Here is a 57,671-nt window from a genome sequence, read left to right on the forward strand (position 1 = left end):
TACCCTACCTGCTGTGCTTTAAGCACAGCATCCACGCTAGAAACCAGCAAGTTAAATGGATGCTGCGGTCAAAGCCGCAGCAAGTAGACGTTGAGTGAGCGCAGTCACCAGATTATACCCTACCTGCTGTGCTTTAAGCACAGCATCCACGCTAGAAACCAGCAAGTTAAATGGATGCTGCGGTCAAAGCCGCAGCAAGTAGGCGTTGAGTGAGCGCAAGCACCAGCTTGCCCTACCTGCTGTGCTTTAAGCCATAGGTATCTACACAAATGCTTCTCCTATTATTTGGCGAAGCATTTGTTTAAGTTCTCCTGGGTCATATCGTTCTAATAAATCGAGTGCATTAAGAAGAGAACAAAGCCCTGTAAAAAGAGCTGATTTTGTATATTCTACGCCATATTTCATTTGTTTCCCGCTTAATCGCACTAATAGAGTCCGTAGTTCTCCGGCTTCGGGTCCTTTTGCTGCTGCTATTTGCCAGACTAAAATACAAGCCATACAAGCTACTAATAATCGACGAGCAATCGCCTCGCCTGTTTCTTGTTGCCATGATTCTAAATGCATGCCTGCGGATTTAAGGAGCTTAAAAAAAGTCTCAATAGACCAACGCCAATAATACCAAAGCGTAAGCGTAGTACTATCGACCTCTACATTCGATAATAAATACCACCATGCTACTATCTTACCTTCTTTATTTTGAATTTTACTTACAATAAAATGGCACGGTACAGCCTCTCCTTTTATTTGTTTTGGCTTACCTTCTTTTTTTCTTTTCGGTTGTGCCATTCGAGTGACTAATACCTGGGTACTTGCCAAGTATTGTTTTGCTTCTTGTCCTTTATAGTGTATCGTTCGCGCTTGATTGAAGACCAATTGATTCGCCAATTTATCAACTCTTATCGAAACATCTTGATAGGTCACATGGCTATTACTTCGACACCTAATAAGCCATTTCTTCCCCTCAAGGGCTCGCATTAACTCAACGGAATCACCTTCTCTATCAATTATATGAACTAAAGGGGTCTTAAAGGGCTGTTCTTCGATATAATGTATTCGCTTGGCAAGCTCTTCTATATGCGTTGCTGCTCGGTTAGCTTCCTTCGTGTACGTGCTTAATACCCGCTCGGCAGTCACTACATTTAACGCAATAGGCGCTATGGGACTCCCTGTCTCATCATTTAATAACAGACTGGCTTGCAGCTCATATCCATATTCTTCCTCATTATGCACTCCATAACGGTCTTTTTTACTCGTATGTTTTTTATAACTTAAGCCACTCCAATCATGCACCATTAATCCATACTGAGCGCAGTCTTCTGAATGTTTTACTCCATGCGCTACCAGCGGTTTGGCTAACTCCCCAAGCTCACAGCGCTCATTGTTAAAAAAGCGCCATGCAGCTTGCGTTTCATTAAATGACTGTCTGCTTTTTAAACTACTTTTTACCCCGGCACTTAGCATATCACTCGTTATCATATGCGACCTTACTAATTGTTCATAACGCTTTTTATGGCGTAACTCTAAATCCATTTATTATTATCCACTTTTACTAAAATCCCATATTAAATACTAATTATTCTTTTTGTGTAGATATCTATGGCATTAAGGGTGGGAAGCAGGCATTCAGTTGGAGTTATTATCACTCGTTATTTTGTCCTTTGTGTAGAGATTATTTAATGGCATATTTTTTTTACCAAAAGACCTGGTTACCGCGAATTTATCAAAAGCTGATGGACTAAAGTTGCTGCATTTTTCTCAAACTCTTAGTTTGAAACAATGCGAGTAAGCCTAAGGTAATAAACAATACCGTCGTTAAGGTTATCAAAAACCCAACAAAGGGATTCGTTGAAATATACCCCATTACTACAACGCTTAGTGTGGCTGCACTCATGTTGATAAAACTCATCATGGATGAAGCGCTGGCTTTATCCGCAATGGCATTAGAAGCAATATAAGACCCGCCAGCAAATAAATAAGCACTGCAACAATAAAGTAGGCTCGTTGATAAAAAGAACCACACTATGGATTGACTATGGAAATGAAGCATTGTGGTTAAGCTAAACAAAGCGAATAACGCGCCTAGATAGCCTGCTATAATGACTCGGATCACAGACCAGCGCTGCATAAGAACGCGTGCTGAAATACCACCAAACAACATGCCAACAATATTGACCGTATTCCAATATCCATAACCAGATGCCGATAAGTGTAAATACTGATGCGCTATCTGTGGAGCGGCGGCTGAATAACAATATCCTATTGCAGAGCAAGCTCCCCAAATTAATGAAAAAACAAGCAATTTAAACGATCGCAACGCTTGCCCATAATCTAAGAGTAAAGTCTTCATCTGAAGAGGCCTTGGTTGCTCTAATGTTTCGTCAAATACATTTACGCCAACACGCATGATAAGACCTTGAAGAATCAGAAAGATAAAACACCCCTGCCACTGAGCGTATTGGGTGATGATCCCACCAAGTAACACGGCAAAACCAATTCCCAATGCAAATGATAAAATGGAATAAGCCATCGCTGTTTTGCGCTGTTCCTCTGGTAACCACTCATTAATCAACATGAACGTGCAGGTCAATCCTGCAGCCGAACCTAAACCGGTGACGAAACGGCCCAAAATTAAAAGACCAAAATGCTGATAAAACCCAGCAATCAGACAAAGCAACAAGCCTACTAAATTGATATTAAGTCCTAAGTTTAACGCCCGCAGACGGCCATACGCATTGGCTAAGGGCCCATAAGCCAATTGGCCCATGACATAGCCAATCAAGAAAGCGGAAACAATCCACTCCACCAAACCTTCATCAAGAGAAAAAGCTTCTGCAATATTTGGCAAGGCAGGCGTAATGATTGCTGCAGAAACGGATGCAATGGAAATGTAGCTTAAAAGAAAGGCAAGAGTTAAATTCGATCTTTTATTCATAAAATACTCATTCATTACTAAGAGATAGCCCGAACAAGTCGTGCTATGTAGGCCAGATAGTTTTATAACCTGTTCCTGCAAGAAATCTATCTAGAGAAAGTAAAAGAGATGGAAACTTAACCATCAATCGCCCAACTTTGTTGAAGAGATAAAATTCTTCTTGATACCGAAAATTTCGTATTAAAACGTCTTAACCCTTCTTCCCTCATCTTAGGGGCATGATTCAAAAGATAATGTTCCAACGCATTTCTTTCTCTCACATAATACTGCACCGTTAATTTCTGCTGAGGGTCGAGCGCCTCAGATTCTTCTTTTAAAAGATTAGCCTTAACAAAGCCCTTAAATTGCAACATCTCAGCGATATGCTTTTTTAACCAAACACCAAACTCAGCAAAGACATCATCGTCAATAACGAGATTGACTTCATAAATGATCATATTTCCCTACTCAAGAAAGAATTTAGGTTAACAGCCTTTGGTCGCCGCTCTAAGCAGGTCATTGGTTTAAATTTATGCATGCTATAATTAGTTTATCTCTTTCTATCGATAAAAACCCATGACGTTTATACTAAAAAAAACCGATGCCGAAAAGGCAAGACTGCTGTTGCAAGACTGGAATGATCGTTTTTCTAAGAAAAACAAGGGTATTTTACCAGTAATCAAAAATGCTGAATCCATAGCGAAACAGATGATTGAAACACTCAAAAGTGAAAAACATGGTCATATATGGGTTGCAGTTCATGAAGAGAGCAAAGAATCCTGTGGCGTATTAATTGCAGACGATCATAAGGACGGGTTTATTATCCGCTTTTTGATTTCAAATCTTTTAAATAAAGAAGCCAAAGGTTCGGGAAGGTTTCTAGTCGAAGAGCTGATTAAGTTAGCCGATAAAAGAAACTTATCTATTCGAACAACTTCACAAAGCGCTGATAAATTTTGGAAAAAATGTCCTGGATTTCAATTAGATCAATCAAACCCTACGGACTATAGATATCAACCTTCTTCATCCGCTTCACTAAATTTCTTCCAGCCTGAATCACAAAAGGGGAAAAAAAATGGCTCTGGCTCAAGCAGTAAGAATCGTCCCTGAATGAGAGAACTCATCCACATATCCTAGATTTATATATTAAATAACCCATTCATGGAAATAGTCACTGACTGCACAATTTCTTGTTGAGAAAGATGAATAAACGATGTTCCAACCAAGTTACTAGCAGCTATCCGATTGGTAAAAGGACTAATGTATTGAATGGTATTTAGCTGCACCTCCCCATTTCCAATGAGTCTTGGATAAATTGGCCGGAACCCCACTAATATCGGTTGCCTGCTGTCCATCGTAATCAGCAAACCCAACAAATTGACTAATATTATTCTCCATGCCAAATACAGTTGGACCAATACCTAAATAGATTTTACTTTGCTAGAATGAAGTGATTTTTTCATGGAATGCTCTGTAATGAAGGGGAAAACAGTTCAATTTATTTTATTTTTATAATTGATACAAGAGGTTATTTGAGCGGCCAAGAAAATCCGTGCAAAGCTTTAAATAGGTTAACCTAAGATATAACTTCTGACGTGCTGGCTAGATAACTCAAAATAGGCGTAGCCGGATAATTGAACCCCATTGTTTTCCCCGTTTACACTAGCCTCTCCTTGCCAATAAGTTGAGATTAAACTGATGATTTCTTGATTTTCTACACTAGGATGCATGCTTAGCCGATAATTATATTGGGGAATAGTTAATACCCAACTGACTGGATAAGTCATATTTGAGCTTGAACTCTGCCATGACTTAACGGGCGTTAATTGAAAGTCTGCCAGTTTTAATTTAATACGTTGACCATCCGCTCGATTTATGACGCCAAAACTTTCTGGATTAACAAAATTTCCTTGATTTGCAGCAACAATGTAAATAATGATTTCCTCATTATTATCTAATTGGATAATGAACTTATCCCAGGACGAATGGTAGTGTTTAACAGATTGAAACTCATGATCCATAGTCGCTGATGCATTTACTATCTTGTATTCTTTTCCCTCAAAAACAAGAATACCATTCCCTTGTAATCGCGGATAAGAGTAATAGTAAGCGTTATTATCACCATTTGAGCTAATAGGCAATAAACCATCTCGTCCATGCAAGAGAATTGGTTTTATCGGCATTAAATGTAAAGCAAGTCCTGCTTTTTTCGTCTCTGCCATGAGATTAATGGTGCCTGAACTCATTTCAGCTGACCACGCACGATTCCAAACGAATAAATGATTATGGCTAGCCCCTGCGTAATTAAAGCTCGTCCGATTATTTATATTTGCTTTGAAAAACATGTTGTTTCTTGCTGAGGTAATCGTAAAATGAGAAATATAAATGGCTTGGGTTGCCCATGGAGATGGTGTAGGCTCAGCAAATAAACCAAGCCGGAAGAACGTTAATGAAAAGCCGAATGTGTGTTCTTCTGAATCTTCTAGATGACCAAAAAAATTCCACTTTTCAACATTAGCTTCCTGATGCATGCCATGATCAACCGGAAATTCTAACGTTTTGTGATTGAGCGCGTATGGCTTCGTAAAATACAAGAAGAAAATAAAAAAGACCAATATACATTGAGCTAATTTTTTTATTTTGAGCAAGTACTTACTCCATTCTCAAAGCATCGACATGAATCAATTTTTTGACTTTTAATGCCGGTATTATTCCATTTAACAATACAATAAGGCATAACAACATTGTAAATGAAAATAATGACGCGATAGAAAAAGACGCAAAGATATCTGTACCAAAAAGGATGAGATCTAAAAAATTGAACAATAATACAAGAATAAGAACGGTAGGGAAGATAGCGTTCAATACGGCTGCGGAACATATCAAGAACGATTCCCATAAGCACATTTTAATTAAGGTAAAATCAGAAGCGCCAATTGTCCAAAAAATTGTGAAATCTCGCCGACGGCTTAGGATAAGTTGTTCAATAGTGCTGAATAAGGTCAAACTGGTTAGAATCATAATTGCCCATACAAGACCTTTCCCGATTCCTGTTGTGGCCATGAATAGATGATTAGCGGTTTCTTTCATTTTTTGTTGATATAAAATAACGATATTCGGATAGGGAAAAACCTGTTTAATTGCATCAATAACCCTTTTTTCATCATTTGGATAATTAAGCGAGATCATTGCTTGCTCGGCTCTTGATTCATGAAATAACTGTTTAAATATTTTATGATCAATCACCACTATATTTTGAAAAGTAAAATAATTATAAAAAATATTGGCAACTCTTCCTTTAAAAATTCCATTGCTACTTCGAAGCTCAATTACATCCCCTGGTTTTAAATGAAACATCTTAGCAGCGTGCTGAGAGATAAACACATTTGTTGCATCATGATATAGATGTTTTAACTCCTCCTGGCTTAATGAGTTAACGAATTGGATGTTAAAATTTTGTTCTAATGTTTCATAATTAGTGCTCAGTACTCGTAAAGGTTCATGTTGATAAGTAATATCTTTATGACTGAACAGAGTAACTGACTTAACCCCAGGAACTTGTTTAATCTCTTCAATAATTCCTTCAGGAAGGTAATGCCCTATAAATTGGGGCAACACATTATTTTTATCGCTCACGTAAAGATCGGCGCTAAACACCTGATCCACCCAATTTAAGGCCGTATATTGTGTACTATCAATCATGACCGTCGCAGTTAAATATAATGAAATCGCAATACTCATGGCTGCAACAGCCACTACGTGTTTGCGCATTGTTGCTTTTATATGATCGATTGTAATCAATGCTTCAATCCGAAAGTAACTGGCAATACGTCTTATTTGTGATAAAAAAAAGAGCATCGTCGCTGGAAGGAAAAAACAAACACTTATGTTTATCGCTAAAAATGCAATGTATCCGGTCACTGGATTAAATGTGAAGTAGGTGTACATCAACCCTAAAAGAGACAAAATCAAAAAAACCGTACCCACTGCAACTGGAATTTTGAGCTTATATTTAAATGCTTCCTCATAAGTTTGATAAGAAACTGTTTGTCGTGGCGCAATGCGAAATATTTCACGACTAGGTAGCACACTAACTATACCCGTTATTAGAATCATGACCGTAAATACTTCAATAATAACAGTGCGGGGTAAATGGATTTCAGTGACCTGAACTGGAAGAAAGAGTGTTGATATAGTCTGTGTAACAGATTTAATGGTTATCACACTGATGAAATAACCCAAAAGCACCCCAATTGCCGTACAAAGGCAGGCAAGTAAAATACTGGTTAGTAACGTGGAAAAGAAAAGGGTTTCTGCTCTACCGCCAAGCATAAGAATGATACCAAAATCCCTTCGTCTGTCTAAAACATAATAGCTTATTGCATTATAGATAATGATTGCCGTAACTAATAAAGCAAAGCTTGTCAGGTAATTTAAGACAAATCGAAACGCTTTTGTAATATTGTTAGCATAATATAAATTATCATTTCCTTGCTGAATATGCAGTGTCTTGGGGAGGAAGTGTTGAATTTTATCAATGGCCTTCTGAACATCTGTCGTATTAAAAGTTAAGTTAATTTGATCAATGAATGAATAGCTCTGGAATAAATTTTGGTAATTTTTTATATCAATAATGAGTATTTCGTCGCCATAATGGGATGATTTTTGCTGGGTATTATCAAAAACAAAATTAGGGATCACTGGTTTATTTTTACCGTTGATACGCAAGAACAATGGTGCATGGCGACTTTGCTCAGCTAGGTGAGTCGACATAAAGGCAAGGACTGGTTCATTCAGAAAAAAACCAAGATAGGAAGCCAAATCTTTTTCTGGTCTTCGTAGCTTATCAAGATGAATAAAATGTTCGATGGCCAAAATATCAGTACCAACAAGATATATATAACCTACCCTATGATTACCGGCATAGGCTTCGAGGTATCGCGAACTCATTGGAATGACGGAATCAATTTCAGGAACACTTAATAACAATGGAATAATAAACTCTGGAACTTGACCCGTTTCAGAAGTGATTTGCACAGAATCTTTATTACCAACATAACTGGTTGCTGCATCAAATCCACTAAAAATATTCTCAACGGAAATGCGCGTGGTGACAAATAAGCTAACTCCAAGAATAATACTTATCATGGCCACCAATATTCTTGTTTTTTCCTGTTTTATATAAGGAAGTGTGAGCAGTTTAAAGAGTTTCAACAGAACCATTAGAGGATGTGTCCATTTTTAAGTTCTATTGTTTTATTGACCTTTTTAAGCAAGTGTAAATCATGAGTTGCAATAATTGCTGTCAATCTTCGATGCTCTACTAAAGTTTGCATTAGAGAAAAAATGACATGAGCCGTTTCTGTATCGAGATTACCCGTTGGCTCATCAGCCAACAATAATTTAGGTTTATTGATTAACGCGCGACAAATTGCTGTACGCTGAGCTTCGCCTCCTGAAATCTCATGAGGATGGCGATTCAGCAAATGTCTAATTCCCACCAAATCAGCAATAGCCTCCACTTCTTTTTTTAAGTTCTTACGAGACGTGTTGGCAAGATAGCCAGGCACGGCTATGTTTTCAAAAATGGTTAAGGTTGGAAAAAGATAAAAAAATTGAAAAACAATCCCTACATCATGCAGTCGATATTGAGCTAGATCAGTACGATTTAGCCTCAGGATATTCCTAGAGTTTACAATAATCTCCCCTGAATTTGGTTTATCAAGTGCCGCAATCAAATTTAATAGCGTGCTCTTACCAGAACCGCTCGGGCCAATTAAAGCCACCATTTTATCCTCAGGGTCTATACGAAGCGAAACATCCACCAAGGCTTGATTGTTTTTAAACTGCTTGTATTGTTTAAATACATGGCGAAGGATGATGGCCATACACAATAAGATCCTGACTTTTATTTGATATTTGCATAGTTTTGTTTAAAAAACCATGCTTATACAGCAGTTTAGAAAATCTGGGTACAGGGTAAGACTTGGAGGAATAGGATGGTGTTGAGATAATGTACATATCATTATGCATTATAGACACTACATCGAAAAGGTTGCTTATTTTGGCACAACATACTTTTAGAAGTGCTTTTGTGCGCCAAAATAAATAGCATTATAAATAGACCTACCGTATTTATATTTAAATAAAGGAAATGGCCATTTCTTTAATTAAAGACATTGCTAAATAAAGATCTTTGGATCCAATTCGCCAGCAAGGATTAGTAAAAAACCTTTGGATTAAATATAGACTTAATCTATATTGTAGAACTGATATCATCTTTCGGATCTAACTTTTAAGTTGAGTGTACAAAATCAACTGCTAGGGATTTTTATGTCAATCAAGGATAAAACAAAAGGAAAAACAAAAGGCCATATTATTTTAACCTCTCATCCTTCAAGGCATGCCTCTGTGCCTTTGGAAGTGAAGTGGGGGGCATCTGATCCAAAAGAACGCGGGCCTATTATCGCTTCACTCACGAACATTAAAAATCGCAATGCAATAGGTACACACTCTGGCTCATATTCTGTTTATCGTGCTCTTGCTGTAGCTGCCGGTGTTCTTGATCCAGAACACATACCTGATTTAACAAATACTACACCACCCGTGGCTATTGGACCGCACTCTCAGTGGAGCCATTCTGACAAAATTGTCTCGCTTGATCCTTGGGGGCATCGAGTTACCGAGGTTTTTGCTGCGGAAATTGCCAAAGGATTTGATATCAGGCCAACAATTGCTGTAACCAAAGCGCATATCAACATGCCAGAGCTACAAAACGCAATCAAGAAGGGACGTCTTAAACCGGATGGTAAAATATTACATGAATCTGGTGATGTGGTTGTTACAAAAGCAGCCATCGAACCCGTATGGTATTTGCCAGGAATTGCTGAACGCTTCCAAATACCAGAGGCAGAATTACGACGCACTTTGTTTGAGCACACCGGAGGCATGTTTCCGGAGCTAGTCACACGAAGTGATCTTAACGTGTTTTTGCCTCCCATCGGTGGATTAACTGCCTATTTCTTTGGTGATGTTACCACCATTCATGACCCCCATATTGAGTTATCCTGTCGTATCCATGATGAGTGTAATGGTTCAGATGTTTTTGGCTCGGATATTTGCACGTGTCGTCCTTATCTTGTGCATGGTATTGAATTATGTGTTGAATCCGCACAACGAGGCGGAGCAGGTCTTATCGTATATAATCGCAAGGAAGGCAGGGCGTTGGGGGAAGTTACTAAGTTTCTCGTTTATAATGCGCGAAAAAGACAAAAAGGCGGTGACACAGCAGCCAAGTATTTTGAGCGTACAGAATGTGTAGCCGGTGTTCAGGACATGCGTTTTCAGGAATTGATGTCCGATGTTTTGCATTGGCTTGGTATTACGAAAATACAGCGTTTTGTTTCCATGTCTAATATGAAATTTGATGCGCTACAAAAAGCAGGGATCGAAGTGATAGAACGCGTTAAAATTCCGGATGAATTGATTCCAGAAGACGCCAAGGTTGAGATGGATGCAAAGCGAGCAGCGGGTTATTTCTCACCCGATAGTATTCTTGACATTAATGAACTGGCAAAACCTAAAGGACGTGGTCTTGATGAATAAGCATAACGAATCGGGTGCAGAAGTGTTGGAATCCTTGCAAGATTTGCGAACAATTCGCCAGCAATCTCAACGCTTATTTGATTTGGCTCGTCAGAATCAACTAGTACATTTTGGAATGAATACTAATAAAATTACGGAAGCAGCCTCTTTCGTGTTAGATGTTATTTATGATCAATATCCTGATCTTAATATTCCATATCATAGCCGTTGGCGACATTTTGAAGCGGGTGGAATTAATCGAATTAAGACATTGCAAGCTCAGCTGGCGTTCTTTTCGATAGAAGAGCGTGGCAAAATTCTTTATGAACTTGTGATCATCAGTGTCTTGCTTGATGCGGGTGCGGGTAAACATTGGCATTACTTCGAATCAAGTACAGGGCTTGATTTGAATCGCTCGGAAGGGTTGGCCGTTGCGAGCTTGGCGCTTTATCTCGACGGTGCTTTTAGCATCGATCCCAATCAGCCCTTGCGAGTTGATAGCGAGCGCCTGCTTGCCTTTAGTAATACCGATCTAATGAATCGTTTTCAGGTTGATGAGGACAATCCTCTTGAGGGGATTGAAGGGCGTGTGGCGTTACTCAATCGTCTGGGAGTTACGATCAAGAAAGAGCGCCAATATTTTGGCCAAGAGGGCCGATTGGGTGATTTTTATTCATACATTGTTTCCTTGCAATCCGAACAATCCATTGCTGCCCAGCAAATTTTTCAAGCTGTTTTGGCTGGATTTAGCCCCGTTTGGCCAGAGCGATTATGTTTCAACGGGGTTTCTTTGGGTGACGTCTGGAACCATTCATTACTTAAAACGGATCAACCGGGTTCTGAATTAATTCCATTTCACAAATTGTCGCAATGGCTGACTTACTCTTTGATTGAGCCCTTAGAACAAAGCGGAATAAAGGTCACTGATTTGGATGATCTGACGGGTTTGCCAGAGTATCGCAATGGCGGCTTACTAATTGACTTAGACGTTTTGCAATTGAAAAGAATTGATGCGTGCAAAAAACCTCATGAGCCAGGTTCTGAATTCATAGTCGAATGGCGAGGTTTGACCGTAGCTCTACTGGATGAGCTCGCAAAAGTAATACGCCAGCAACTAGATATGACGTCATCTGATTTGCCGCTAGCAAAGATTCTTCAAGGTGGAACTTGGGAAGCTGGTAGACGCATCGCTAAACTAAAGCGACCTGATGGAGCACCTCCTTTACAAATTATCAGTGACGGTACTATTTTTTAAAAAAGGACTGAAAGATGAGCAATCAACAAGTTATTGAAATCACCCATCCATTAATTCAACATAAATTAACAATTATGCGTAAAAAGGATACGAGCACGGTCAAGTTTCGCAACCTTTTGCATGAGATTAGTTTATTGCTGGCTTATGAAATTACGCGTGATCTTCAAATTCAATATGAAGAAATTGAAACACCATTAATGACCATGCAGGCTCCAATTTTGAAAGGAAAAAAACTTGTTTTTGTTTCAGTTTTGCGTGCTGGAAACGGAATTTTAGAAGGCATGTTACAGCTTATCCCTTCGGCTCGTGTTGGCCATATTGGCTTATACCGAGATCCTAAAACCTTAGTGGCTGTTGAGTATTATTTTAAATTACCAGAAGATATTAAAAATCGCGATGTAATTGTTGTTGATCCTATGCTTGCAACGGGAAATAGCGCCATTGCGGCGGTTAATGGAATCAAACAATATGAGCCGAAATCAATAAAGTTTCTTTGTCTCTTAGCTGCTCCTCAAGGTCTTGCTGGATTTCACGAAGTTCATCCGGACGTTCCGGTGTACACGGCTGCAATTGATCAAAAATTAAATGAGCACGGCTATATTCTCCCAGGACTTGGGGATGCGGGCGATCGGATTTATGGAACTAAGTTGCAGAATTAATCCGGAGATCGAAGATTAGGGGGTAAGTCTATTTATTTAGGCGCACAAAAGCGCCTCTAAAAACATCTTGTAGTTATACTCCGAGTTAGAAATATACTTACAGTCTGCTACTCTATTCATTACATGATAATAGACATCTAAGTAAACCCTGTTACGTATAATTTGGCCAATTAGGCCAAGATTCCAATACATCTTTTAAAACAAGCGCGTGAGTATGGTTTTTGCCTTTTGCTGCGTAGAGTAAAACAACGTTTGCATCATCACATTTTTCAAAAATGTTCTTTAAGTACGCCACGCTTTTCTTTTAATTCTTCAAGATATCTCCGTTTAAATTCATCCCATTTTTCCGGATCATGATCGAACCATTTCCGTAAAGACGTACTTGGTGCTAACTGCTTAGGCCAATGATCATAAGGAAGCGCTATTAATAGGAGTTAATTCGAGAAAGGATTAGGGGTCACAGCTAGCGGTCACCCATTCCTATTCTCTCTATTAATTTCTTTGAATCGGTTAGGAAATGTGGTTACGTTTTCAAAATTAAGACATTACCGACTTTGAGGAGATTAATTAACTTGTAAATCAATAAGCGAACATTATGGATAAAATATTTAAGGAAGATCCTGACTTTTATTTGATATTTGCATAGTTTTGTTTAAAAACCATGCTTATACAGCAGTTCAGAATATCTGCGTTCAGCCCCCCTATTCGGATTATCGTCCCAGTCACGCTTCATTTTTTCATCAATATGCCAGAAAATTAACAAAATAACCAACTAATTGTCTAAAATTATATCTAAGAGCCTTTATCAAAATTGGTAGGTTATGACTAAAATTAACGTTAAAGCGATGTGCACTTTCTACTCTAGGAAACCAGAAGACAGTGAGTTTAGTTACGAGTGCATGATAGCTGAATATGAGCGGCCTGTAGGGTATAAAAGAAATCTGTTGATAAGCCTCATCAATTTCCACAAACATTTACTTATGAGAATGTTTTTGAGATTGATATATATCCCTATTCTGAATCAGAGTATCTTGACGAGTTATCGAGATATTTAAATGAACATTACGCTACATCTTTTCCTGATTGGGATGATATCGATAATTTAGATTTAGACGTCAGAAGGGGCATGTCTCCTAGTCCAAATCGCTAAATTAACAAAAACTTTCACAGTGAGAAGTGATTTCAAAGGCAGGGTAAGTAATTATTTTACTTTTAGTGCAAAGCCCACTGATTATAACTATTGACTATAATAAAATAACAATGAATTCAATAAAATCACGATATGAACTCTATCTATGTCATTGAAACCATGAATAAAAAAGAAGTTCAAGTCGCTGTTGACTGGGCCCGCAATGAGGGATGGAATCCTGGTCTTCATGATGCGGATTGCTTTTTCCAAACAGATTGTCATGGTTTTTTTGCCGGCAAACTTGATGGTCAAATTATCGCGGTAGGATCAGCTGTTTTATATGATGACCAATATGCCTTTTGTGGGTTTTATATTGTGGATAAATCCTACCGTGGAAAAGGGTACGGATTAGAATTAACAAAGCACCGACTAGCTTATGTAGGCAACCGAAATGCAGGCATTGATGGCGTAATGAATATGCTTGATAAATATGCTCGGCTTGGCTACAAACTAGCTCACAATAATGCACGTTATCAAGGTAGTTTAAATAGCGCGGTTTCTTCAATTCCTGTAAATTTAGTTTCTATCGACAAGATCCCTTTCGATGAGTTACTCGCATACGATCGCCGCCACTTTCCTGCTTTTAGACCTTCGTTCTTGAAATGCTGGCTGCATCAAGAGGGAGGAAAAGGCCTCGCATGGCTTAATCATCAAACCATAGCTGGCTATGGATTTATTAGGCCTTGTCAAAAAGGATTTAAAATTGGTCCGTTATTTGCCGATACCCCGAGCATTGCTGAAGAATTATTTATCCATTTAGCAGCACACGCCAAAAGGAAACCTTTTTATTTAGATATCCCTGAAAATAACCCAGAAGCAAAAGCGCTAGTCAGTCGCCATCATTTAGAAAAAGTCTTTGAAACCGCACGAATGTATTTAAAAGGTGAACCAAACATTGAACATAATCATGTGTATGGTATCACCTCTTTTGAACTAGGATAATCAATGCGTGATATGGTGGGCTATGGAAACATGGTGCCTGAGATTAAATGGCCTAATAAAGCCCATCTCGCACTCAATTTTGTCGTAAATTATGAAGAAGGCGCTGAGCTAACCCCTTTAAATGGCGATCGTTTTTCTGAGACGTATGGCGTTGAATTTTCATTAAGCAAACAACCTAAGGGGGCTCGTCATTTGAGCATGGAGTCTTTATTTGAATATGGAAGCCGCAGCGGCATTTGGCGTTTGTTACATTTATTTGATCAAGAATTAATCCCACTTACTTTTTTTGTAACGGGCTTCGCGTTAACGTTAAATCCCGCGTTCAGTAATTATTTGCGTGAAAGCGAGCATGAAGTTGCAGGTCACGGGTGGCGTTGGATTGATTACAGTGGCGTTTCTAAAAAAGAAGAAAAACACCACATCCATCTGTGTCTATCCACTTTAAGCCAATTGACCCAGAAAGATATATTGGGTTGGTATACAGGGAGGCGAAGTGCACATACATTAGATCTGTTAAAAGAATTGGGAGGTTTAATGTATCACTCCGACAGTTATGCCGACGATTTACCGTATTTTGATGACCATCAGCTGATTATACCGTACACACTTGATTGCAATGATTTTCGCTATTGCACATCACCAGGATTTAGTCATGCAGATGAATTTTTTCTACATTTAAAAAACACCTTTGATTATTTATATCACGAAAAAAAGCTTGCACTCATGACCATTGGACTTCACCCTAGAATCAGTGGAAGACCAGGTCGAACCATTGCTATACAAAAATTTATTAACTACGTTAAAGCGTTTCAAAATGTGTGGATAGCGCGTCGAATCGATATAGCACGCTATTGGTTAAACACTAGAATTCCATAGTGGACGATAAAGCTGCCGCATGGTATCAATTTGTTTTGGTGATATATTAGTGTATTCAACAACTTACGATGCTGGCTCAAGGAATGAATTATCTATATAAATATCAAAACCGGATTGCTCATGGCATCCAATGACCGGTTCATTGCCAGCAATCAGCGCTGGATTTTCTCTGGTTTTGCTGAACGTGATTTGCGTATGATGAAATGTAGGCAAAAAATATCCGGGGGAGTTACAATAAATATTTTTTGGCTACCATTTTTTTTTAATTTAAAAGCGTCAATGCTATAGAAATTAAAATAATAACAATTACAACTGCGAGTTTATGGGTTAACGGATAGGATTGCTTTTTCTTGTTTTTATGCTTCACAAAAATTTATCTCTAAATTGAAGTTAATTCATTATATCTAAAAAAATGGAGCAGCGCATCGGTCAAGTTACGGACAATCTTTTCATTTATTATTTTAAATGGGTTGAAAATTGTCGTAACTCCATAAATCTGTCACATCGCTAACTCCATGAAAATGTCACATTTGTTTACCTTATAAGTTCCGTATGAGCTTAAAAGGAGATTGGTTGTATGGGAGTACTGATCATGAGTGAGTGTGAAAGGCAGAGAAAAGCAGTCTGTGAGATGGTAAATCAACAAAGAATTACGTTAGTACAAGCGGCTGAGCAGCGTGGCTTAAGTTACCGGCAAATTTTAAGGATTTATGAACGGTATAAAGAGAAAGGTGATGCAGGCCTAATCCACGGTAACCGTGGTCGAGTCTCAAGTCGAAAGAACACGCATCAAGAAACGATTATAAACCGATATATAGAGAGATATGAAGGCTTTGGTCCAACCTTAGCATCGGAGTATTTAGAAAGAGATGGCTTTCTTGTAGATCATGATACGTTAAGAAAATGGTGGTTTCGAAAGAGGTCTAATAACGAAAGATCAATGTTTCGCTATAATAAAGTGGCGCGGACATACAATCGCCCACGCCGATTGTGGCTTATCGGCTGGCATTACGCCAGCCAGTGTTCTAAAATCTAATAAGTCGCTACGCGACTTCAAACAAGGGCAAAGGGATTAAGCGTTAAAAAGCCCGGACACACCTAACCCGAAGATTGGCGATCTTACTGTCGAAGAGTTGATTGCCAGAGCCGAAGTTCTGTACCCACGCGTTGGCAGCACCGGTCTCTGTAGAACTCCAGTAGTCGACATTGGCAAAACCGCCAACCGTCCCTGCTACTTTCTGTAGATACAATTGATTCAGCTCAAACTTTGACGGCAAATACCAGTCAGCGTAGCAAGTAGCGCCTGCTGCACCGGGGGCAGCACAAGGTGTCACACCATCGGCCTGGATAGCATAATTGGCACAAATAAGTAAAGCATCATTAGCAACATCAGCCTCTGAGGCCTGCTTAGCAATCGCCAAAGACGTGTTCATACTGCCTGCACCAATACCGTCACCCGTGGCAAGTGTTTGCTGTCCAATACCCCACCGTATGGCAAGAACGCCATTATTATCTGCATTTGCTGCAATTAATCCGTGCTGACCGGTAGCATCCACGTAAAATACAACCCCACCCATGGCTTGCTGACCTATAGTATAGGTAGCAGGGCCATCAACCCATTCGGTGTCATAATCAGTATCCGTGGCTTTTGCAAGAATTTGCCCAGTCGTACCTCCGGCAGCAACCCCAGGACCTGGGTCGCCCTCAGGGCCTTGAGGCCCTGCAGGCCCTTGATTCCCAGAGGGAATCGCGGCAATCTGCGACTGCAGTATCGTGACTTGCGCATCCACGTACTCTTTCGTGGCCGGATTGGCGGTATGGCCCGTGGTAGAGAGTATGGCAGCCAAACCTAAAGCGATAATGTGTTGTTTCTTAGTCATAGGAATTCCTTATCCAAGGTTATACAGAAACCGTTAAACCAAGCAGCACACCATGTTGCACGGGGATATTAGATACCCGACCGGTGGCATTAGCCGCATTGAGGCGAAAATCAGGATTGCTGCCAAAAATACCCTGGTAAGACAAACTCAAGCTTGTCCGCTCACTGATAAAGCCACCTAGCCCCGCCTGCACTTCACCGGCAATTCGTGATTTATCGTTAATGCTGTCTCGGTCATTAAACTGCCAGCGGCGATAGGCAATCCCGCCTTTGAGTTGAGCAAATACGGGTATTGTGCCGAAAGAAGCGGTTTTCAAAGTCACTAGCGCATCAAGCATCGGCTTCACCGTCGTTTGAATCGGAAGACCGCCAAGCGCATCAATGGCGGCTTGTGATGGGAAATAACGCATGGTGTTGCCGCTTTGCACGCCAACTTCAAGACCCCAGGTCAGAGAATTACCAGTGTATACATCGCGGCCAATGGCAAAGCGACCCACAGCCGTTTGACCATCATCTCGGAACATATCCTCATACACGGTGTAGCCAAGACTGCCAGTCACCGACCAGGGATGAGAAACAGGAACATCCACTGCACCCATGCTGCCAGCCACTGCAGGCAGCGTCATGCACGCCAGCGACAAACCAAGAAAACCAAAACCTGCTCTCTTTAAAAAGCCAGCGCTGCTTCGATGATCTGTTGTGGTTTGATGACGGAAAACAGGAGTTTTAAAAGGCTTACTATGCAGAAAATTAATTAATGAAGAAAATAAACCAGAATTGATTGATTGATTGACAGTATCAGTGCTACCCCTTAGCCTCTCGATACCCCTTCTTCCACACTCTATTCCTGGATAACTCATTACGCCTCCTTCGTCAAAACCAATATCCCGACTCATCCAAAATAAATGGGCCGGCACCCATACTCAAATACACTACTCCAATCCATCCAGAAATTACAATCATAGCTTTGCTGATTGCTGATTGCTGATTGCTGATTGCTGATTGCTGATAAGACTATTGACTAGTCATGTTAATATACTCTTGCTGTATTGTGTAGGGGGAAATAAACATTACGCTTCTGTAGCACATGAATTGTCCGGTTTTATGATATCCCTTGGGTGACGGGGTTTACCTCTGCATCCAGAAGAGGATTTCCACGAGCGTCGGTCTTAATGTGGGATTCATCACAATTATGAGCTCGTCCAATGTAGGCAAGTTCACTGATGAAATGTTGCAATCGAGTTTCTAGACTATACCCATCGAGTGTAAATTTATATGATTCAAAATCTGGGTATATTTACATAAACGAGCCAAAAACAAATTGTTTTATAACAAGCTATATGTTTTTTTACATAATACAGCGTCGTAGCTTATGGGTGGGTACTTTTTATTGCACCCAGTAATATATTGATATACTGATCAGCAAAATGACTTGCCCATTCTGATTGAATTAATGGCGACGCGTAAGTAAAACAGCAAAAAGTTTGATGAAGCATTGAAGTGACCGATAAATTAATCACCAGATCTCCCGCTTGTCGCGAAGAAGAAGTGAAATAAGAAATTAATTCTAGTGGACCATAATGTTTGGGAAAGGGAAGATAACCTTTATTGGTAACGCAAAATCCCGAAGTGAATTGAAGTCGCATTCGTGCCGACTCAATATCTAATAAAGTAGATAATTGACTTGCATTGGCTGAGTCAAACTCTAGTGGAAGCGAAGCCAATTTAGGGATTTCTGCATTTAGTTGTTGTTCATATTGTTGTGCTAGTTTCCAAAAAGAATCATCTGAAATAAGTGCAAATGGTGTGCTCACACAAGAGATATAACAACCAAAGTGCACAAGGCCAATTGGTGGGTTGCAATAAAGTCTTAAATTGACTGGTGTAACTAATTCCGTATGCAATGGCGGTTCAAGCATGATTTGGGCTGCTAAGAGCATGGCTGCGTTAAAGGCGGAATTGACTTTGATATTGCGTTGACGACAGCACATTGTTAATTGCCTACAATCTGTTTGCCGTATAATACGATAAATCTGTTTGGTCACACGCTGTCCTAAAGGTTTATAATTTTGATAAAACACTGGCGTATGTGAGATAGGTTTTGGCGTAGGGTCTTTTTTAGGTTTAGCCATGTTTACCAATATTGGTCGTGAAAGAAGTTTCTCTACCGGGTTCAGCAATGGCAGTGGTTTAATTGTTATGTTTTTTTTGCTGTTAATTTGCTTATAATAAGTTAGTAATTCATTCATCAAATACACACATGACAAACCATCAGCAATCGCATGGTGTACGCAAAAAATGATGTGATATTCATTGGTTGGCAGCGAGTTCGTGTGTAATAAAATAACTTGCCATAAATACTGATTTGTAGGAAATAACTCACTTAACTGTTGTTCTACGACCGTTTCCCAATGGCTTGGATCAGGATGGGATATGGATCGAATCGGAATATTATCAAACCTAGCATTTTCTTTAAAATAATAACCATCAGAGCATTGCTCAATTGTGGCACGTAATAAAGGATGACGCTGAAACAGCAAGTACCACGCCTTTTTAAAATGCGCAAAGTCGATTTGACCACGGATATGCGTAGCGCTAAATATGGTGCCAGTTCCTGCTAACTGATCGTGCAATAAACACAGTGCGGTTTCCCAGTAACCCAATTTGCGCATTTGCCTCAGTGCTCCTCAAGAAGATACAAGCTATATACATAGCATATAGTATAAATATACTGACTAAATAATACTAAAATCAAAAGTCTCTGAGCCAATTGGAGCGGTGCTTGAATCGATGAAGTCTGTGCCAGAAGACAGCGGTACACTGGTTATATCAGAGTTTGTTTCTATGGATTTTTGGACTCGTACGAGAATGAGTATGTAATTAGGAGTCAAGTCTATTTACAATGCTATTTATTTTAGTCCATTAGCCAGCTCATTAGACAGACACCTCTTTTTTCAACTGGACATATCTTTAGCTGCAACTGACTCAAACTCGACTTTCTTCATAAAAGGTGATAAGAAACCACACAAGCATAATAGCGTTAAAAATAGACTTTATCCCTAAATTAATTTTTTAAACCGTTAGATAGGAAAGATTGACTATGCCAAGTCAAGAGAAAGAAAAAGCAAACAAAGATGCCGGTGGAGAATCATTATCTTTATTGGAGCAATTACCTACTGAACTTCATCACAAGGTTTTAGCGCAATACCCAGAAAAGGACTGGTATAACCTTTCTCAAGTATCAAGCACAATGTTTTTTGCTTGTCAGTATCCTTTAGAAAGAAAAGCAGCTCAAACGCTTTTATCTCATGTCATTAGAGGTGAGGAAGCGGAGGCGCTTAAAATGATTGTTGCCAATCCTCGTTTATTGCTTATTCCTTCTCAAGCCACCGACTACTCTGGTCATTCCTATATTGGTATTACACCCTTTCAGGCCGCTTTGATTTGGCACGACGTTATGTTATGGAAAAAGATAGAACCTTATTTTGATGAACTGCCAAATGGACAGGCAGAAAAGGTTAGTCAGTTTAAAGCACTATTTCCAGAAGGCTTACCTAAACAAGAACCCTATGATTTTAGAAGCCTCATCCAAGTCATTTCTAGGAGTTCAAATGCTGATATTATGGCGGCTCTTCAAAAGAAGAATAACAACACACCGATTTGCCAGGCTTTAAAGAATTTTAGAACAAACTTTACAGATTTGACATTGAAAGAGCAGTTTTTTAATCCATTACACTTAATTGAGGCGCTTAATGTCTACAATACGCAATTTGATCATTGGTCGTGGCACCAACGTGATTTATTCTGGCGCCAGGCTATCGGTTATATTCAGCGTTTTACGCCGGCGAGCTATGCACAGGCCTTCTGTCAGGGCCTTTATTATATAATCGAAGAAAAAAATCCGCGGCGGCGGTCATTAACGTTCCAAGATGATGACGCTACTTACTTTACGCCCGGTGATTCGGTTGGTCTTGGTTTTGATTTTGCCGCGTCATGGCTATGGGGGAATGTGCGCTCAGGTGGCCCTGGTTTTCTACGTGAAGCCTTGGCTGGTGCCTTGCTAAACTACGTTGAGCAAATACAGCAGAGCTATTTGGACTTGAGCACCACATGCGAGGAAATGGACAACCCATCACGGACTGCGACGATCTGACCTCGCAGTCATGATGTAAACTCGACTTTCTTCATAAAAGGCAATAAGAGACACGGAATAATAATGTTATAAATAGCCTTGACCCCGTCCTTCCAACAAGTAGCTATAAGTGCTTGAGTCACGTATGAAAAAATCAATAATATTATCTAAGCTTATAATTCTTAAATTCAATCAGATAGCTTCCCGCATTACGCGCTTAGCACGCAAATACGTGCTATTATTTTACGCTGAAAATTAAGGATGAAAAATGATAAAAATATTAATTTGTTTAGGTCTTATTTTAAGCAGCAATTTACTCATCGCAAATACGGTGTCGCAATATAATACTAGCTTAACCCCATGTTTTAAAATGAATGAAGTAGAACAGATTACAAAACAAATGGATGAAATCTTACAGCAGGAATTTTGTGAAGACAAAGTTGATCCCAAAAAATTTGACTCTATTTCTCAAGCTATTCTGCCAAAAATCATGACTGAATCCTTCCTGGGTGTGGTCCCTCCAGTAAATTGGCAACTAATAACGGATGAGATTATAAAAAACTGTATGAAAAACAAGGATTTGTGCAAAAAGCAAGCCCAGAAAGAATTTGCAGAATGTCTCAAACCAAGAATTCCTTTAATTCTGGTGCAATTTGCTCCTTGGATAGCTGAAAATTGTCCAGAATTGAATAAAAATTTAATTAAACAATGGCCAAATAAAAAAGCATTCCTCAAAAAAACAATTAACGAAACGAAAGCACAAGAATAATATACTTTACCAGTTTCAAAAATTAATGGTAAAAATCGCTATCATGCTAAATTGAATTCCCATTAGGATTTTTTAATTTAAAAAGGTAAGCATCAAATGTCAGATAAACTCCGAGTCAGGGTGGTTTAACGCGGTGACCTCGCAGTAATGTAATATTATGAGCTCCCTTTATGATCAATTTAAAATCACTTGGCCCTTTATATTATTCAATTGACTCAAGTATAATTTTTTCTTAAATTATCCTAAGTGAATAGAAGTAAGGCGAAAGTATGCCATCCAAATTCGAGAAGTTTAATAAATTACCATCAGAACTTAAAATTAAAACCGCTCAAAATTTATCAAGTCGTGAGTTAGTTAACCTTTCTATGACATCAAAATATCATTTGGCTTTATTTAAACCTATGATTGATGTTTCCAAATTATTGCATCATGTAACACGCGGGGAACATGATGCGATTAAAGCGATGTTAAAGAAGGACATCCGTTTAATTTTTAAGAGGGGCGTTGTTACGGATTGTTCTGGGCGAGAATTTGCGAACATCAGTCCTTTTGAATATACCTTATGGGCCCTGGATAAACACATGTGGGCAGCAATGATTGAGTGCATCCCAAGTAATGAAGAAGGTAGAAAGGTATTTGCACAATTGATTGCTCAATACAACAGAGTGCACACAGACGGAGTCACTTATAAGCTTAATGGAAAAACAATCACTGAACAGCACTTTGATTTTGCAAATACCATTATTAAAGAGCTGCAAACGCAAGTGGACTTGATAATTGCGCCAGGAGCTAAGAATTGGGTTGCTATTAATAAGCAGTGGCGAGAAGGTGTTGGTGGAGCACAAAAGCTGTTACCGATGCATGTTGTTGATGAGTACTGCTCTAATAAACCATTTTCCCCTGTGCCTGATTTTACCTCGCAGCCGAAAACATCAAAACAATTCTATAATTGGACTACTGACAAGTATGAAAATTGGTTTAGTGTTGACTCAAAGTTGTCGGTTGATTTTGCATTGTATAAGGCGGGCGTCGCCGTTGGTGCGCGCGGCGTGGCGACTCTGGGCGTTGGCGCGTTAGAAGATTTGGATGCCTTGACGGCATTATGTAAAGTAAGGACAAACGATTTTATCGATCTCAAATCGCAACTTGAAGACCAGATGACGCCAGATAATCATCACCAAGTATCTCAGATTTAAACAAATTGACATCATGTCGATGAAGGAGCTCGGTGGCGTAGATATTCAAATAGGGGCAAGGCTATTTAATGCCATTTATTGGATAAAAAAAACCGGCTCATGAGATATCTTTTTTTCAAGTGGGCATATCTCTAGCCGTAGCTGACTCAAGCCCCACCTTTTTCCAACAGTAAAAGAAAGTAGAATAATTAAAGTCAGCCAGATTGAAAAAATCATACTGATCTGCTTTGGTTATATCGAAAATTTTTTCCATCATACTAGCTTCCTGATATATCGATTCGTTAAGCTGCATTTTCTACATCAACGATCAAGCCCAGTTTATCTCTGTCTAATATGTCCTGAAGACAAAGTTGTACAAATTGTCTTCTGGAATATCCCAGCAAATCGGCATATTCAGCCGCTTTTTTAGGGCTTATAGGCTTGCGGCCATGCTCAATATCACACAGGGCTTGCTTTGAGATTCCTAACATTTTTGCAAAATCAACCTGGGTTAATTCTTCACCTTGTCTTATAGAGCGCATAAACAATCCAAGAGTCAACTTTTCACCCATTAACTCTTCAAGGTATTGCATCGTTTTGCTTGTTTCTTTAGTAATCATGCTTATTAACCTCCACTATCTCTACGATTTGAGTCTTCCCAGAGCTATCTATTATATAAATCGCTCGATATGCCTTGGATAATCTAATAGAGCGCTGCCCTTTTCTATCACCTTTTAAGGGTTCATCATGGTACCCTGGTGTTTTTTTAACTTCACTAAGCCCGTAATGTCCAACCGCGTTAATCCAAGCGGTCAATTTAACCAGAACATGTTTAGGAATTCGCCTCAAATCTTTCTTTAGCTTTTCTGGCAAAACAACAGTGTAAATATCCACAATGTACTCTTATTATTGTTATATAAAAATAATAGTACACAATATTTATGTACTAGTCAAACTAGACAACAAACGAGGGTTTTCTTTACTCCTCTGCTCTCCATGTTAGTGCAACGCTTAAGCAAAACAGAATCAGTTAAGAAATATGTTTAAGATATCTAAGTAAAAATTACACCAGTATTATTAAGTTAGTTCACTCTCACTGTTTTAACGATAATCATCACGCTTTTTTATTCTATAATATTAATGGGAGGGCCAAACTCCCTAGCGTCATTGTTTGGTCGATGGCGAAGGTAAGCAGACCTTGCAGCTTTAGTGATCTGAGATCAGGGCTGTATAGTACAAGGCGCTTATCGAACTCAGGCTTAGTGCGCATAAATACCTGAGCGACGTAATTAAACGCGTCGTTAAATAAGGACAGGTTTGAACAACCTGCCGGCAGGTTTGTTTTGGATTTGTTAAAATGAAAGAACAAATTTGTATAATTAATATTTCAATTTCTATTAATGTGAAAATTTACCAAATTGGTCTATTGATATCGTTAATGTTTTTGGGATTTTAATGTTTAAGCTGGCAAGAGCTTCGATCTTGCCCACTTCGGGGTTTTAATTAAAACAAAATAACTTTCCAGAAAATCATATAAATCTGTCTTTTAACTTATAAATTGATGGATACATCAAATAAAAATTGATTTAGCGTCTCTGAAATCGTTTTTCGTGATTTAGTTGGCGCAGGTGTCTATTATCGATTTAATGCACATGAATCATGGGGTTTTGGGACTTAAATTCTCGTCTATCAATCTAACTGTCAGATAATAGCTCCAAACTCTTTAAGAGCATGGATTTTTTGTTGCAGCTTTTCTACATCTTCGATCATACCTTTTAAATCATAATCTTTACCGCTTACCGCATATTTCATATCATCGTATATAATTTCACGTAAATATTGTTCTTTGCTTATTGAATTTGCTCTTTGCACACGTTCTGATGAATGGCAAAAGCGTAGATTAGAGATATCTGATTGGCATGCCGAATTAATTAAACATTCATCAAAGTGCTCTACATAGTCTCTAATTGTGCGATCATTATTCACAAAAGAGTTTAAACTTTTCCGAAGTTCGCTTAAATGCTTTTTAATTTTATCTTTTTCATCATCAGAGCCAGGGAATTTATTTTTCCCCCGAAAGCCCTTACCTTTCCAATGAAGTAATTTGGATATATTCGCGTGACAAACAATTAAAGAATGAATATTTCTAAAAAACTTGTATTGCCCCTCAGATGCTTTTTGACAAAATTGTTTCATTTGGTTGAAGTCAGAAAGATCAGTTGACCGATTCAGACATGTTTCTTTGTATTCCTTTAAATTAATCCTCGATGCCTTAAAAGCTTCAAGCGCCATAATGCACTGCATTTCTAATTCACAATTTATAGCTGTAATAAGATTAGAAAAATTATAGGCCGTCATAAGCCGCTCCTTGTACTTATATAAGGCTGTCTTCCTACTCCCACCATTTTGCAAATTGATTGAATTGAATGCTTTTTATTTGCATAAAGGGTTTTAACCAGTTCCTTTTGCTCATCACTAAGTTTTTCGGGTCTACCACCTTGCCGCCCTCGTGCACGGGCTGCTTCAAGCCCTGCTCGTGTCCTTTCCTTAATTAAATTTCTTTCAAATTCAGATAACGCACCAAAAACATGAAACATAAATTTTCCTGAAGATGTTTCGGTATTAATAGATTTTGTGATGCTATGAAAACCTACCCCCTTTTCTTCTAACATAGCAACATATGAGATAAGGTGCTTAAGAGAGCGCCCTAGCCTAGCCAATCTCCAAACTACCAAGGTATCGCCCTTTCGAAGATAGTTTTCAATTTTTTCAAGTCCTGGCCTTTCTGAAACTGAGCCACTAATTTTGTCGGTGAAAATTTCTTCGCACCCTACCCTTTTTAATTCATCCAATTGCAAATCTAAATTTTGTTCGTGTGTGGAAACTCTGGCATACCCTACTCTCATCATTCATTCCTTTTGTTCATAAAGTCAAAGGACACAGATGAAAGCGAACTTTGATAAATGTACAGGGTTTTAGAACTTATTTAAGGGGTAAAATAAAGAGATTTTGATTTCTTGAAGACAAGTTCACAAACCCATCGTTTTCCGTACTTAAAGTGTAGAAGTCGGGCCCTGACCCGACATTTTTTGCATTTGTCCATTAATTTTTGATAAAATTAACGACTGAGAGAGTTTTTTTCACTTACATATTTCTGCAAGCTGTGGCGCATTCTCTACAGGCCTTGGCACAATCTTTGCATAATTCTTCATCATATTTGTCACATTCAGTAGCACAAGCATCGCAAAGTTTCGCACAAAGCTCGCAGATTTCTTTTGTAAATTGCAAGTCTTCACGCATGCAAATTCTGGCACATAAGTTACAAATATCAGCACAGGTGGTACACAATTTAAAGCATTCAATACGTGCACTTTCACCGAGGCAACATTGATATGCACAAGCTTCACATGTTTCCAAACAGTTCAAACAAGCCTCAATACATTCCTTGTAGTTCATTTTTTCTTCCTTTTTTGATATTTAAATTATAAGCATTTAATGAATACTCATTTGTATATAATTTGCCTTTTTAAAGTAGTTAAATATCAGCAGTTAATCAAATATTCTGTTTGTCGCACTGCCTTTTGAAAAAAGGCCTGCTAATATTGCTTATTATAAGCAAGTGATGCAGTTCCACTAAACAGAGAGTTGACATATTCATACTCTACTGATTAGGAACACCGAATGGATTTAAACCAACCATTTTATTAAAAGAATTAGACGTTGCTTATACTTAGCAGAAAAACATCAAAAATTTTTAGCAACAGATTTAAAAGGAAACTACACAACCCTGGAATGGTGAAATTTTCAAGTGAGTCATGTTAGCTCTATGTTTAGTCAATATGGTCATTATTATAAATATGCCAAGATAGACATCCCTTATGATAAAGAAAAATACGACAATGAATGTCATCGCTTGATTGCAGTGATTGACAGACAATTAATGAACTATACTTACATCAGGTGGCGATGACTACACAATAACTGATATAGCCATTTTGATCATGGGTGCCGTGTTATTTTTATGGTTCCATCATAGAGCAATCCCAGTACCACTATCTGATAAATTGGTATAAAAGTAAACATCGAAAAGCGAAAGGCAGTGCAAGTCGCCATCCATGCTTATTCTTGAAAAATTGAAAGGGAATTGAATTATGGATAAACCAAAACTTATTGGAATTAATCACGTTGCTCTTGAAGTTGGTGATATTGAAGAAGCATTATCTTTTTATAGCAAAATATTTAGCTTTCAATTACGGGGTAAGGATGATTCTCATGCGTTTATCGACATGGGAGATCAATTTCTAGCGCTGATGAAAAAAGAAAAAAATAATCCTGATCAACTCAGACATTTTGGGCTGGTAGTAAATAATAAGGAAGAAGTAATAGCATTGGCCGAACAAGCTGGTGCCACGGTATTGGAAGGCAAATTCCTAGATTTTCTAGATCCTTGGGGCAATCGAATTCAAGTAGTAGAATATAATAATATCCAGTTTACTAAAACACCCGAAGTACTTAAAAAAATGGGATTAGATGCTAAACACCTGAAAAAATCATTTGATAATAATTAATTAACATTTGTCGGTGTGAGAGCATGCTGGATTTTCTGTGCTACTAAAATGTTCGCTTTATAAACGCTTCCCTTGCAAAAATCTTTGAAAATCTAGTCCAGCTCTAGTCTTCTAGGTTCTGTGACTTGACCACAGAATCTATAAGTACTGCGCTAAAACACTGGGCCACCCGAACAAGCCGTGTGGCGTAGGCCGAGATGTAATCAAGAGACAGGTAAATGGGAAAGACCCCATTTTCTTTGGCTGAAAATGATAAGGTAAACAATTATGTTTGAGATTATTCCAAATTGGCATCCGGTATTTGTGCACTTTACTGTAGCATTGGTTTCAGTTTCGGCAATCAGTTATTTGCTAGGTCATGTTCTAAAAGATTATCCCCTAGGACAGGAATTGCTTACGGTAGGCCGTTGGTGTTTATGGTTTGGATTATTAGCCTCTATTGCTACGGTTAGTGCAGGTTTCATCGCCTATTATTCTGTGGCACACGATGCACAATCTCATGAAGCAATGACCATTCATCGAAATTGGGCGCTTCTAACCTTCAGCGGCATTTTTATTGTTACCCTATGGTCTTTTTGGCGATATTTTCGTCATACACATAGCTCAATCTCTTTTATCGTATGCATGTTGATCCTCTTTGTATTGATAACGATTACCGCTTGGCATGGCGCCGAGCTGGTTTATCGCTATGGAATTGGTGTAATGTCTTTACCCTCCAGTACAGAATCTGGGCATCATACTCAAGCTGAAAGCTCTGAGCATACACATAATCACTAATCAGCCTTTTATATATAACCAAATCTACAAAAGTGCTAAAAAACGGCCACCTGGTCAAGCCGTGTGGCGTATGCAGAGATGTGATCAAGAGACAGGCAAATGGGAAAGACCCCAAGTTATATGGTGAAGGCGGCGGGAATTGAACCGCGACAATTTATCGTAACTTATTGATTTATATAGCCATAATTTTCGACTTGCCAATTTTTGGGCGTAAATGGGGCATTTTTGATGCTTTTTTTCTAACCCCTAAAATCACAACCCATGAGCTCACATTTAAGCCTATTAACTTTAAACAGTTTCTCGATTTATGAAATTTACTCTCTGAACTTAACAAAAAGTGTTAAGTTCATAAAGTGAATTGCATTTAGATCATTATAAACGCAACCAATATATTCGAATCAGTTGACCACCAGAAGCAACACCATTTTATGCAAAGAACCTTTAATGAACGACTTAATATATCTTATTATTTACGTTAAATCATTTAATGATAAGTATAATATACATTAAGCCACCAGTAACTTGATAATTGCATTAATGTATCCTATTATATACATAATAAGACATAAGGTATAATATAGAATACATTAAGAGTTGAAATATGAGTAAAAAAATACATTCCCCCATTCCAGTGCAGAACGCTTTAAGAAGGTTGGGTAAGAACATTAGTGATGCGCGTCGCCGCCGTCGTATACCAATGGATCTTATGTCAGAACGTTCTGGGTTTTCTCGCATCACTTTATCTAAGATTGAAAAAGGCGATCCAAGCGTATCCATGGGTGCGTATGCATCTGCTCTATTTGTTTTAGGGATGTCTGAGCAACTAACATCCCTTGCTCATGTCTCTAACGATATTGTCGGGCGTGAACTTGAAGAAGAAAGCCTTCCTAAAAGAATCCGATCGCCACAAGCTAATAAAGGGGATGCAAATGAGTAGCCAAGAAATTTATGTTTCGATTGATCTTGGCGAAAATACGCACAAGGTTGGCAAGCTATGGTTTCATCAGCGTGGAGCAAGGCAAAGTGCGTCCTTTGAATATGATCCTCAATGGCTGAAACATCCGGAAAAGTTTGCTCTTGATCCTGCGCTTCAATTAACCTCTGGCGCATTCCATACCACACCAGACCAGATATTATTCGGTGCTATTGGTGATTCGGCGCCTGATCGCTGGGGTCGTGTTCTGATGCGCCGAGCAGAAAGTTTGCGCGCTAAATCAATGGCAGAGACAGCAAGAACATTGTCAGAAGTCGATTATCTGTTAGGCGTTAATGATGAAGCTCGACAGGGCGCACTACGTTTCTCACTACAAGATGGCGAGCCATACTTAACCCCAAAAGATAAAGAAAGCATACCACCTTTAATTGATCTACCTAGATTACTTTCTGCAACGGAACATTATCTTAATGACGAAGAAACAGCTGAAGATTTGAAAATATTATTGGCACCTGGTTCATCTCTTGGTGGCGCGCGGCCAAAAGCATCGGTAAGAGATAAAGACGGTCATCTTGTAATCGCTAAATTTCCAAAAAAAGATGATGAATTTAACGTGGTTGTCTGGGAAGCCGTTGCGCTGACACTTGCAGAAAAAGCGGGTATTAAAACAACCGATTGGCGTCTGGAAACAATCATGGAAAAACCAGTGCTGATTCTGCGCCGTTTTGATCGTCACGAAGGTCAGCGTGTTCCATTCTTATCTGCAATGAGTATGTTAGGTGCAAAGGATAATGACCCCCACAGCTATCTTGAAATCGCTTACGCCATTACTCAACACGGTGCAAGTCCAAACAGTGATTTAGAAGAACTGTGGAGGCGTATCATCTTTACCGTAATGATTTCAAACACAGATGATCATTTAAGAAATCATGGTTTTTTATATGAACGTCATAAAGGTTGGAGGTTGTCACCTGCCTATGATGTCAACCCAACCCCCCTTGAAATGAAAGCACGTATGTTATCAACGTCGATAGATTATGATGATCCAACGGCTTCTATTGATTTGGCGCTTTCCGTCATTGATGAGTTTCGGATAAAGAAAGCAAGAGCACTTGAAATTATAAAAGAGGTTGCGTTAGCGGCAAGTAAATGGCGTTCGGTTGCTAGCCAATTTGGTTTGACAAAAAGGGAGATTGACCGCATGGCTTCTGCTTTTGAGCATGAAGATTTGAAGATAACAAAACGTTAACAATCCTGGGCCATCACTCCAAACACAAGGCTAAGTTACAAGGGTAGAGCATAAATGGTGTTAATCAAACACAACTTCTTTGGGATCGAAAGCATCAGGATCAAATTCATCATGGACCCACTCTAGCATTTCTTCATGTGCTTCATGCGCTGGATCTTTTATGCCTTCTAAAAATTGCTCGTAGCCCCAGATGCCACCTATGTCTTCTGGCGGGCAGGCACGCTTTCCTGCGATGCAGACGGGGTAGAGCTGATTGAGTTTTGGATCAATTATTTTTTCAAAAAGAATTTCATGCTCCCAGTTATCACCAAAATCATAGTATTTGTTGATAAAACGTCTCTCTTTCAGGGGACTTTAAAAAATTAAGATGAGGGTCGGTTAACCAGGCGATTTTAGTATTCACTTATAAATCCAAATCTATGATTGCATTGATGCGTTCTTTAACAATTTTTTCCCTAACAAATATCTCATTCGAGTAATTTAAATGGCCAGGTAATGCTTGTAAGAAATTTTCATTATTCATGAGTTGTGCAAATTCCTGTGAAAGATATTGTCTAACTGATTGTGACGCCTGGGATACATCCTCAACAATCTCTGACCGACCATCAACCAGTGAAATAATATCCTCCAAATCATGACTCAATAAAAAATCCACACTTTCATCAACTGGCATTACATCAACTAAAATACCATCACAATCCCAGCGGCATATTGGATGGTTACCGAACATCAATTCTTTAAAACCTTTCTGGCATAACTTCTCAGCTAATGCATAATAACCCGTTCTTGTTATGACATTAATGATGCAATCAACATCAACTGTAAAACGTACATCAGGTGCCGCTTTATCGGTTATCAAAAGACCCGTGACGCAACCGCCAACAAACGTCACTTCATCACACAGATTTCCAAGGCGATGAGCAATGATCGTTAATGATTCAATATTTTTCTGAGCAGAACTTTTATTCACAAGTTTCCTGTCATTTTACTTTTAGTTGCCTTGGATTTTAATAGTTCCGAAAGCTGTTGCATAGCAAGATGTTTTTCTCTGGCGCGCCCTGAACGAATCGCATCAATCAAGGTTAATAAATCATAAAATAATGGATCAGGATGTTTTGTAATCGACTCTGGGACAGAAGAGTATAATGGTTTGAGCGCGACTCCTCGTTCCTCTCCTGCCCCATAAGGCCAAACAGGGACTGGATCATTTCCCCTTATAATCTGCTCATTTAAGCTAGGGGCCGCATAGCTTGTAGGGATACCCCGAACGATTTCCCCTAATTTTGCAGGAAAAATATACTTAAGGCCGTGAAGAAAAAACTCTTCACAAGCTTGAAGAATCGGCTTAGGTCTTTCCGTTGATTGATATGGTGTCAGAAAACCTGCATCGACGAGCCTCTTAAAAGCGCTATTTATCTGTGATGGACTAAGACACAACTCATAAGCAAGACTGTTTTGCGACCAATCATCATTCGGCTTCTTGGCTAATAGTTTTGCCAAAACAACGATATCTTGAGGCTTAATTGACATTGCTTATTCTCTTTTATTCTATATTCTAGAATTTAGAATACAGAATAGATAAAGTCAAGAAAACAAAACCAGCAACTCTTCACGACCTGATTTTCATCAATTATTATGCGTACATTTTAATCAGACAAAAAACATCATGACAAAATTACCCGAAACCGGCTTTTTAAGAGCACACCAAATCCTCGGCGATAAAACTGCAAATCCACCGATTCCTCCGTTAATTCCAGTTGGAAAATCCACATGGTGGGCAGGTGTGAAATCTGGTCGATTCCCTCAACCAATAAAACTTGGCCCTAGAACAACTGTGTGGCGAGTTGAAGACATTAGAGAATTTATCGAAAAAGCTTCGACAAACAGTTAATAAAGAATAGTGGCTCTTACATCAGCTTTAGTTTCAACCTCTTATAAACTGCAAAGACTATACTGAAGATATGGATAATTTATTGCGCCGCTAGGAATATGGCTTCTGACAAAAAACTTACTAAGTCCAAGTTCAGACTTGCATTGGAATGCCCCACAAAACTCTTTTACATGGATAGGCCTCAGTATGCCAATCAAACAAAAGATGATGCCTTTCTCAAAGCCTTGGCTGAGGGTGGCTATCAGGTGGAAGCATTGGCGCGCTGTTATTTTCCAGAAGGTGTGTTTGTTGAAGCCAATCATTCAGAATCCGTTCTTGATGCAACAAAACGACTTTTAGAAGATGAATCGATTACATTGTTTGAGGCTGAAATTTCACATCAAAGGTATTTGATTCGTACAGACATTCTAATCAAGCATCAAAACCACTTGAAGTTAATTGAAATTAAAGCTAAATCGATTGACTCCCTCACTTTGATTGAATGACAGTTAACATCTTCATTCTGGCTCAAATAGAAGCCTTACAATAGGTGGTGGGGTCCATACTATTACGTCATAGATGATAGACGGTTATCACGTGACATTCATTATTAATGCATTATGATTACCTGAATAGCTCTTAAAATCTGGAGTCTCTTTCAGTAATGGAAAAGGTATTCATTCTTGTAGTCGAAGATAATAAAAAACTGGCGAGTTATCTTAAAGACTGCCTTGAGGAGGAGGGCTACCGAGTGGCCATTGAGAGCCGAGGAGATAAAGCGGCTTTTCGTATTCTTCGGGAGCAGCCTGATTTGGTCGTATTAGATATAATGCTGCCAGGGATGGACGGCACACAAATCTGCCATACAGTTCGTCATGATTATACTGGTAAAATTCTCATGTTGACTGCGATTAATGACTTACAAAGCGAGGTTGACCTCTTAAATTTAGGTGCTGATGACTATTTAAGTAAACCTATTTCAGAAGATCGATTGAGCGCGAGAATTAAGGCATTGCTTAGGCGTCCTAATTTAGTACATGAAGAAAAAGTACTTTCATTTGGTCCCTTAGAAATTAACATCAATGACCAAAGTGTTACGTTTTCAAAACAAAAAGTGTCAATTTCTCCTACTGAATTTGCGTTGCTCGCCCTATTAGCTAAAAATCAAGGTAAGGTTCTAAGCAGAGATAATATTTGCTTTACCTTATATGGAAGAGAGTACGATGGCGTGGACAGAGGAATTGATTTAAAGATTTCTCGCTTGCGTAAAGCACTGAGTGATGAAAAGGGGGAAAAAATAAAAACCTTACATGGTAAGGGCTATATATTCATTACAAAGGCTTGGTGATGAAATTCAGCATATTCACAAAAATATTAATGGCCTTTTTAATAATTTCAGTGGTTTTCATTGTTTTATTTTTCAAATATATGAAGTCTGTTGAGCTAGATATTGTTGTTAACTCGGAAAAGGTAATTGCAGAAGGGTTTTTATCAGATTTAGAAAAAGAAATATCCAGTACCTCTCCGTCACAGTGGGGTTCTATCTTAAGCAAAATTAAGGACAAGGGTGTTGAAATTTTGCCCATTGATAAAATAAACCTAACTCAAACGCAAAAAGCAAATCTTAATAGTGGCAAAGTAGTAGTTTTAACAGAGAAAGATTACCAGTTTCTGAATTTGGTTATTGCGAGTAAAACAGCTTATAAAAAAATAGGAAATACTAAATTTCTGTTAGCATACTATTACTCAAAAATAGAGAAGATAATTACACAATACATGGCGCCAGCTTTGAATCAGATAGCAAAGGATTTTCTATCCAAGCCGCGGAGTTCATGGAGTGAAGAATCAAAACGTCTTGAAAAAATTTATGGTTTTCCTATACATGTTTATCCAACTACTAATCAAGAACTACCAATTAATGTCGTTCAATCATTATCAAAAAATAATGTTGCATTTGAAACCAATGAAAACACATCTCAAATAGGGATTATTTATCATGCTTTTGCTGGTGGGGTGCTTAAGATTGGACCGATAAATTACCTATCTATTACCGCAAGAATAAGTGATGTCATAGGGTATTTTGTAATGGCCTTTTTTGTATTTTGTTCCCTTCTTATTACCTTTTTATCACTGCTTTTTATAAGAAATATGAAGAAAATTTATCAAATCACAGAAAACTTCAGCCATGGTCGCTTTGATTTTCATCAAAAAATTAGTACTACCTCCGTTTTATTTGGAGTTTATGCAAACATCGTCCGTATGGGGCAGCAAATAAAAGATATGATCGAATCTCATAAACAAATGTACCGGTTTGTCGCGCATGAAACTAGAACACCTTTGTCCACTATTAATTTAGCCGCAGATAGTATTCAAAGGAAAAACCCGGAAGATGAATTTATCAAAAAACAGCTTGATAGCATAAGAAAAGATGTAAAAGACGTGAATCAAATTGTTAGCACTTATTTGATTTATTCAAAGATGCACTCCGCGAATTTCATATTAAAAAGGATCGATACCGATATTATTTCTTGGTTAAGAAAGTTAATAGAGCCTTATAAGGCGTCTAATCTTGAAATGGATTTTCAAAGCAATAAGTTGTCTTCTTTAAATGCTTATATAGATAAAGGCGTTTTCAAACATGCCATAACCAATCTAATCACCAATGCTTTGAAGTTTGCTGAGCATCATGTTTCTTTATCTGTTGAACAAAATAAGAGTCAAATTTTAATTCATGTAGATGATGATGGTTCAGGATTACCTAGTGATACTCAGGATGATATTTTTTCTGAATATACAACAGCTGAAGATAGGAATGCAGGTAATAAGCATATTGGTTTAGGACTAGCAATTGTCAAAAAAGTGGTAGCGCTTCATGGTGGCAAGGTGTCTGCAACTCAATCACCGATACTTAAAGGCGCTAGATTTACCATATCACTTCTCCGTTCCTACCTTGATTAAATACTCTTGGAAAAATCAAATATCTAATTCATTAAAGAATATTTAGCGAATGTCCAATGCCGTGTGTTCGTACATAATTTATACATGTGCTTCATTTAAATTCACTATAATAAATCATAGTTATGGTTCAAACCTGGTTGTAGGCTCTATTTCTTAGCCTTTTAGTTAGCCAGTGAAATAGGAGGAAATAATATGAGTACCGAACTAAGCAACTTAAATGATACAGGAAAACAATCATCCTGCGGAATATGTAGAGCAATGGGGTTGCCTATTTGCAAAGGCCATGCTGGAGGCGGTTCTGGATCTGACTCTGAAAATAAAGCTGAAAAGCAGGAAAGCTCTAAACCTGAAAATCAACCAAATATCGTGCAATTAAATGCTTTATCATCAAGTTTAGAAAAAAATGCCGATTGGCAATCAAATGATGATTTTAAATTTTCGTTTAATGGGTTTAACCAAAATGCCTCATTGGCCTCAATCGAGCTTGATCTGGCTAAATGTATTCTTAAGTTAGAGCCCAAAAAGAATTTAGACTCGGAGCAGAAAAAAGACTTACAAGTACTGTTTGATAATATAAAAGTAGAAGTTAATCAAAGGGATGGTGCTGTCGCTAGGGTTTCAAATGAGGTATTAGTGGTTAATCACTCAGATCCGAAGCAATTTGATGCTTTGATTTCTAACTTGATGAGTAAAAATTTAATGCCAACAGATAAAACTGTTATGCAAGTGAATTTAGAAACTCAATCGATTGCGAAAGAAAGTTCAAAAGAAGAAGTAGATAATAACTGGGCTCCCAATCCTTTTGATGTGTCTAAAGGGCCGACTCCATCCGATAAATAATTATAGTATAGATTGAAAATGGTGAATATATGGTTGGTTTGAATTCTAACAACACATTACAAGCTATTTGTGACGAGGTGCATATTCCGGCTGTGAGCTATGGATATGTAGTACCCCAAAAGGAGTGTGAAGATTTTGAAAGCACATCCCAATCTGTTGGCAAGAAAACCGCTAAATCTTCTAATGAGCCTGATGTAAATAGTGATACCAGATTTCCAGCATCCTCCCTCAGCAAAATTGTATTTACTTATTTGGTGTTGCAACTTGTAAAGGAAAAACAACTTGATTTGGATGAGCCATTACATAAAATCCTGCAATATGAAAGATTCAAGATGGATAATGAATATCCAGACAAGGCTAAAAATTTAACGGCTAGACACGTATTGTCACATACAACCGGATTGCCCAATTTAGGGGAAGATATATCTTCTTCATTATCATTTAATCCAAATTCAAAACTGGGTGAAACATATTCATTGAAAAAAAAATGGAAAAAAATTTGGAGGATTTGGCTCAAGAGTATGTGTTTGGTCCTTTAAAAATGAACAGAACTACATTTTCCTCACAACTAGAAAAAGACAACAATACTGTAGATGTTCATACTGAATTAGGAAAACCAACATCAATTTATATAGGCGATCCCCCCATTAATGCCGCTGGTTCACTACTCACAACCGCTGATGATTTTTCCTAGTTTATGGCTGCTTGGTTAGAGAATATGGATGATCCTCTTTTTGAACAAGCATTTGGTCTAGGTTATGAACTTTCTTTGATGTCAATTGATTCATTCGATAAATTGAGTCTTAACACACTAGACAATAAACCTTATCTTTTAAAAAATGAGGAAGGCAAATACCAAGTTTGGGGATTTAAAGAAAATAAATGGCAACTTACAGATATCGGCAATCTGGAAATTGACTTTGTATGGAAACAGGATCAAAAGGTATTCATCTCTCCTAAAGACAATATATTTAATACGTTAATGAACAAAGTCATTTTCATGATATTCTTCGATTACGTGCCGATCCTGAAGTTCAGCGATATACTACTCAGAAACAACAGAGTAGAAAGGTTTATGGAAATGATTCTGCCCTATCAAGATAAGCATGGCCATGGCATGGCTTCTGTTTTCTTAAGCGATAGCGGGGAATTTATTGGCCAAGCTGGCATATTCCACATTGGACATTATGACTTACAACCAGAAATAGGTTATCGATTTTATAAAAAATACTGGAGTAAAGATTATGCAACAGAAGTTGTAAATGCACTGGTTAAATGGGGATTTCAACATCTCGATATTGACACAATTGTCTCCTTTGTTGAGCCTGAAAATATTGCTTCCAAAAGAGTTCTAGAAAAATGTAATTTCAAATTCATAGGTATTGAGGAATGTTATTATGGCCTCTTTGAAGGTATGAGAGACAAAGATAAATAAGTAATGAGTCCTCTTTTGAGAGGCGTTGATTTCATTAAAGATGAGAATTTTTATACGATTAAAAAATGGTCGATTATTTTATGCTTAATAACAATGTTGTGAATCAGCAACTGAGTGCGTGCCTAGAAATATTAACAAATGTCTTAGGAGCTGATTTACTGGGTGTTTACCTTTATGGTTCTTATCTTGTTGGCGGTTTACAAAAATATAGTGATATTGACTTATTTGTTATAACAAACCGATCCACCACAACAGAAGAAAAAATAGAGCTAACTAACCACCTTCTTCAAATATCTGGTATTTACATGAAAAGCACCAAGCCACCCATTGAAATGACGTTTGTAGAAAAAGCAGCAGTAAACCCTTGGCATTATCCTCCTCTTTTTGATTTCCAATATGGTGAGTGGCTGCGCGAATCTTTCGAAATGGGAAATTTCGAACCATGGCAGAGTCGAGAAATGCCAGACCTCGCTTTGATTATCACTCAAATCTTATTGAAGAGTCATACATTATGGGGAGAAGAACCTGAACAATTGTTAGTACCTGTCCCATACCAAGACTTTATAAAAGCTATGCTCAACGATGTGGATAGACTGGCAGCTGATCTTGAAGAGGATACTCGAAATGTATTGCTAACCATCGCACGAATTTGGAGCACCATAGAAACTAATATGATTAGATCCAAGCCAGATGCAGCTGACTGGGTGATTGAACGCTTACCTTCGAAATACCGACCTGTGATGAAAAGAGCCAAATCAATATGTACAGGTAATGAAGAAGAGCATTGGGATGATCTCGATGGATTTGTAAAAACATGTGCAGATTTTATGTTAAGTAGAATAAATGAACGAAAATTATCAATAAATGTGAAAGCTCCCTCCAATCAAATAAAACTGGCTTAGTGTCTATGTACCATCTCTGAGTCTCTTTGCATCAATAAACAACTGGTTACACTCATCTACCATCACCCCACCAAGTAAATGACAGCTATAAAAATCTGGTGTTTTGGATAAAACTTCCTCAGCTCCAACCTGAATCTGTCGACCAAATAACTCATGCAAAAATGCAATGGAGGTACCATAAATCACTTTAGGAATCATCGCCCAATAGATTGCCGCAGCACACATCGGGCATGGTTCCGCTGTAGTATAAAGACTTAATTTACTGCGGTCACCATCAAACCCGTTATTATATAAGTCATGAATAACAGCTAGTTCCCCATGCATTAATGGGTGGTTATGTGCGCTATTAACCGATTTTACAAGGATGTCTTTATCATCATAGACAATAATCGCGCCATAAGGCGCTGCCGGGTTTTCTGCTGCAACTTCAATGGTTGCAGACATGAAATCATAAATGTGGCGTTCCATCATTTTTTCGCTTTGGTTGAACATAGTTTTCCGCAAATTTGTTTGCACTGTTGTTATAACTGGTATTGATCCTAAACGGGTTTAAATTAGATAGCTCATCATAAATATCCACTTTTTCTTTAACTTTAAGTAAGTAAATTAAAAGGATAGATACGGGGGCTAACACAATTTCGTAGGATATTTTATAGGCATCTTCAAAGATAATCACGCTTGCCAGTTTTTCGCTAGGCACGATGCCATAAAATGCCACAAGGGAAAACAAGCTCACATCGATTATAATTCCAAAGGCCGATGAGGTAGCGATCCTTGTCCAGACGGTGGTAATAAATTCCTTTTTTAACGATATCCCGCGTTTTCTTTGCCGCGCTTTGATAATGGAAATAACCGTTGAATTAATGGTCATCCCTAGGAAAAAGCTGTGGCAGACGCTATAAACATCCGTGCCTGATTATGGAGAATGGATTTAAACGGATCATTTTCCCCTATCGCCAGCAGGTTTGTTATCCATACATCACCTACCAGTAACAAATTACAAAAAATGGTAAATAGCACCATTTGCTTGGTGCGCTCAATTCCATAAACATCAGTCATCATATCCGCTGTCAGGTAAGCCAGTGAAAAGACAATTCCGCCAACATTAATGGTAAGAAAACCAATGGATATAAATTTTGCCGCCATAGTTTTGGAGGCAATAAAGAAAACAATGCTTGAGCAAAAAAGGATATGGTGGTACTTAAATTTTTGGTCAATGGCATTAGTGATGTCAGGTATCTGAAACTTAAATAAATCAAGCGCTAAATCCTTTTGCCGGGTAATGCCTTCAACTCTTGAAATAAACTGGAACAATGCGCCGGAAAAAATATTAAGAAAATAATAAATTAATATCGGTATGATAAATTGTGCCTCCCTGCTTGAACTATGCGGGTTTAATAGGGCACGGTCCAATAGTGAAAAGAGCATTAAGCCTGCAAAAAATAGTAACCTTCTCTGATTTTCTTTTGTGTCATTAATAAATTTTAATGGCAGCAATATGCATGCCCATAAGCACAAAGAACTCAAGGAAATATATAAGAAATCCCTGCCTAAAACTTGAGTGTATGTTTCCTGCATTTGCCAAAATGAAGAAGCAGGTAGCCAGATCGCAAATTTTAAAAATAAAATGTAGATGGCGTGGAATAAAATCACCAAATATAGAGCATGGCGCAAATAAGAAAAACCATAGATGCTGTGAATTAATTGAAAAGAGAAAAATACAATCGGCCACCAGAGCAATTCAGAAGATAGTGGTATTCCAAAAAAGGTGATTACCTGAGCTTCGGCAGGAACGGTAATCAAGGAGAAAAAGACCGCAAATCCCAATAAAGTATGAAAAACTTTAAATTGTAGTGGAGTTTTTGACTTGGCTTTGAATTGGTTATTCATCAATAAACACCCGTTTTAAGCCAGCGATGCATTTGGTTTTTAAATCAGGCTGTTTTTTATCTAAAATAGTGAGCTTTTCAGAATGGGCACCAAACTGTTGGCCAATGTCGAAAACAATGCGTGGATCAATTAGATAAATCATGTCTGACTTTACAAAATCAGCTACAGACTGCACCTGATTAACGCGTTTATTGGCTATATGGAAAGCTACTGATAACTCATTGGTGTCTGGGTGGGTAAAAATTCTATCAATGCGGACAAGGTATGGTTCCTTGACTTGCCCGATAAACCTTAATACTATTTGCTGGTAAACAAAACGGAGAAACCTGCCTGTAAATTTTTTTTCTTCCATGAGAACTTCCCTACAACTTATTTTTTCGAGCGCAACCTCTGGTGTACTTCCAAAATTACACCTGCAATAGTGTATAAATGATCGTCAAAAATTTCTACTGGCAATTTGGGGTTAATTGGGTATAAATAGATTTGATTTCCTTCAAGAACATATTTTTTTATCGAGCAATAAGAAGGATCATTTTTTTTCTTAATAAGAATATATGAGCGGTCTTCCGGTTCAATATCTGTATTAATAATTAATATTGAATTTTTGGGGAAAGTTGGCTCATATAGATCGGTATCTATCGCAAGAGCGTAATATTCTCCATCAATCTCATTTTCAACCCAGCGATACCATTCTTTGGCTGCATTAGACTGGTTTACCTTGCTGAATTCAAAAATAGGCAATTGCCTTGTGGCTTGCTGTTGCTCTATTTTTTCCTGCCGAGCAATAGGCTCTAATCCCAGTAATTGTTCTATGGTGATATCAAAATAATTGGCTATTTGCAGTAATGTGCTAGCTTTCGGATCAGTCACATCACCATTTAAGATTCGAGTGATCTTATTGGTTGGTATCCCAAGTTTTCGTGCAAGCGCGGCGGGTGATAGTTTTTCATCACGCCCAATCAATTCATTCAATGTTTGTGCCAATAGCAATTGGCTTGACTCATTCAAAATAGTGGTAGACATGCCTTGACTTCGTTACATTTATGTAATAATTTACATCTATGTAACTAATTACACTGATGTAAAAGTAAATATTAACATAACTTACAAAAATATCAGTAGGTTATTTGTAGTTTGATGGGAGTTAAGGAATGCGAGCCATGGAACATGATTCAAAGCTGATCATTTATAAAGGAATGATCCAGTATATCTTAGATTCAACCCACTATACCCTAAAACACATTGCACAGTTATCGAATGCATCTGTTGATAATATCCGTGCAATCCATTGAGTAGAATTTTTCATAAAAAAAAGAAGGATGTTTTGATTATGAAATGGGTAAAGCTCAAAAAATATTGTCAAGAAAGCGGTGATACCACCCATGCCGTGCATGGTAAACGTAAGCGTGGTATGTGGCTGGATGGGCTACACTGCAAAGTAGGTCCAGACGGAAATTTATGGATTAATTTTGGCTTTAACCCCTTGATATACAAGGGTTTGTGATGGTCTTTGGTGGTCAGGAATGGTTTTGTTAATTGGTGGAGGCGGCGGGAATCGAACCCGCGACAAGTTTTTGTAATCTATTGATATTGCTGCATTTTATTTTTAGCCCAATTTTTTTGGGCAGATATTGGGTAGTTTTTTTGTTAACAATTGCGTTTTTGTTCAGTTCGATTCCGCATATGGGAATCGAACTTAGTGTTTTACAATTATACTCATTTTGATCAATCTTTAACGTTTTTGCTCAAATCTGTTTGCCTGGCATACTGATGTTCAAATAATATCGGGTTGATTTGCGTTCACCTGTTTTTCTGAGCAAGTTTTTCTCAACTAAGTCTCGTAAGTCCCTTGTCGTGGTGGCAATCGTAGTACCTGTAATACTCATATAATTTTTTGCACTCAAACCACCAATAAATCCATCTGGGCCTGCTCGAAATAAACGAAGCACTACCTTTTCTTGGCGTTCATTGATTTGACCTTGAGCCTTGCGCATAAATCTGGCCTTCTCAATGATCCAATGAACCCATGAGTTAGTATTTTGTTGTGCTTCGAGCACGATTTCAGCAAACCACAATAACCAATCGTTTATGTCCAGTGTGATACTTGCCTTCCCTAACTGGTCATAATATTCTTTTCTCTTTTGTAATAAGGTCTTAGCCAAAACAGTCATCATTATATTCGGATAACCCTGAGACAAAATTTTCTCTGCAATGCCTCGACCAATACGACCATTTCCATCTTCAAATGGATGAATACTTTCAAACCATAAATGAGCAATACCCGCTCTTGTGAGTGAAGGTAATGGATTATTTCCATTGGGCGATGTATCTTCAAACCACTTTATCAACCGACTCATTTCATCTGGAACAGTTTTTGATGGTGGTGCTACAAAATGGACTTTCTTTGCATAATCAGGGCCAGATACAATTTCCATTGGCTCCTCATGCGTTCGATATGCCCCAACTACCTCTATACGATGATCATGCTTCATTAACAACCTGTGCCAATGACATAATTTTTCATGCGTCAATGGCTCATCAATTGTGCGGTATAAATCAACCATCATCATCGCAATACTTCTCTCAGCAGGGGTCGATTTTTTACCATCTACCGACAACCCCAGCTCTTTTTTAATAGATGACTGAACACTATCTCGATTTAAATGCTCGCCCTCTATTAAAGAAGTATCCACTGCCTCAGAAGATAACAATTGTACAAATAATTCCTGTTTATCTTCATTTGAAATGTGCTCAGATGAACCAATAATAACACCGGCACTTAAAATAAATTCGTGCTCATATTTTTCTAAACTGTCTTTATCCCACGTAAAATTCGGCCAATTTTTTAATTGCCAGTTCCAAGCCATGATTAATAACCTTATCTTTTATTAATCATTATAGAGCTTAAAAATGATTAATAAATAGGTATTTTATTAATCATCACGTTATGGGTTAATTTTAAATGGCCTTATAATCCTTTTTGTCCTTGCTTAATTGCCCAATTGATCCCTGGGTGGTTAATGATCTTTTGAACCATGTTCTGGTCATTTGTAATTAGTTCAGGTGAAATTAAACCTTCATTTCTAATTTTCTGAATAAACAATTGCTCATGTTCTTCAAGGGGCAAAATATTGGATAATTGTTCTCTGAGCTCATTGATTCTAGCAGTCGCCCATTCTTTTAGTTCACGAGTGTTTCTTGAAACAGACATTTGGTGCATAACAGGAACAAGTCGATTGCGCAAATCCGTTAAGTCAAAATCTATCTTTTCAGGCACCATATGAGATAAATCGATTTTGGTCATGGCTAAGTAAGTCACAAAGGCCAGTTTTAATTTAGGCTTGTCTAGCGGCATTTGCGTCAATAAATAATGTGCATCAAACCAATCACGACTCGCACTACGATCAAATAGCGCAGATAATTTTCCAGCAGCCAGTTCATGAATATCCAGCACAGGGCCTTGTAAATGCTTGTATTCTTGAATATTGGGTGACTTTAATAGAACAGGAAATAATGGTTGTCGATACATAAAATTGATATCAATTTCAAGAGAACCACGCTGCCCTAACAGGCTGGGATAAAACCACACCATCTTACCGCCAGCATGCATCATCGGTGCACGATGCCGTTCAAACTGGTTTTGTAACATAATTTGCTGAATTGCATCCATGATCATTGGCTTTTCTTCAAGCATCTTTTCTCGGGAAAGTGCGCCAATGTAATTGAGGTCAATATCAACAGAAAGTCTTGGTAGACGTTCAAAACAAAAAAGATTAAGTGCGGTACCTCCTTTTAAAACCAAGCGTTCTTTAAGATATGGAAGCGATATGATTTGCTGAAATACATCAAGCAGTCGATATACTTTTTCTAAAATTTCTGGCTTATAGCCGTCAGACCGCGCCTGACTCATGAGTTGCTCTTTAGAATTCAGCATCAGGTTCTTCCCATGATTGATTGATTACAGATAAGGGCAAATAGATATTCCAAGGTTTAACCAGTTGAAATTGCTCTGTGGCTGCCCCCGGGATATATTGAGCAACTTTGGGTTTTCCCTCAAGCAAAGGGGATAGCTGCTGTTCTGTAACAGCAAAAGCATCTTGGCGTTGACTTAAAAAATATCCCACTTTTGCATTTAATCGAGAATTATTAAGCATTAAGCAGTAATCAATGACCTGATCAATATTCAATACAGCAAGACTACTTATGGAGCGATAGACTTCTTCCCAGCCACCACAAAGCTCAACCCGATCAAGGACATCAACAAAGGTTCGAGCAGGATTGGTTACCCGAATATCCACACCTTGCCTGTTTATAGTGTCAACACAAATATCAGTTGCTTGCTTCTGTTGCAACGCTTTTGGCACTGCGACAGACTGATACCAATGACCAACAAACTCAAAAGGCTTGCTTTTCTGTTCTGTGACATATGTTAACTGGCCAAAGCTAGAATAGGCCACACCTAATAATTCCAAAGCAGAATGGTAACCGATAACAGCATCTTGTGTCGCTTTGCCTGCCACAAGGTAAGGATCAACCGATACACTATCTACCGATTGATTTGGTGGTACAACCGCATATAACTTGCGGCGAATAGGCTTAATACGGCCAGATTTGGCATAATATGTTAAGGCCGTATTCACCGAAGTAGACTTAATTGCTCCGTGTTCTGACTTGAATAGAGCAAATTCCTCATATCGAAATACCGGATGGTCATAAAAAAACTGCTCTACTGTCATTTGTTTTAATCTCCAATAATATATATATATTAGTAGTTATCGGAGATAAAAACAAATATTAGGTGTTGCTATTCACTATTAACGTTTTTGACCAATCGGTGACTGGCTGATACCCTGCCACAGTTGATTTATCTGGAATCCAACGCCCATAATGTTTGATGATCATTTCTGTATCTCGATGACCCATCTGGGTTGCAACCCACAAAGGGTTTTCCCCCGCTGAAAGCATCATCGAGGCATAAGTATGTCGAGTTTGATATGGGTTACGATAACGAACCCCTGCTTTTTTTAGTATATGCGCCCAACATGTTTTGCGAATCTGACCATCGGTTTCCCATGGAGTATTGGTACGGGGATTATAGAATACCCGTTTGCCTTCAAGATAGGTAAATGTCTTTTGATTTTTCAAAGCTTCTAATGCCGGTGGAAGCAACAAAACATCACGTACACCAGATTTTGTCTTGGTTCCCTTCTCTTGTTTTAAGACTACTGCACGAGAAACACGTACTAACCCTTTTAACCAATCGATATCATCCCATTCCAGCGCGATTAGTTCTGACGTGCGAAGTCCAGCAAAAAAGGCAAATTGAAATAAATTTCTTGCTTGTCCTGTGGCTGTATTCAATATGGCTTTAATTTCGTCTTGATCAAATGGATCAACTTCCCAATTGCTTTGGCTGGTCTTTTTATTAATCAGTTTTGAAAGAACCAGTCTATCCAGAGGGTTTCGTTCAATGATGCCATCATTCAAAGTCTGATCCAGCATATTTCGCAGAGGCGTTATAATATTACGTATCGTTTTGACGGTCAGGTTCAATCCAGTTACCCAGTTACGGATAATGACTGGGGATAGATCGCGGATCGGTATTTTTCCAAAGGTAGGATATAAATGTGCCTCACAAACCTTCCTATACCCATTATAGGTACTTGCTTCCAAGGTTTTTTCGGCGATATCCATATAGTCTTTCAACAGCTCGCCGGTTGTTGCTTTGATGATTACATGGCCGAAAAGTCGGGCGCGTTTAGAATCTGGAAAATAATCGGCATAATTAAAAGTACCCAAAGCGATGGCATTAATGATTTCGCCCCGCAGCCGCTCAGCATATTTTAAATTAGCTTTCGTGGGTTCAAGCTTTAATGTTTCCCGACATTGAACTCCACGATAACTGAATATAATCCGAATGGCCTGTCCTGTTCCCCACTCACGAATGCTTACCCCGCGCACAGGCTGCAATTCGTTGCCTTGCTTCCGTTTTCCACCCATTTCTCAACCTCAACTAAATTGATCCATATGTTACCATCCGGTCCTATTTTACATTGTACACCATCAAGCCACATGCCGCGTTTGCGCTTTGCGTGCACCGCATTGGACGTGTCACCAGATATCTGACTAAAATAAATACAATGGTAAATACAGGAAAGTTATACGAGCAAAAATGTTTAATACCTTGGACTCAAGCCCGCAAGAATGCTTGGAATTTAAGCCACACTATTACCACACAATGTGTGTTTGTTCATTTCGTAATCGTGAGCATGCATTGTATTGGATTAAGAAATTAGTGCCTCAAAATACAAATAAAGGATTTCATAAATGGTCATCTAAAGCCAGAGGTCAAAGAAAAGTTGAGATAAGAAAACAATTTGTAAAGAGCGTCCTAGCTAATCTTAATGAGATAGATTTTAAAGTGTACTGTATTTCTTCAACTGAAAGTGATATATCACATATTGCACAATATTTCTTTTCTCAAAATTTAAGCAACGTTACTCAAGAGGTACAGGAGAATGGAAAGAATTATTTATTATTCAAAATAACAAAAAATAAAACCATAAAAATGCCTGCATTGAGAGCAGCCAGGTTGATATGGACTATCGAATGCTGTCGAATGCTGAAATCACTATTTAACTTGAATGGAGAAATACTTTCTGACTGGTTTGCTTTTGACTCATATGATACGGCAGATCCGGCAGAAGGAGTATCGTTAGTAAATTTTTTGTTAAAAGCAACTGGAGTAAACTTGCAGATATCGATTCCCCAAAAAGCATCCAATGACGTTTTTGAGCTAATGAGTGATTGGTTTTCTGGGTGGTGTAGGAGCGGTCTAGAAAAAACAAACCACTTATTTAAAGAGTATAAATATCTCAATGATGTAGCACCTGAAAAATTTGAAAATCTAATGCTTGGCCCTCCCTATAATCCAATCCTCTATGGACAGCATTGTTCTCATATGGAATTTAATACGACGACCAATACTTTAAGAATAATATTTTAGGCTTCAAATTGGCTAAATTTTTTGGGCAGATATTGGGTACTTTTTCAGAAATTTTGGGCATTTTTTGGGTGATTTTTGAGCCAACAGGAAACTACGAAAGACAACGTTAATAACGAAGATTTTGGCTTTAACCCCATGATATACAAGGGTTTATGATGGTCTTTGGTGGTCGGGAATGGTTTGTTAAATTGGTGGAGGCGGCGGGAATTGAACCCGCGTCCGCAAATCCTCTGCCTTCAGGTCTACATGCTTAGTCAGGTCTATTAAGTTAACCGGGTAGCCTCCGACCGACAGGATTCTACACGGCGATTCCCTAAATTTCACAATTTGAAACGGGAAGGCTCAAATTGCTAGCTTATCTTCTATGACCGTTGAGTCGATACCGATAAGCAAGCTCGGTCAACGGGGCGCTGGTTTTTGGCAGCGCACGGTGGGACTACACTATCAAAGCTTACGCAGCGATAGCTTCATCTCCAAAGTATGCATCGTTAGCATTTATATTTAATTGAGTCTTATTTACGAGAGATCTCATTCTCGGCATGCACATCAGGTTTCGCAACCCACGTCGAAGCCAGGTCGCCCCCATGTTTGTACACCTTAAGTATACTACATAAAGCCTTATTTTGCGAAAAATTTTGAGGCGAATCGGGGTAAATCGCGTATAAAATCAAATAAAATCAAAATGTCTACGTTCGGGCTTTATGGGCGTAATCTGGCTCCGAACTTCATTCAAGATTGACTGGATGCGTTGCATAAAGAAGGGCAAGCAGGCAAAAAAAGCGTGTCATGCACAAAAATGAGATGCTCCTGCTTTTGGGGCTAATTTTGAGTGCTACCTCGTTTGGAGTAATTGCTCAATTTCACGGCGAATTTTCGCTAAGGCCGTAGTGGGTGGAAACCGTTTTAATATGCGCCCTTGTTGATCAACCAGTATTTTAGTGAAATTCCAAGGAATAAATGGCCACCGCTTCTTTTCAATGTGTTTTGAGAGATAAGCATATAAAGCCGATTGTTGTGGGCCTCTTACCTGGATTTTCGCGAACAAAGGAAACGTTACGCGAAAACATTGTTCAGCAAAGTGCTTAATCTCGGCTTCACTCCCTGGCTCTTGGTATAAAAATTGATTGCTAGGAAATCCTAAAACGGTGAAGCCTTGGTCTTTGTAATCTTGGTAAAGTTGCTCTAATTCAGCATATTGCTTAGTAAACCCGCAGCGACTAGCAACATTTACAATTAATAAGATTTGTCCTTTATAAGGTGCTAACGTGGTCGATTCGCCATTAATCGTAGTTAATGGAATGTTATAGAGTGCATCAGACATGGTATCACATTTAAAATTAGGCTTATTTGATCCTATAATGAAATTAAATCAAACTAATTTCTAGAGTCTTTTATGAAATACATTGAATTACCAAGTGGCGTAAATTCGCTTAAGACCGATGAACGAGGTTATCCTTATTTTGAATACCTGGATAAACCGTTTTATTTACATGAGATTGCCGCAGCAAGCTCTAAGGGGAAATTCGTTGATGAAAAACATAATTTTTCTTTAACTGTCACAGAGTCCTGCCCCATCAAAGACCAATTATTTGTTGAATACATGCCAGCACAAAATAAACCCTCTGAATGGGTTGAAGTAGTTAATGGCCTTCAAAAAGAGGAAGAAAATAAAAAATTGCGCGGTTCCCACCGCTCCTGGGTGGAAACCGATGCGTTTCGTTTTTTATCTAATGGGAGTAAAAAACGAGTTGAAGATGCTCGTAAAGAGCAAAAAGAAGACCGCTATCAAAAAGGTCCAAAGAGTGTTTGACCTCAGCTGGTTTATTTAATGCCATTATGTCTCAGTAAGGCATCAACCCGAGCCTCGCGTCCGCGGAAGGCTTCGAAAGCTTGCTCTGCCTTTTGTGCGCCCCCGGCTTCTAAAATGCAATGAAGAAAGTCTCGCCCTGTTTCTGAATTAAAAATTCCTTCTTCTTCAAAACGTGAAAAGGCATCACTGGATAACACTTCGGCCCATTTGTAACTATAGTAGCCTGCGGCATAGCCTCCACCAAAAATATGACTAAAGCTATGTTGAAACCGGTTATACGGCACAATGGGTACGACCGCTGTTTCTTTCCTGACTTGTGCCAATATCGCAGGAATAAATCCCTGTTTTTGTGGCTCGTATTCAAGATGGATTCTAAAATCAAATAAAGAAAATTCAAGCTGCCTCACCATGGCCATGGCCGATTGGAAATTTTTAGCAGCCAGCAGTTTCTGGAAAAGCGCTTTGGGCAAGGGCTCCTCGGTGTCGATGTGCGATGTTAAAGGGAGTAAGCTTTCTTCTTCCCAGCACCAATTTTCAAAAAACTGACTCGGCAATTCAACCGCATCCCACTCAACCCCATTAATGCCCGATGCACTGACGTAATCGACCTGAGTTAAGACATGATGCAAGCAATGTCCCATTTCGTGAAATAACGTCAACACTTCATCATGAGATAAAGCGGCTGGTTTACCAGCCATAGCTTTTGCAAAATTGCAGGTGAGTGTGGCAATGGGGCGCTGAATAGAACCATCTGTTCGCTTTCTACGACTTTGCATGGAATCCATCCAAGCACCACCGCGTTTATTAGGTCGAGCAAATAAGTCACAGTAGAGATATCCTCGCACTTCATCGTTTCTATCCACGACTTGATAACAAGTCACATCCCGATGCCAAGTATCGACATCACTTAGCTCTACTACACGCATGCCATAGAGTTTATCGATAATGGAAAATAAACCTTCCATGACCTTAGGTAAGGGAAAATAAGGTCTTAAAGTCTCTTGTGAAATGGCATGTTCGGCATGTTGTTTTTTCTCGGATGCATAGGCTATATCCCAGGGATTTAGTTCATCCAGTTGGAGGTTTTTTTGAGCAAAATCGTTTAAATCCTCAAACTCATGTTGCGCTTGTGCGTGCGCACGTTGATTTAAATCATGCAAAAAATCCGTGACTTGTTTGGGAGATTCAGCCATTTTGGTGGCAAGCGATAATTCTGCAAAATCATTAAATCCTAATAATTGAGCTTTCTGATGTCTTAAGGAAAGGATTTCTTCCATAACAGGCGTGTTATCGAATTGACCGCTATTGGGCCCCGCATCAGATGCTCTAGTTATGAATGCCGTATATAATTCTTTCCGTAATTGGCGATCGTCGGCATAAGTTGCCACGGCAAGATAGCAAGGTATTTCAAGATTAAATACCCAACCTTTAAGCCCTTTTTCTTCAGCTAGGACTTTAGCGGCATGCAAGGCATGCTCAGGAAGGCCTGAAACGCGTGACTCCTCTTCAATATGAAGTTCATACGCTTGAGTTGCATCTAAAACATTATTTTCAAATTGATTGGATAGTTCAGAAAGCCGAGCCTGAATCTTCTCAAATTCGGCTTTTTTCTCATCGACTAAGGCAACGCCAGAAAGCTCAAAATCTCGCACAGTATCGCTGATGATTTTAGCTTGAATTTTATTCAAGGATTTTTGCGGGATGGATTTAATTGCTTCGTATAACGCTTTATTGTGGCCGATAGCTGACTCGTAGGCAGATAATTTTGGCAAACAGGCTTGATAGCAAGCACGCAATTCTTTCGAGTTTACCACAGCATGAAGATGAGCCAATGGAGACCAAAACCGCTCGAGCTTATCATCCATCTCTTCCAAAGGCTCCATCAAGTTGTCCCAGGTATAAGAGACTTTCTGTTCCAGCAATGCATTAATTTCTTTTAAATTATGTTGCAATAAACGTTCAAGTGCTTCGTTAAACTGGTCAATATCGACTTGATTAAATTGTGGCAATGAATCTTTGGACATAAAAACCTCAGGATTGGATAGTAAAAAACGCATTTTTATTGGTCATAGGTATAGAATATCACGATTTAAGTTTAGCGCCTTAGAAGAGTGGATTAAAGCGTGTGATCAGATGGTGTAGGGTTGGCAATTCTTGGGGATGGTTCAGAAGTTAAAATACACATTGGCTCTTTTGGGGACGAGGAAAAAAAACCATGCTGAGTGAGTAAGGATAGATTGCGCATTAAAGGATTAGTATCCATGTGAGGTTTGTTATTTTCTAGGGCTTTCGTTGCTATATAACAAGCAATCGTCATGGAAACGGCTATTGCTGCGCCCAAAATAGGGATAATTGGATTAAATGCGAAAGCGGGTATCGCAAAGGTAATTGCTAACAACAAAACACTCGTGTTGATCACACCTAGCCATAGTCTTTTTTGCTCGTTAGATATTTTTTGCTGTAACTGATTTAGATAAGCCTTTATTTCTTTCTGCTCATCGTCGGATATGCCGTCGGCTTTAAGGAGCAATTCATATTGATTGTAAAGTTTTTTTAGGCGTGATGATTCATCCACCATCCGAAGACTAGCCATAACCACATCATATGCTTGCAGTGCGACTGACACATAAATAGCAAAAGGTGCTAAAACACCCGTTAATATAAAACAATTAATCAAACCAGAAACTAACCAAGCTATATCATTTGCAAATTCAAACCAGCGCTTATGCCATTGTGCTGAAAGCCTTACTTGCCAACCTAAGGTTTTTTCCTTTTCACTCATCCAAAAACCAGGAATAACGTGTTTCAATGTCATCGTTAAATTGACCAGTAGTCTTGGAGTAAAAAAAATCCAGGCCAAATGCAGCAAAAAAGGATTAAAATAACGATCAATTTGGGCTATCCATGCGCGATACGAGGATAACTCGCCAGTTAATGGGGCCAGCGAAACCAGCAATCGACGGGAACGTATCGTCATTAAACGCAGCCAATTTAACTCAACCGTGGTATCGTGCGCTCGACGGTCAATACCCCAATCTGGCGTTTTGCTAGGCGTTAGAGAAAGAGCTTTAAATTGATAGCCATATTGCTTAAGAAACGCTTGATACAAAGCCTGCTCTTGTTGCAATCGTAAGATTTCACGTGGAACATCCAAATAATCACGATTTAAAATGAGCAGAAGTTCTGCTAAAGCTAGAGCCGTCTCGACTTGTCGGCAGCGGATTATTGGATCATGCTGATGGACAAGATCATGGGCCAGCTGCGTACAGAAGAGATTATATTCCAAATTTAAAACAGCATAATTTCTAACAGCTATTTTAAAAAATTCAATTTTTTTCTCAGCAAGATTCTCGGAGAATACCCAGACATTCGAACCCCTACTTACTCGCTCAGGGAGCATTAGTTCAGGTTGATTAATGCGCTCGAAAATCAGGGCCATAGCAATGATGGTTCGGATAAAAATATTGACATTATGCACTAATTAGAACAATGAGTGAAATTTTTTTGCTAAACATGCGTTGTTCTTATCTAACTTGCCGAACGCATGCTTCTGAGCGACAATAGTTCCCCCTATGGTTATTCCGGTCACCAGCATGAGTACGTTGAAAGAATTATCACTTGCCATACGATTTTTAAGCATCGATGCCGTGGAAAGAGCACAGTCTGGACATCCCGGTATGCCACTTGGCATGGCTGACATAGCAACCGTTTTATGGAAAAAATTCTTATCCTACAATCCCAAGAATCCTCATTGGTTTAATCGTGATCGATTTGTTTTATCCAATGGTCATGGCTCCATGCTTCAATATGCATTATTACACCTAACTGGCTACAATCTAAGCATTGATGAGCTTAAACACTTCCGTCAATTACATTCCAAAACACCGGGGCATCCAGAAAGTACTGAAACACCAGGCGTTGAAACCACGACAGGCCCCCTTGGACAAGGGCTGGCGAATGCAGTGGGCATGGCAATTGCTGAGAAAATATTAGCAGCTGAATTTAATCGGGAAGAAATAGCATTGGTAGACCATTTTACCTACGCATTCGCCGGAGATGGCTGCATGATGGAAGGAATTTCCCATGAAGTTTGTTCATTAGCCGGAAAGCTTGGGTTAGGAAAATTAATTGTATTTTATGATGATAACGGAATTTCAATCGATGGTGAGGTGGATGCTTGGTTTGCTGATGACACCGCCGCTCGTTTTCGAGCCTATCATTGGCATGTGATTGAAGCGGTAGATGGACATGATTATGAGGCGATTGAGAAAGCCATTGTTGCTGCACGTCATGAGCAAACGAAGCCAACTCTTATTATCTGCAAAACCATAATAGGACTGGGATCTGAAATGGCTGGCAGTGAGAAAGTTCATGGCGCGCCTTTGGGTGAGAAAGACATCGCTCAAATTCGTGAAAAATATAACTGGAACTACCCTCCTTTTGAAATCCCAGACCATTTATATGCCCAATGGAATCACGTCGAAGAAGGCAAGCAACTGGAACAAGACTGGTTAAATCGTTGCGAAGCCTATAAAAAACAAGATCCCAATACCTATTATGAGTTTTTACGTCGTATTAATGGCGATTTACCCGATGCTTGGCCTCAGCAATCTAGTGCATTCATTCATGAATGTTTAAGTCATGAAAAACCCATTGCAACTCGCAAAGCCTCTCAGCTTTGTTTAGAGCACTTTGCTCCCCTTTTACCCGAATTATTTGGCGGATCAGCAGATTTAACGGGCTCGAACAATACGAACTGGTCAGGTTCAAAAGCCATTAATCAGGGAGATTTCTCTGGAAATTATCTTTATTATGGCGTTCGAGAGTTTGGTATGGCGGCTATCATGAATGGTATAGCCGTTCATGGTGGGTTTATCCCATATGGCGGTACTTTTTTAGTTTTTTCAGATTATGCTCGTAACGCAATCCGACTAAGCGCATTAATGAGACAACGTGTCATTTATGTGCTGACGCACGACTCCATTGGTTTGGGTGAAGATGGGCCTACCCATCAGCCCATTGAACATGCAGCGATGTTACGTATGACACCTGATCTCGAAGTCTGGCGTCCGGCTGACTTAACTGAAACGGCCGTTGCTTGGCAGCAATCGATTGAGCATCATAACGGCCCCTCATGTCTTTTGCTTTCAAGACAAAACTTACCCGTCTCCCCCATAAAGGACTCCCAGATCGAGAAGATAAAACAAGGTGGCTACATTCTTCGTGATAGCGAAGGATGTCCTGAAATCATTTTAATAGCAACAGGCTCCGAAATAGAACTTGCTTTAAAAGCAGCCAGTGAGGTTATGAAAGCAGGTGTTCAAGTGAGGGTGGTTTCTATGCCTTGTGTTGAACGGTTTTTAAAATCAGATAAGCACTATCAAGAGCAAGTCCTACCTTCCTCTGTTCGCAAACGCATTGCTATTGAAGCAGCCGCTTCTCAGTTTTGGTATCAGTTTACGGGACTTGATGGCGAAATCATTGGGCTACAACAGTTCGGCCGCTCAGCCCCTGCCAGTGATGTGTTTCAAGATATGGGAATCACAGTAGACGCTATCGTGACGGCGATTCATCGACTTCTTAATTGAGTCAGGGCAAAATGGCACTTTTGGCTCATCAACAAAAGGCCATGAATTATAAAAATCCGCTTTAAACCTTTAAAGCATCGATATTCGGAGAATAGACAATGACAATTCGTGTAGCAATTAATGGTTATGGACGCATCGGTCGCTGCGTTTTAAGGGCTATTTTTGAGTATAACCGTCTCAATGATTTTAATGTGGTTGCGATTAATGATCTTTCTGGGATTGAAACCACGGCCCATTTGACACGTTACGACTCCACTCACGGGCGTTTTCAAAGTACCGTGGCTGTAGAAGGAGATAAAATGGTGGTTGATGGGCATCCCATTTTAATTACGAATGAGCGCAATCCTGAAAATCTACCTTGGGCTGAGTTAGAGGTTGATCTCGTTATGGAATGCACAGGCTTATTCACAAAACATGAAGCTGCGATGAAACACATCCAGGCCGGAGCAAAAAAAGTATTGATTTCTGCTCCTGGCAAAGAAGCGGAAGCCACGATTGTATATGGAGTCAACCATCACACGATTCGTGCTTCCGACTTAGTTGTTTCAAATGCCTCCTGCACCACCAACTGTTTAGCACCCGTAGTAAAACCACTTCATGAAGCCTTGGAAATCGAATACGGCTTATTAAACACCGTGCATGCCTATACAAAAGATCAAATGCTTTTGGATGGCAGCCATTCTGATTTACACCGTGCTCGCGCAGCAGCACATTCAATTATTCCGACCAAAACAGGAGCTGCCGCAGCCGTTGGGCTGGTATTGCCGGAGCTTTCTGGAAAGCTGGATGGATTTGCCATGCGCGTTCCAACCATGAATGTTTCGGTGATTGATTTTACCTTTACAGCCAAAAAGTCTGCCACCAAAGAAGAAGTCAATGAAATTATGCGCGCCGCTAAGAGTGACATTTTACTCATTAATGAAGAACCTTTAGTCTCTTGTGATTTCAATCATGTTCCCGCTTCCGCCATTTTTGACACCACACAAACCAAAGTTTTGGGTAATTTGATAAAAGTGGTTGCCTGGTATGATAACGAATGGGGCTTTTCGAACCGAATGCTTGATACCGGTCGTTACATGATGAATCTTTAAGGAATACCCATGAATCTTATCAAAATGAGTGATCTTGACCTCAAAAATAAGCGGGTCTTGATACGAGAAGATTTAAATGTCCCTATCAAAGAGGGATTAATTACAAGCGAGCAGCGCTTACAAGCTGCTCTTCCAACCCTAAAATCGGCATTGGCCGAAGGGGCAGCGGTGATAGTATTATCTCATCTTGGTCGCCCAGAAGAAGGAACCGAGGACGCACGCTATACGTTAAAACCCGTTGCAGACTATCTTTCCTCTCATCTTGATTATCCAGTTCATTTTGTAACGGATTACTTAAATGGCGTGGATGCGAAACCTGGTGAACTTATCTTGTGCGAAAACGTTCGCTTTAACGAAGGTGAGAAAGAAAATAACCGACACTTAGCTAAAAAACTTGCGGGGCTTTGCGATATTTTTGTAATGGATGCATTTGGAACGGCGCATCGCGCTCAAGCATCCACAGTTGGTGTTGCAGAATATGCACCTGTTGCGGCGGCAGGGCCTTTGCTGGTCCGTGAACTTGAAGCATTACAACATGTTTTGGAAGCGCCTGAGCGCCCCATTGCGGCCATTGTGGGCGGAGCTAAAGTATCTTCGAAATTAACACTTTTAAATCAATTGGTTAATATGGTCGACGTGTTGATACCAGGAGGCGGTATTGCCAATACGTTTCTAAAAGCGGAAGGCTATGAGATTGGGAATTCCCTTTATGAGCCTGAGCTTGTTGATGAAGCTAAAAAAATCCTAATTCGAGCAAAAGAAAAAGGCTGTAAAATTCCTTTGCCAACTCATGTGGTAGTAGGCAAATCATTCAGTGAAACATGTCCTGCATTTAACAAATCTTTAAGCAGTATAGCCAGCGATGACATGATCATGGATATCGGGCCGGATACCGTTGCTAAGTATATTGAAATCCTTGATGAAGCGAAAACCATTCTCTGGAATGGCCCAGTTGGTGTGTTTGAATTACCCCAATTTGCTTATGGCACAAGAGCAATAGCCATTGCTATTGCCAACAGTGATGCCTTTTCAATTGCAGGTGGCGGTGAAACATTAGCTGCTATCGATCAATATAACTTAACCTCGCAAATCTCCTACATCTCCACCGGAGGTGGAGCTTTTCTTGAATATTTGGAAGGAAGAAAATTACCAGCTGTTACGATTTTAGAAGAGCGAGCAAAATGAGACGTACCAAAATAGTTGCAACCGTAGGACCTGCCAGCAACAATGAAAAAACATTACGTGCCATGCTTGAAGCAGGTGTGAATGTGATTCGAATCAATTTTTCCCATGCCGGCAGTACGTTTAAAGAGACCATCGAACTAGCGAGGAAAATTGCTGCAGAATTAAATCATCCTCTGGCTATCATGGCCGATCTCCAA

General features: G+C 39.0%; 60 protein-coding genes, 1 other RNA gene and 2 pseudogenes (1 of these 63 running past the window's edge). 31 read left to right on the forward strand and 32 right to left on the reverse strand.

Annotated features, from left to right (window positions below; translation table 11 throughout):
* Positions 1–261: 261 nt before the first annotated feature.
* From E1O41_RS08150 to E1O41_RS08160, 3 genes are all read right to left on the reverse strand, one after another.
* Positions 262–1,530, reverse strand: coding sequence for a transposase (locus tag E1O41_RS08150; RefSeq protein WP_131776831.1), 1,269 nt, complete (start codon positions 1,528–1,530; stop codon positions 262–264).
* A 205-nt stretch (positions 1,531–1,735) separates the two neighbouring features.
* A complete protein-coding gene (locus E1O41_RS08155; RefSeq protein WP_131776832.1) occupies positions 1,736–2,932 on the reverse strand; it encodes an MFS transporter in 1,197 nt (398 codons plus the stop codon).
* Between the two features lie 116 nt (positions 2,933–3,048).
* Positions 3,049–3,369, reverse strand: a complete 321-nt coding sequence (locus E1O41_RS08160; RefSeq protein ID WP_131776833.1) for a DUF4286 family protein — start codon at positions 3,367–3,369, stop codon at positions 3,049–3,051.
* A 118-nt stretch (positions 3,370–3,487) separates the two neighbouring features.
* On the opposite strand from E1O41_RS08160, the gene E1O41_RS08165 reads away from it, so the two are divergent.
* The gene (locus tag E1O41_RS08165) at positions 3,488–4,021 is read left to right on the forward strand and encodes a GNAT family N-acetyltransferase (protein ID WP_131776834.1); all 534 of its coding nucleotides are present in this window, start codon (positions 3,488–3,490) and stop codon (positions 4,019–4,021) included.
* A 147-nt stretch (positions 4,022–4,168) separates the two neighbouring features.
* Here E1O41_RS08165 and E1O41_RS11760 read toward each other — a convergent pair whose 3' ends face one another.
* From E1O41_RS11760 to E1O41_RS08180, 4 genes are all read right to left on the reverse strand, one after another.
* A complete protein-coding gene (locus E1O41_RS11760; RefSeq protein ID WP_165481151.1) occupies positions 4,169–4,309 on the reverse strand; it encodes a hypothetical protein in 141 nt (46 codons plus the stop codon).
* A gap of 173 nt (positions 4,310–4,482) precedes the next feature.
* Positions 4,483–5,559 (reverse strand): lipocalin-like domain-containing protein, encoded by a 1,077-nt coding sequence (locus tag E1O41_RS08170; RefSeq protein WP_131776835.1) that lies wholly within the window; start codon positions 5,557–5,559, stop codon positions 4,483–4,485.
* A 4-nt stretch (positions 5,560–5,563) separates the two neighbouring features.
* Positions 5,564–8,134, reverse strand: coding sequence for an ABC transporter permease (locus tag E1O41_RS08175; protein ID WP_131776836.1), 2,571 nt, complete (start codon positions 8,132–8,134; stop codon positions 5,564–5,566).
* Complete coding sequence (locus E1O41_RS08180; protein ID WP_131776837.1) at positions 8,134–8,799, reverse strand: ABC transporter ATP-binding protein; 666 nt, start codon at positions 8,797–8,799, stop codon at positions 8,134–8,136. The genes E1O41_RS08175 and E1O41_RS08180 overlap by 1 nt, the downstream gene beginning before the upstream one ends.
* Before the next feature lie 445 nt (positions 8,800–9,244).
* Between E1O41_RS08180 and E1O41_RS08185 the strand changes: the two genes are divergently transcribed.
* Genes E1O41_RS08185 through upp form a run of 3 tightly spaced genes read left to right on the forward strand, consistent with a single transcriptional unit; the run spans position 9,245 to position 12,409 of the window.
* Complete coding sequence (locus E1O41_RS08185) at positions 9,245–10,516, forward strand: GTP cyclohydrolase II (RefSeq protein WP_131776838.1); 1,272 nt, start codon at positions 9,245–9,247, stop codon at positions 10,514–10,516.
* Positions 10,509–11,750, forward strand: coding sequence for a URC4/urg3 family protein (locus tag E1O41_RS08190; protein ID WP_188668225.1), 1,242 nt, complete (start codon positions 10,509–10,511; stop codon positions 11,748–11,750). The genes E1O41_RS08185 and E1O41_RS08190 overlap by 8 nt, the downstream gene beginning before the upstream one ends.
* Before the next feature lie 14 nt (positions 11,751–11,764).
* Positions 11,765–12,409 carry a uracil phosphoribosyltransferase gene (upp, locus tag E1O41_RS08195; RefSeq protein WP_131776839.1) on the forward strand — a complete coding sequence of 215 codons (645 nt, stop codon included), beginning with the start codon at positions 11,765–11,767 and terminating at the stop codon, positions 12,407–12,409.
* A gap of 269 nt (positions 12,410–12,678) precedes the next feature.
* On the opposite strand, the gene E1O41_RS12010 is transcribed toward upp, so the two are convergent.
* Positions 12,679–12,834: a DUF488 domain-containing protein gene (locus E1O41_RS12010; protein WP_131777008.1), complete on the reverse strand. Its 156-nt coding sequence runs from the start codon at positions 12,832–12,834 to the stop codon at positions 12,679–12,681.
* 857 nt (positions 12,835–13,691) lie between these two features.
* On the opposite strand from E1O41_RS12010, the gene E1O41_RS08205 reads away from it, so the two are divergent.
* Together E1O41_RS08205 and E1O41_RS08210 are read left to right on the forward strand one after the other, a co-directional pair.
* A complete protein-coding gene (locus E1O41_RS08205) occupies positions 13,692–14,540 on the forward strand; it encodes a GNAT family N-acetyltransferase (protein WP_131776840.1) in 849 nt (282 codons plus the stop codon).
* Positions 14,541–14,543: 3 nt separating this feature from the next.
* Positions 14,544–15,416: a polysaccharide deacetylase family protein gene (locus E1O41_RS08210; protein ID WP_131776841.1), complete on the forward strand. Its 873-nt coding sequence runs from the start codon at positions 14,544–14,546 to the stop codon at positions 15,414–15,416.
* 63 nt (positions 15,417–15,479) lie between these two features.
* Here the strand turns inward: E1O41_RS08210 and E1O41_RS11765 are convergent, their stop codons facing one another.
* Complete coding sequence (locus E1O41_RS11765) at positions 15,480–15,629, reverse strand: hypothetical protein (protein ID WP_165481152.1); 150 nt, start codon at positions 15,627–15,629, stop codon at positions 15,480–15,482.
* A gap of 364 nt (positions 15,630–15,993) precedes the next feature.
* Between E1O41_RS11765 and E1O41_RS08215 the strand changes: the two genes are divergently transcribed.
* Positions 15,994–16,452, forward strand: coding sequence for a helix-turn-helix domain-containing protein (locus tag E1O41_RS08215; protein ID WP_131776842.1), 459 nt, complete (start codon positions 15,994–15,996; stop codon positions 16,450–16,452).
* 43 nt (positions 16,453–16,495) lie between these two features.
* Here E1O41_RS08215 and E1O41_RS08220 read toward each other — a convergent pair whose 3' ends face one another.
* The 3 genes from E1O41_RS08220 to E1O41_RS08230 all read right to left on the reverse strand — a co-directional run bounded on the left by E1O41_RS08220 (position 16,496) and on the right by E1O41_RS08230 (position 19,967).
* Positions 16,496–17,263, reverse strand: coding sequence for an Lcl C-terminal domain-containing protein (locus tag E1O41_RS08220; RefSeq protein WP_165481153.1), 768 nt, complete (start codon positions 17,261–17,263; stop codon positions 16,496–16,498).
* A 52-nt stretch (positions 17,264–17,315) separates the two neighbouring features.
* Positions 17,316–17,921 (reverse strand): hypothetical protein, encoded by a 606-nt coding sequence (locus E1O41_RS08225; protein ID WP_131776844.1) that lies wholly within the window; start codon positions 17,919–17,921, stop codon positions 17,316–17,318.
* A gap of 744 nt (positions 17,922–18,665) precedes the next feature.
* Positions 18,666–19,967 carry a condensation domain-containing protein gene (locus E1O41_RS08230; RefSeq protein WP_131776845.1) on the reverse strand — a complete coding sequence of 434 codons (1,302 nt, stop codon included), beginning with the start codon at positions 19,965–19,967 and terminating at the stop codon, positions 18,666–18,668.
* A 428-nt stretch (positions 19,968–20,395) separates the two neighbouring features.
* Between E1O41_RS08230 and E1O41_RS08235 the strand changes: the two genes are divergently transcribed.
* The 3 genes from E1O41_RS08235 to E1O41_RS08245 all read left to right on the forward strand — a co-directional run bounded on the left by E1O41_RS08235 (position 20,396) and on the right by E1O41_RS08245 (position 23,392).
* Complete coding sequence (locus E1O41_RS08235; protein ID WP_131776846.1) at positions 20,396–21,448, forward strand: hypothetical protein; 1,053 nt, start codon at positions 20,396–20,398, stop codon at positions 21,446–21,448.
* A 247-nt stretch (positions 21,449–21,695) separates the two neighbouring features.
* The gene (locus tag E1O41_RS08240) at positions 21,696–22,196 is read left to right on the forward strand and encodes a hypothetical protein (RefSeq protein ID WP_131776847.1); all 501 of its coding nucleotides are present in this window, start codon (positions 21,696–21,698) and stop codon (positions 22,194–22,196) included.
* Between the two features lie 269 nt (positions 22,197–22,465).
* Positions 22,466–23,392, forward strand: coding sequence for an F-box protein (locus tag E1O41_RS08245; RefSeq protein ID WP_131776848.1), 927 nt, complete (start codon positions 22,466–22,468; stop codon positions 23,390–23,392).
* Positions 23,393–23,673: 281 nt separating this feature from the next.
* On the opposite strand, the gene E1O41_RS08250 is transcribed toward E1O41_RS08245, so the two are convergent.
* The 5 genes and pseudogenes from E1O41_RS08250 to E1O41_RS11990 form a co-directional block, all read right to left on the reverse strand.
* Entirely contained in the window at positions 23,674–23,991 is a 318-nt protein-coding gene (locus E1O41_RS08250) for a helix-turn-helix domain-containing protein (protein ID WP_131776849.1), read from the reverse strand.
* Complete coding sequence (locus tag E1O41_RS08255; RefSeq protein ID WP_131776850.1) at positions 23,981–24,265, reverse strand: hypothetical protein; 285 nt, start codon at positions 24,263–24,265, stop codon at positions 23,981–23,983. The genes E1O41_RS08250 and E1O41_RS08255 overlap by 11 nt, the downstream gene beginning before the upstream one ends.
* 807 nt (positions 24,266–25,072) lie before the next feature.
* Positions 25,073–25,729, reverse strand: coding sequence for a hypothetical protein (locus tag E1O41_RS08260; protein ID WP_131776851.1), 657 nt, complete (start codon positions 25,727–25,729; stop codon positions 25,073–25,075).
* Between the two features lie 12 nt (positions 25,730–25,741).
* Positions 25,742–26,277: pseudogene (locus E1O41_RS08265) on the reverse strand (recombinase family protein); the annotation flags it as partial.
* Positions 26,278–26,515: 238 nt separating this feature from the next.
* On the reverse strand, positions 26,516–26,827 hold the full coding sequence (locus E1O41_RS11990) for a four-helix bundle copper-binding protein (protein WP_131776853.1): 312 nt from the start codon (positions 26,825–26,827) through the stop codon (positions 26,516–26,518).
* Positions 26,828–27,522: 695 nt separating this feature from the next.
* Here E1O41_RS11990 and E1O41_RS08275 point away from each other — a divergent pair.
* The 4 genes from E1O41_RS08275 to E1O41_RS08290 all read left to right on the forward strand — a co-directional run bounded on the left by E1O41_RS08275 (position 27,523) and on the right by E1O41_RS08290 (position 30,899).
* Positions 27,523–27,939, forward strand: a complete 417-nt coding sequence (locus tag E1O41_RS08275; protein WP_131776854.1) for a VOC family protein — start codon at positions 27,523–27,525, stop codon at positions 27,937–27,939.
* A 267-nt stretch (positions 27,940–28,206) separates the two neighbouring features.
* A complete protein-coding gene (locus E1O41_RS08280) occupies positions 28,207–28,716 on the forward strand; it encodes a DUF2231 domain-containing protein (RefSeq protein WP_131776855.1) in 510 nt (169 codons plus the stop codon).
* A 601-nt stretch (positions 28,717–29,317) separates the two neighbouring features.
* Positions 29,318–29,653, forward strand: a complete 336-nt coding sequence (locus E1O41_RS08285) for a helix-turn-helix domain-containing protein (protein WP_131776856.1) — start codon at positions 29,318–29,320, stop codon at positions 29,651–29,653.
* Complete coding sequence (locus tag E1O41_RS08290; RefSeq protein ID WP_131776857.1) at positions 29,646–30,899, forward strand: type II toxin-antitoxin system HipA family toxin; 1,254 nt, start codon at positions 29,646–29,648, stop codon at positions 30,897–30,899. Before E1O41_RS08285 ends, E1O41_RS08290 begins: the two co-directional genes overlap by 8 nt.
* Before the next feature lie 60 nt (positions 30,900–30,959).
* Here the strand turns inward: E1O41_RS08290 and E1O41_RS12015 are convergent, their stop codons facing one another.
* The 3 genes from E1O41_RS12015 to E1O41_RS08305 are packed head-to-tail and all read right to left on the reverse strand — an operon-like array spanning position 30,960 to position 32,429.
* Entirely contained in the window at positions 30,960–31,247 is a 288-nt protein-coding gene (locus tag E1O41_RS12015; RefSeq protein WP_131777009.1) for a plasmid pRiA4b ORF-3 family protein, read from the reverse strand.
* Positions 31,248–31,302: 55 nt separating this feature from the next.
* Positions 31,303–31,869: a hypothetical protein gene (locus E1O41_RS08300; RefSeq protein WP_131776858.1), complete on the reverse strand. Its 567-nt coding sequence runs from the start codon at positions 31,867–31,869 to the stop codon at positions 31,303–31,305.
* On the reverse strand, positions 31,866–32,429 hold the full coding sequence (locus E1O41_RS08305) for a helix-turn-helix domain-containing protein (RefSeq protein WP_131776859.1): 564 nt from the start codon (positions 32,427–32,429) through the stop codon (positions 31,866–31,868). The genes E1O41_RS08300 and E1O41_RS08305 overlap by 4 nt, the downstream gene beginning before the upstream one ends.
* Positions 32,430–32,565: 136 nt before the next feature.
* Here E1O41_RS08305 and E1O41_RS08310 point away from each other — a divergent pair, with 136 nt between their 5' ends.
* The 9 genes from E1O41_RS08310 to E1O41_RS08345 all read left to right on the forward strand — a co-directional run bounded on the left by E1O41_RS08310 (position 32,566) and on the right by E1O41_RS08345 (position 38,904).
* Complete coding sequence (locus tag E1O41_RS08310) at positions 32,566–32,790, forward strand: helix-turn-helix transcriptional regulator (RefSeq protein ID WP_131776860.1); 225 nt, start codon at positions 32,566–32,568, stop codon at positions 32,788–32,790.
* A 98-nt stretch (positions 32,791–32,888) separates the two neighbouring features.
* Entirely contained in the window at positions 32,889–33,275 is a 387-nt protein-coding gene (locus tag E1O41_RS08315; protein WP_207384516.1) for a hypothetical protein, read from the forward strand.
* 158 nt (positions 33,276–33,433) lie between these two features.
* The gene (locus E1O41_RS08320; protein WP_131776861.1) at positions 33,434–34,117 is read left to right on the forward strand and encodes a response regulator transcription factor; all 684 of its coding nucleotides are present in this window, start codon (positions 33,434–33,436) and stop codon (positions 34,115–34,117) included.
* Complete coding sequence (locus E1O41_RS08325; protein WP_131776862.1) at positions 34,117–35,727, forward strand: sensor histidine kinase; 1,611 nt, start codon at positions 34,117–34,119, stop codon at positions 35,725–35,727. The genes E1O41_RS08320 and E1O41_RS08325 overlap by 1 nt, the downstream gene beginning before the upstream one ends.
* Before the next feature lie 192 nt (positions 35,728–35,919).
* Positions 35,920–36,567 (forward strand): hypothetical protein, encoded by a 648-nt coding sequence (locus tag E1O41_RS08330; protein ID WP_131776863.1) that lies wholly within the window; start codon positions 35,920–35,922, stop codon positions 36,565–36,567.
* 29 nt (positions 36,568–36,596) lie between these two features.
* A complete protein-coding gene (locus E1O41_RS08335) occupies positions 36,597–37,106 on the forward strand; it encodes a serine hydrolase (RefSeq protein WP_268237667.1) in 510 nt (169 codons plus the stop codon).
* Positions 37,107–37,108: 2 nt separating this feature from the next.
* Positions 37,109–37,261: a hypothetical protein gene (locus E1O41_RS11960; protein WP_308423382.1), complete on the forward strand. Its 153-nt coding sequence runs from the start codon at positions 37,109–37,111 to the stop codon at positions 37,259–37,261.
* 3 nt (positions 37,262–37,264) lie between these two features.
* A complete protein-coding gene (locus tag E1O41_RS08340; RefSeq protein ID WP_131776864.1) occupies positions 37,265–38,002 on the forward strand; it encodes a GNAT family N-acetyltransferase in 738 nt (245 codons plus the stop codon).
* Positions 38,003–38,067: 65 nt separating this feature from the next.
* A complete protein-coding gene (locus E1O41_RS08345) occupies positions 38,068–38,904 on the forward strand; it encodes an aminoglycoside adenylyltransferase family protein (protein ID WP_229669360.1) in 837 nt (278 codons plus the stop codon).
* A gap of 3 nt (positions 38,905–38,907) precedes the next feature.
* On the opposite strand, the gene E1O41_RS08350 is transcribed toward E1O41_RS08345, so the two are convergent.
* From E1O41_RS08350 to E1O41_RS08365, 4 genes and pseudogenes are all read right to left on the reverse strand, one after another.
* Positions 38,908–39,396: a nucleoside deaminase gene (locus E1O41_RS08350; RefSeq protein WP_242603899.1), complete on the reverse strand. Its 489-nt coding sequence runs from the start codon at positions 39,394–39,396 to the stop codon at positions 38,908–38,910.
* Positions 39,353–40,794: pseudogene (locus E1O41_RS08355) on the reverse strand (VUT family protein). Before E1O41_RS08355 ends, E1O41_RS08350 begins: the two are co-directional and overlap by 44 nt.
* A complete protein-coding gene (locus E1O41_RS08360) occupies positions 40,787–41,146 on the reverse strand; it encodes a hypothetical protein (RefSeq protein ID WP_131776865.1) in 360 nt (119 codons plus the stop codon). The pseudogene E1O41_RS08355 and the gene E1O41_RS08360 overlap by 8 nt, the downstream one beginning before the upstream one ends.
* Positions 41,147–41,163: 17 nt before the next feature.
* Entirely contained in the window at positions 41,164–41,817 is a 654-nt protein-coding gene (locus E1O41_RS08365) for a helix-turn-helix domain-containing protein (protein ID WP_131776866.1), read from the reverse strand.
* Between the two features lie 137 nt (positions 41,818–41,954).
* Between E1O41_RS08365 and E1O41_RS11965 the strand changes: the two genes are divergently transcribed.
* Entirely contained in the window at positions 41,955–42,086 is a 132-nt protein-coding gene (locus E1O41_RS11965; protein ID WP_268237665.1) for a hypothetical protein, read from the forward strand.
* 38 nt (positions 42,087–42,124) lie between these two features.
* On the forward strand, positions 42,125–42,298 hold the full coding sequence (locus E1O41_RS11770; protein ID WP_165481154.1) for a hypothetical protein: 174 nt from the start codon (positions 42,125–42,127) through the stop codon (positions 42,296–42,298).
* A 241-nt stretch (positions 42,299–42,539) separates the two neighbouring features.
* Here the strand turns inward: E1O41_RS11770 and E1O41_RS08370 are convergent, their stop codons facing one another.
* The 4 genes from E1O41_RS08370 to E1O41_RS08385 all read right to left on the reverse strand — a co-directional run bounded on the left by E1O41_RS08370 (position 42,540) and on the right by E1O41_RS08385 (position 46,794).
* Positions 42,540–43,661, reverse strand: a complete 1,122-nt coding sequence (locus E1O41_RS08370; protein ID WP_131776867.1) for a Fic family protein — start codon at positions 43,659–43,661, stop codon at positions 42,540–42,542.
* A 101-nt stretch (positions 43,662–43,762) separates the two neighbouring features.
* On the reverse strand, positions 43,763–44,728 hold the full coding sequence (locus tag E1O41_RS08375) for a nucleotidyl transferase AbiEii/AbiGii toxin family protein (protein ID WP_131776868.1): 966 nt from the start codon (positions 44,726–44,728) through the stop codon (positions 43,763–43,765).
* Entirely contained in the window at positions 44,715–45,530 is an 816-nt protein-coding gene (locus tag E1O41_RS08380) for a type IV toxin-antitoxin system AbiEi family antitoxin domain-containing protein (RefSeq protein WP_131776869.1), read from the reverse strand. Before E1O41_RS08380 ends, E1O41_RS08375 begins: the two co-directional genes overlap by 14 nt.
* Positions 45,531–45,588: 58 nt before the next feature.
* Positions 45,589–46,794: a site-specific integrase gene (locus E1O41_RS08385; RefSeq protein WP_131776870.1), complete on the reverse strand. Its 1,206-nt coding sequence runs from the start codon at positions 46,792–46,794 to the stop codon at positions 45,589–45,591.
* A 172-nt stretch (positions 46,795–46,966) separates the two neighbouring features.
* On the opposite strand from E1O41_RS08385, the gene E1O41_RS08395 reads away from it, so the two are divergent.
* Positions 46,967–47,800, forward strand: coding sequence for a hypothetical protein (locus tag E1O41_RS08395; protein WP_131776871.1), 834 nt, complete (start codon positions 46,967–46,969; stop codon positions 47,798–47,800).
* Between the two features lie 189 nt (positions 47,801–47,989).
* On the opposite strand, the gene ssrA is transcribed toward E1O41_RS08395, so the two are convergent.
* Together ssrA and E1O41_RS08405 are read right to left on the reverse strand one after the other, a co-directional pair.
* Positions 47,990–48,384: a transfer-messenger RNA gene (ssrA, locus tag E1O41_RS08400) on the reverse strand.
* Positions 48,385–48,632: 248 nt separating this feature from the next.
* Positions 48,633–49,121, reverse strand: coding sequence for a glutathione peroxidase (locus E1O41_RS08405; protein ID WP_131776872.1), 489 nt, complete (start codon positions 49,119–49,121; stop codon positions 48,633–48,635).
* 72 nt (positions 49,122–49,193) lie between these two features.
* Here E1O41_RS08405 and E1O41_RS08410 point away from each other — a divergent pair, with 72 nt between their 5' ends.
* Positions 49,194–49,610, forward strand: coding sequence for a hypothetical protein (locus E1O41_RS08410; protein WP_131776873.1), 417 nt, complete (start codon positions 49,194–49,196; stop codon positions 49,608–49,610).
* Between the two features lie 11 nt (positions 49,611–49,621).
* Here E1O41_RS08410 and E1O41_RS08415 read toward each other — a convergent pair whose 3' ends face one another.
* Both E1O41_RS08415 and E1O41_RS08420 read right to left on the reverse strand, forming a co-directional pair.
* On the reverse strand, positions 49,622–51,634 hold the full coding sequence (locus tag E1O41_RS08415; protein ID WP_131777013.1) for a M3 family metallopeptidase: 2,013 nt from the start codon (positions 51,632–51,634) through the stop codon (positions 49,622–49,624).
* 92 nt (positions 51,635–51,726) lie between these two features.
* Positions 51,727–53,088 (reverse strand): hypothetical protein, encoded by a 1,362-nt coding sequence (locus E1O41_RS08420; RefSeq protein ID WP_165481155.1) that lies wholly within the window; start codon positions 53,086–53,088, stop codon positions 51,727–51,729.
* Positions 53,089–53,203: 115 nt separating this feature from the next.
* Between E1O41_RS08420 and tkt the strand changes: the two genes are divergently transcribed.
* From tkt to pyk, 4 genes are all read left to right on the forward strand, one after another.
* Positions 53,204–55,198 (forward strand): transketolase, encoded by a 1,995-nt coding sequence (gene tkt, locus E1O41_RS08425; RefSeq protein WP_131776875.1) that lies wholly within the window; start codon positions 53,204–53,206, stop codon positions 55,196–55,198.
* A 98-nt stretch (positions 55,199–55,296) separates the two neighbouring features.
* A complete protein-coding gene (gene gap, locus E1O41_RS08430; protein WP_131776876.1) occupies positions 55,297–56,289 on the forward strand; it encodes a type I glyceraldehyde-3-phosphate dehydrogenase in 993 nt (330 codons plus the stop codon).
* A 9-nt stretch (positions 56,290–56,298) separates the two neighbouring features.
* A complete protein-coding gene (locus E1O41_RS08435) occupies positions 56,299–57,474 on the forward strand; it encodes a phosphoglycerate kinase (protein WP_131776877.1) in 1,176 nt (391 codons plus the stop codon).
* Positions 57,471–57,671: the beginning of a pyruvate kinase gene (gene pyk, locus E1O41_RS08440; RefSeq protein WP_131776878.1), read on the forward strand. Its footprint extends 1,227 nt past the window's final position; 201 of the gene's 1,428 nt are visible here — the first part of the coding sequence; its start codon is at positions 57,471–57,473; its stop codon lies beyond the right edge, outside the window. The genes E1O41_RS08435 and pyk overlap by 4 nt, the downstream gene beginning before the upstream one ends.

Origin of the sequence: Legionella impletisoli (assembly GCF_900639875.1) — a bacterium.
Classification (GTDB): domain Bacteria; phylum Pseudomonadota; class Gammaproteobacteria; order Legionellales; family Legionellaceae; genus Legionella_A; species Legionella_A impletisoli.

Coding starts and splice junctions, on each gene's coding strand:
- E1O41_RS08275 (WP_131776854.1), top strand. CDS start 27,523: ATGGATAAACCAAAACTTATTGGAATTAATCACGTTGCTCTTGAAGTT.
- E1O41_RS08165 (WP_131776834.1), top strand. CDS start 3,488: ATGACGTTTATACTAAAAAAAACCGATGCCGAAAAGGCAAGACTGCTG.
- E1O41_RS08320 (WP_131776861.1), top strand. CDS start 33,434: ATGGAAAAGGTATTCATTCTTGTAGTCGAAGATAATAAAAAACTGGCG.
- E1O41_RS11990 (WP_131776853.1), bottom strand. CDS start 26,827: ATGAACTACAAGGAATGTATTGAGGCTTGTTTGAACTGTTTGGAAACA.
- E1O41_RS08280 (WP_131776855.1), top strand. CDS start 28,207: ATGTTTGAGATTATTCCAAATTGGCATCCGGTATTTGTGCACTTTACT.
- E1O41_RS08370 (WP_131776867.1), bottom strand. CDS start 43,661: ATGGCTTGGAACTGGCAATTAAAAAATTGGCCGAATTTTACGTGGGAT.
- E1O41_RS08395 (WP_131776871.1), top strand. CDS start 46,967: ATGTTTAATACCTTGGACTCAAGCCCGCAAGAATGCTTGGAATTTAAG.
- E1O41_RS08435 (WP_131776877.1), top strand. CDS start 56,299: ATGAATCTTATCAAAATGAGTGATCTTGACCTCAAAAATAAGCGGGTC.
- E1O41_RS08415 (WP_131777013.1), bottom strand. CDS start 51,634: ATGTCCAAAGATTCATTGCCACAATTTAATCAAGTCGATATTGACCAG.
- E1O41_RS11770 (WP_165481154.1), top strand. CDS start 42,125: ATGAAATGGGTAAAGCTCAAAAAATATTGTCAAGAAAGCGGTGATACC.
- E1O41_RS08260 (WP_131776851.1), bottom strand. CDS start 25,729: ATGACGGCCTATAATTTTTCTAATCTTATTACAGCTATAAATTGTGAA.
- gap (WP_131776876.1), top strand. CDS start 55,297: ATGACAATTCGTGTAGCAATTAATGGTTATGGACGCATCGGTCGCTGC.
- E1O41_RS08230 (WP_131776845.1), bottom strand. CDS start 19,967: ATGCGCAAATTGGGTTACTGGGAAACCGCACTGTGTTTATTGCACGAT.
- E1O41_RS08225 (WP_131776844.1), bottom strand. CDS start 17,921: ATGACGCTGCCTGCAGTGGCTGGCAGCATGGGTGCAGTGGATGTTCCT.
- E1O41_RS08330 (WP_131776863.1), top strand. CDS start 35,920: ATGAGTACCGAACTAAGCAACTTAAATGATACAGGAAAACAATCATCC.
- E1O41_RS11760 (WP_165481151.1), bottom strand. CDS start 4,309: ATGGAGAATAATATTAGTCAATTTGTTGGGTTTGCTGATTACGATGGA.
- E1O41_RS08240 (WP_131776847.1), top strand. CDS start 21,696: ATGATAAAAATATTAATTTGTTTAGGTCTTATTTTAAGCAGCAATTTA.
- E1O41_RS08235 (WP_131776846.1), top strand. CDS start 20,396: ATGCCAAGTCAAGAGAAAGAAAAAGCAAACAAAGATGCCGGTGGAGAA.
- E1O41_RS11965 (WP_268237665.1), top strand. CDS start 41,955: ATGGAACATGATTCAAAGCTGATCATTTATAAAGGAATGATCCAGTAT.
- E1O41_RS08250 (WP_131776849.1), bottom strand. CDS start 23,991: ATGATTACTAAAGAAACAAGCAAAACGATGCAATACCTTGAAGAGTTA.
- E1O41_RS08190 (WP_188668225.1), top strand. CDS start 10,509: ATGAATAAGCATAACGAATCGGGTGCAGAAGTGTTGGAATCCTTGCAA.
- E1O41_RS08210 (WP_131776841.1), top strand. CDS start 14,544: ATGCGTGATATGGTGGGCTATGGAAACATGGTGCCTGAGATTAAATGG.
- E1O41_RS08150 (WP_131776831.1), bottom strand. CDS start 1,530: ATGGATTTAGAGTTACGCCATAAAAAGCGTTATGAACAATTAGTAAGG.
- E1O41_RS08155 (WP_131776832.1), bottom strand. CDS start 2,932: ATGAATAAAAGATCGAATTTAACTCTTGCCTTTCTTTTAAGCTACATT.
- E1O41_RS08215 (WP_131776842.1), top strand. CDS start 15,994: ATGGGAGTACTGATCATGAGTGAGTGTGAAAGGCAGAGAAAAGCAGTC.
- E1O41_RS08175 (WP_131776836.1), bottom strand. CDS start 8,134: ATGGTTCTGTTGAAACTCTTTAAACTGCTCACACTTCCTTATATAAAA.
- E1O41_RS08405 (WP_131776872.1), bottom strand. CDS start 49,121: ATGTCTGATGCACTCTATAACATTCCATTAACTACGATTAATGGCGAA.
- E1O41_RS08305 (WP_131776859.1), bottom strand. CDS start 32,429: ATGTCAATTAAGCCTCAAGATATCGTTGTTTTGGCAAAACTATTAGCC.
- E1O41_RS11960 (WP_308423382.1), top strand. CDS start 37,109: ATGAACAGAACTACATTTTCCTCACAACTAGAAAAAGACAACAATACT.
- E1O41_RS08290 (WP_131776857.1), top strand. CDS start 29,646: ATGAGTAGCCAAGAAATTTATGTTTCGATTGATCTTGGCGAAAATACG.
- E1O41_RS08385 (WP_131776870.1), bottom strand. CDS start 46,794: ATGGGTGGAAAACGGAAGCAAGGCAACGAATTGCAGCCTGTGCGCGGG.
- E1O41_RS08315 (WP_207384516.1), top strand. CDS start 32,889: ATGGCTTCTGACAAAAAACTTACTAAGTCCAAGTTCAGACTTGCATTG.
- E1O41_RS08375 (WP_131776868.1), bottom strand. CDS start 44,728: ATGCTGAATTCTAAAGAGCAACTCATGAGTCAGGCGCGGTCTGACGGC.
- E1O41_RS08160 (WP_131776833.1), bottom strand. CDS start 3,369: ATGATCATTTATGAAGTCAATCTCGTTATTGACGATGATGTCTTTGCT.
- E1O41_RS08245 (WP_131776848.1), top strand. CDS start 22,466: ATGCCATCCAAATTCGAGAAGTTTAATAAATTACCATCAGAACTTAAA.
- E1O41_RS08365 (WP_131776866.1), bottom strand. CDS start 41,817: ATGTCTACCACTATTTTGAATGAGTCAAGCCAATTGCTATTGGCACAA.
- E1O41_RS08360 (WP_131776865.1), bottom strand. CDS start 41,146: ATGGAAGAAAAAAAATTTACAGGCAGGTTTCTCCGTTTTGTTTACCAG.
- E1O41_RS08325 (WP_131776862.1), top strand. CDS start 34,117: ATGAAATTCAGCATATTCACAAAAATATTAATGGCCTTTTTAATAATT.
- E1O41_RS08310 (WP_131776860.1), top strand. CDS start 32,566: ATGACAAAATTACCCGAAACCGGCTTTTTAAGAGCACACCAAATCCTC.
- E1O41_RS08335 (WP_268237667.1), top strand. CDS start 36,597: ATGGTTGGTTTGAATTCTAACAACACATTACAAGCTATTTGTGACGAG.
- E1O41_RS08350 (WP_242603899.1), bottom strand. CDS start 39,396: ATGTTCAACCAAAGCGAAAAAATGATGGAACGCCACATTTATGATTTC.
- E1O41_RS08380 (WP_131776869.1), bottom strand. CDS start 45,530: ATGACAGTAGAGCAGTTTTTTTATGACCATCCGGTATTTCGATATGAG.
- upp (WP_131776839.1), top strand. CDS start 11,765: ATGAGCAATCAACAAGTTATTGAAATCACCCATCCATTAATTCAACAT.
- E1O41_RS08205 (WP_131776840.1), top strand. CDS start 13,692: ATGAACTCTATCTATGTCATTGAAACCATGAATAAAAAAGAAGTTCAA.
- E1O41_RS08285 (WP_131776856.1), top strand. CDS start 29,318: ATGAGTAAAAAAATACATTCCCCCATTCCAGTGCAGAACGCTTTAAGA.
- E1O41_RS08185 (WP_131776838.1), top strand. CDS start 9,245: ATGTCAATCAAGGATAAAACAAAAGGAAAAACAAAAGGCCATATTATT.
- E1O41_RS08345 (WP_229669360.1), top strand. CDS start 38,068: ATGGTCGATTATTTTATGCTTAATAACAATGTTGTGAATCAGCAACTG.
- E1O41_RS08410 (WP_131776873.1), top strand. CDS start 49,194: ATGAAATACATTGAATTACCAAGTGGCGTAAATTCGCTTAAGACCGAT.
- tkt (WP_131776875.1), top strand. CDS start 53,204: ATGAGTACGTTGAAAGAATTATCACTTGCCATACGATTTTTAAGCATC.
- E1O41_RS08180 (WP_131776837.1), bottom strand. CDS start 8,799: ATGGCCATCATCCTTCGCCATGTATTTAAACAATACAAGCAGTTTAAA.
- E1O41_RS08340 (WP_131776864.1), top strand. CDS start 37,265: ATGGCTGCTTGGTTAGAGAATATGGATGATCCTCTTTTTGAACAAGCA.